Origin of the sequence: Vibrio sp. Vb1755, from assembly GCF_033338635.1 — a bacterium.
GTDB lineage: Bacteria > Pseudomonadota > Gammaproteobacteria > Enterobacterales > Vibrionaceae > Vibrio > Vibrio alginolyticus.
In genome coordinates this window covers 10911-68316 of sequence record NZ_JAWOTA010000003.1, presented here as the reverse complement: position 1 = coordinate 68316, position 57406 = coordinate 10911, and the positions used below count along the sequence as shown (strand labels likewise).

54 protein-coding genes (1 of these 54 running past the window's edge) are annotated in these 57406 nt (G+C 45.0%); 28 read left to right on the top strand and 26 right to left on the bottom strand.

Translation table 11 applies throughout. The features are described 5' to 3' along the window. Positions 1-1099, top strand: partial view of a PTS N-acetylmuramic acid transporter subunit IIBC gene (murP, locus tag R7E00_RS04885; RefSeq protein ID WP_062730872.1) — the 3' portion only. 356 nt of this gene lie to the left of the window's left edge; 1099 of the gene's 1455 nt are visible here — the last part of the coding sequence; its start codon lies beyond the left edge, outside the window; the stop codon is at positions 1097-1099. A 148-nt stretch (positions 1100-1247) separates the two neighbouring features. After that, positions 1248-2303, top strand: a complete 1056-nt coding sequence (locus R7E00_RS04880) for a porin (protein ID WP_213907524.1) — start codon at positions 1248-1250, stop codon at positions 2301-2303. 208 nt (positions 2304-2511) lie between these two features. Here R7E00_RS04880 and R7E00_RS04875 read toward each other — a convergent pair whose 3' ends face one another. Further along, entirely contained in the window at positions 2512-3423 is a 912-nt protein-coding gene (locus tag R7E00_RS04875; RefSeq protein ID WP_213907523.1) for a LysR family transcriptional regulator, read from the bottom strand. A gap of 88 nt (positions 3424-3511) precedes the next feature. Between R7E00_RS04875 and catC the strand changes: the two genes are divergently transcribed. Continuing rightward, entirely contained in the window at positions 3512-4171 is a 660-nt protein-coding gene (gene catC / locus R7E00_RS04870; RefSeq protein ID WP_065275564.1) for a type C chloramphenicol O-acetyltransferase, read from the top strand. A gap of 55 nt (positions 4172-4226) precedes the next feature. On the opposite strand, the gene R7E00_RS04865 is transcribed toward catC, so the two are convergent. The 4 genes from R7E00_RS04865 to R7E00_RS04850 all read right to left on the bottom strand — a co-directional run bounded on the left by R7E00_RS04865 (position 4227) and on the right by R7E00_RS04850 (position 10490). Next, positions 4227-5906 carry a DUF342 domain-containing protein gene (locus R7E00_RS04865; protein ID WP_065275565.1) on the bottom strand — a complete coding sequence of 560 codons (1680 nt, stop codon included), beginning with the start codon at positions 5904-5906 and terminating at the stop codon, positions 4227-4229. A gap of 251 nt (positions 5907-6157) precedes the next feature. Next, complete coding sequence (locus tag R7E00_RS04860; protein WP_213907521.1) at positions 6158-8185, bottom strand: tRNA(Met) cytidine acetyltransferase TmcA; 2028 nt, start codon at positions 8183-8185, stop codon at positions 6158-6160. Positions 8186-8290: 105 nt separating this feature from the next. Further along, entirely contained in the window at positions 8291-9265 is a 975-nt protein-coding gene (locus R7E00_RS04855; RefSeq protein ID WP_005374504.1) for a ParB/RepB/Spo0J family partition protein, read from the bottom strand. Positions 9266-9272: 7 nt separating this feature from the next. Beyond that, positions 9273-10490, bottom strand: coding sequence for an AAA family ATPase (locus R7E00_RS04850; protein WP_005374503.1), 1218 nt, complete (start codon positions 10488-10490; stop codon positions 9273-9275). Between the two features lie 1238 nt (positions 10491-11728). On the opposite strand from R7E00_RS04850, the gene R7E00_RS04845 reads away from it, so the two are divergent. Next, the gene (locus tag R7E00_RS04845) at positions 11729-13699 is read left to right on the top strand and encodes a replication initiator protein RctB domain-containing protein (RefSeq protein ID WP_017635223.1); all 1971 of its coding nucleotides are present in this window, start codon (positions 11729-11731) and stop codon (positions 13697-13699) included. 289 nt (positions 13700-13988) lie between these two features. Here R7E00_RS04845 and R7E00_RS04840 read toward each other — a convergent pair whose 3' ends face one another. Genes R7E00_RS04840 through R7E00_RS04830 form a run of 3 tightly spaced genes read right to left on the bottom strand, consistent with a single transcriptional unit; the run spans position 13989 to position 16239 of the window. Beyond that, positions 13989-14456 carry a transcriptional regulator gene (locus R7E00_RS04840; protein ID WP_065275567.1) on the bottom strand — a complete coding sequence of 156 codons (468 nt, stop codon included), beginning with the start codon at positions 14454-14456 and terminating at the stop codon, positions 13989-13991. Beyond that, complete coding sequence (locus R7E00_RS04835) at positions 14456-15388, bottom strand: ATP-binding cassette domain-containing protein (protein ID WP_104980285.1); 933 nt, start codon at positions 15386-15388, stop codon at positions 14456-14458. The genes R7E00_RS04840 and R7E00_RS04835 overlap by 1 nt, the downstream gene beginning before the upstream one ends. 2 nt (positions 15389-15390) lie before the next feature. After that, positions 15391-16239: an ABC transporter ATP-binding protein gene (locus tag R7E00_RS04830; RefSeq protein ID WP_054576517.1), complete on the bottom strand. Its 849-nt coding sequence runs from the start codon at positions 16237-16239 to the stop codon at positions 15391-15393. A gap of 361 nt (positions 16240-16600) precedes the next feature. On the opposite strand from R7E00_RS04830, the gene R7E00_RS04825 reads away from it, so the two are divergent. Then, on the top strand, positions 16601-16798 hold the full coding sequence (locus R7E00_RS04825; RefSeq protein WP_005374493.1) for a PA3496 family putative envelope integrity protein: 198 nt from the start codon (positions 16601-16603) through the stop codon (positions 16796-16798). 238 nt (positions 16799-17036) lie between these two features. After that, positions 17037-18098, top strand: coding sequence for a GTP cyclohydrolase II (gene ribA, locus R7E00_RS04820; RefSeq protein WP_262606188.1), 1062 nt, complete (start codon positions 17037-17039; stop codon positions 18096-18098). A gap of 68 nt (positions 18099-18166) precedes the next feature. Here the strand turns inward: ribA and R7E00_RS04815 are convergent, their stop codons facing one another. Next, positions 18167-18922, bottom strand: a complete 756-nt coding sequence (locus R7E00_RS04815) for a substrate-binding periplasmic protein (RefSeq protein ID WP_005383196.1) — start codon at positions 18920-18922, stop codon at positions 18167-18169. Positions 18923-18990: 68 nt separating this feature from the next. Here R7E00_RS04815 and R7E00_RS04810 point away from each other — a divergent pair, with 68 nt between their 5' ends. From R7E00_RS04810 to R7E00_RS04800, 3 genes are all read left to right on the top strand, one after another. Then, the gene (locus R7E00_RS04810; RefSeq protein ID WP_025768716.1) at positions 18991-20889 is read left to right on the top strand and encodes an ATP-binding protein; all 1899 of its coding nucleotides are present in this window, start codon (positions 18991-18993) and stop codon (positions 20887-20889) included. A gap of 100 nt (positions 20890-20989) precedes the next feature. After that, positions 20990-21199 carry a DUF3283 family protein gene (locus R7E00_RS04805; protein WP_005374484.1) on the top strand — a complete coding sequence of 70 codons (210 nt, stop codon included), beginning with the start codon at positions 20990-20992 and terminating at the stop codon, positions 21197-21199. Between the two features lie 135 nt (positions 21200-21334). After that, positions 21335-22051: a YebC/PmpR family DNA-binding transcriptional regulator gene (locus tag R7E00_RS04800; protein ID WP_005374482.1), complete on the top strand. Its 717-nt coding sequence runs from the start codon at positions 21335-21337 to the stop codon at positions 22049-22051. 72 nt (positions 22052-22123) lie between these two features. Here the strand turns inward: R7E00_RS04800 and rodA are convergent, their stop codons facing one another. Next, on the bottom strand, positions 22124-23206 hold the full coding sequence (rodA, locus tag R7E00_RS04795; protein ID WP_258476632.1) for a rod shape-determining protein RodA: 1083 nt from the start codon (positions 23204-23206) through the stop codon (positions 22124-22126). 392 nt (positions 23207-23598) lie between these two features. Between rodA and R7E00_RS04790 the strand changes: the two genes are divergently transcribed. The 8 genes from R7E00_RS04790 to R7E00_RS04755 all read left to right on the top strand — a co-directional run bounded on the left by R7E00_RS04790 (position 23599) and on the right by R7E00_RS04755 (position 30935). Then, the gene (locus tag R7E00_RS04790; protein ID WP_017189795.1) at positions 23599-24267 is read left to right on the top strand and encodes a hypothetical protein; all 669 of its coding nucleotides are present in this window, start codon (positions 23599-23601) and stop codon (positions 24265-24267) included. Between the two features lie 9 nt (positions 24268-24276). Continuing rightward, positions 24277-24975, top strand: coding sequence for an ABC transporter ATP-binding protein (locus R7E00_RS04785; RefSeq protein ID WP_213907518.1), 699 nt, complete (start codon positions 24277-24279; stop codon positions 24973-24975). Beyond that, positions 24963-26231 carry an ABC transporter permease gene (locus R7E00_RS04780; RefSeq protein WP_213899996.1) on the top strand — a complete coding sequence of 423 codons (1269 nt, stop codon included), beginning with the start codon at positions 24963-24965 and terminating at the stop codon, positions 26229-26231. Before R7E00_RS04785 ends, R7E00_RS04780 begins: the two co-directional genes overlap by 13 nt. Beyond that, entirely contained in the window at positions 26224-27009 is a 786-nt protein-coding gene (locus R7E00_RS04775) for an outer membrane lipoprotein-sorting protein (RefSeq protein WP_213899997.1), read from the top strand. Before R7E00_RS04780 ends, R7E00_RS04775 begins: the two co-directional genes overlap by 8 nt. 45 nt (positions 27010-27054) lie before the next feature. Further along, positions 27055-28401 carry a hypothetical protein gene (locus R7E00_RS04770; RefSeq protein WP_191116173.1) on the top strand — a complete coding sequence of 449 codons (1347 nt, stop codon included), beginning with the start codon at positions 27055-27057 and terminating at the stop codon, positions 28399-28401. Beyond that, positions 28402-29424, top strand: coding sequence for a sensor histidine kinase (locus R7E00_RS04765; protein ID WP_213899999.1), 1023 nt, complete (start codon positions 28402-28404; stop codon positions 29422-29424). A gap of 15 nt (positions 29425-29439) precedes the next feature. Then, on the top strand, positions 29440-30231 hold the full coding sequence (locus R7E00_RS04760; RefSeq protein ID WP_213900000.1) for a LytR/AlgR family response regulator transcription factor: 792 nt from the start codon (positions 29440-29442) through the stop codon (positions 30229-30231). Between the two features lie 68 nt (positions 30232-30299). Continuing rightward, the gene (locus tag R7E00_RS04755) at positions 30300-30935 is read left to right on the top strand and encodes a DUF2268 domain-containing putative Zn-dependent protease (protein ID WP_213900001.1); all 636 of its coding nucleotides are present in this window, start codon (positions 30300-30302) and stop codon (positions 30933-30935) included. A gap of 116 nt (positions 30936-31051) precedes the next feature. Here R7E00_RS04755 and R7E00_RS04750 read toward each other — a convergent pair whose 3' ends face one another. The 4 genes from R7E00_RS04750 to R7E00_RS04735 all read right to left on the bottom strand — a co-directional run bounded on the left by R7E00_RS04750 (position 31052) and on the right by R7E00_RS04735 (position 34711). Beyond that, on the bottom strand, positions 31052-31546 hold the full coding sequence (locus R7E00_RS04750) for a peptidylprolyl isomerase (protein WP_020195057.1): 495 nt from the start codon (positions 31544-31546) through the stop codon (positions 31052-31054). 122 nt (positions 31547-31668) lie between these two features. Then, a complete protein-coding gene (locus R7E00_RS04745) occupies positions 31669-33330 on the bottom strand; it encodes a methyl-accepting chemotaxis protein (protein ID WP_151515215.1) in 1662 nt (553 codons plus the stop codon). 175 nt (positions 33331-33505) lie between these two features. Beyond that, a complete protein-coding gene (locus R7E00_RS04740; RefSeq protein ID WP_054576513.1) occupies positions 33506-33892 on the bottom strand; it encodes a thiol-disulfide oxidoreductase DCC family protein in 387 nt (128 codons plus the stop codon). 24 nt (positions 33893-33916) lie between these two features. After that, on the bottom strand, positions 33917-34711 hold the full coding sequence (locus R7E00_RS04735; protein ID WP_213900002.1) for a DUF4344 domain-containing metallopeptidase: 795 nt from the start codon (positions 34709-34711) through the stop codon (positions 33917-33919). An 862-nt stretch (positions 34712-35573) separates the two neighbouring features. Between R7E00_RS04735 and gltS (R7E00_RS04730) the strand changes: the two genes are divergently transcribed. Further along, positions 35574-36809, top strand: coding sequence for a sodium/glutamate symporter (gene gltS, locus R7E00_RS04730; RefSeq protein WP_005374448.1), 1236 nt, complete (start codon positions 35574-35576; stop codon positions 36807-36809). A gap of 101 nt (positions 36810-36910) precedes the next feature. On the opposite strand, the gene R7E00_RS04725 is transcribed toward gltS (R7E00_RS04730), so the two are convergent. The 3 genes from R7E00_RS04725 to R7E00_RS04715 are packed head-to-tail and all read right to left on the bottom strand — an operon-like array spanning position 36911 to position 38966. Continuing rightward, positions 36911-37741 (bottom strand): hypothetical protein, encoded by an 831-nt coding sequence (locus tag R7E00_RS04725; protein ID WP_213900003.1) that lies wholly within the window; start codon positions 37739-37741, stop codon positions 36911-36913. Then, on the bottom strand, positions 37741-38598 hold the full coding sequence (locus tag R7E00_RS04720; protein WP_005374445.1) for an ABC transporter ATP-binding protein: 858 nt from the start codon (positions 38596-38598) through the stop codon (positions 37741-37743). The genes R7E00_RS04725 and R7E00_RS04720 overlap by 1 nt, the downstream gene beginning before the upstream one ends. After that, on the bottom strand, positions 38595-38966 hold the full coding sequence (locus R7E00_RS04715; protein ID WP_005374444.1) for a GntR family transcriptional regulator: 372 nt from the start codon (positions 38964-38966) through the stop codon (positions 38595-38597). The genes R7E00_RS04720 and R7E00_RS04715 overlap by 4 nt, the downstream gene beginning before the upstream one ends. A 413-nt stretch (positions 38967-39379) precedes the next feature. Here R7E00_RS04715 and gltS (R7E00_RS04710) point away from each other — a divergent pair, with 413 nt between their 5' ends. Then, positions 39380-40606 carry a sodium/glutamate symporter gene (gltS, locus tag R7E00_RS04710; protein ID WP_171344991.1) on the top strand — a complete coding sequence of 409 codons (1227 nt, stop codon included), beginning with the start codon at positions 39380-39382 and terminating at the stop codon, positions 40604-40606. Positions 40607-40760: 154 nt separating this feature from the next. After that, a complete protein-coding gene (locus R7E00_RS04705) occupies positions 40761-41627 on the top strand; it encodes a hypothetical protein (RefSeq protein ID WP_005374442.1) in 867 nt (288 codons plus the stop codon). Positions 41628-41717: 90 nt separating this feature from the next. Here the strand turns inward: R7E00_RS04705 and nagB are convergent, their stop codons facing one another. Then, on the bottom strand, positions 41718-42518 hold the full coding sequence (gene nagB / locus R7E00_RS04700; protein ID WP_005374441.1) for a glucosamine-6-phosphate deaminase: 801 nt from the start codon (positions 42516-42518) through the stop codon (positions 41718-41720). A gap of 374 nt (positions 42519-42892) precedes the next feature. On the opposite strand from nagB, the gene R7E00_RS04695 reads away from it, so the two are divergent. Beyond that, positions 42893-43144: a DUF3081 domain-containing protein gene (locus R7E00_RS04695; protein ID WP_005374440.1), complete on the top strand. Its 252-nt coding sequence runs from the start codon at positions 42893-42895 to the stop codon at positions 43142-43144. A gap of 147 nt (positions 43145-43291) precedes the next feature. Here the strand turns inward: R7E00_RS04695 and R7E00_RS04690 are convergent, their stop codons facing one another. Continuing rightward, positions 43292-43645 carry a DUF413 domain-containing protein gene (locus tag R7E00_RS04690; RefSeq protein WP_005374439.1) on the bottom strand — a complete coding sequence of 118 codons (354 nt, stop codon included), beginning with the start codon at positions 43643-43645 and terminating at the stop codon, positions 43292-43294. A 149-nt stretch (positions 43646-43794) separates the two neighbouring features. On the opposite strand from R7E00_RS04690, the gene R7E00_RS04685 reads away from it, so the two are divergent. Further along, entirely contained in the window at positions 43795-44688 is an 894-nt protein-coding gene (locus R7E00_RS04685; RefSeq protein WP_213900004.1) for a LysR family transcriptional regulator, read from the top strand. 81 nt (positions 44689-44769) lie between these two features. On the opposite strand, the gene R7E00_RS04680 is transcribed toward R7E00_RS04685, so the two are convergent. The 3 genes from R7E00_RS04680 to R7E00_RS04670 all read right to left on the bottom strand — a co-directional run bounded on the left by R7E00_RS04680 (position 44770) and on the right by R7E00_RS04670 (position 46444). Further along, entirely contained in the window at positions 44770-45465 is a 696-nt protein-coding gene (locus R7E00_RS04680; RefSeq protein WP_203345515.1) for a pirin family protein, read from the bottom strand. Between the two features lie 9 nt (positions 45466-45474). Beyond that, positions 45475-45918: a DoxX family protein gene (locus R7E00_RS04675; protein ID WP_005374434.1), complete on the bottom strand. Its 444-nt coding sequence runs from the start codon at positions 45916-45918 to the stop codon at positions 45475-45477. A gap of 322 nt (positions 45919-46240) precedes the next feature. Then, positions 46241-46444 (bottom strand): hypothetical protein, encoded by a 204-nt coding sequence (locus R7E00_RS04670; protein WP_017633816.1) that lies wholly within the window; start codon positions 46442-46444, stop codon positions 46241-46243. Positions 46445-46638: 194 nt separating this feature from the next. Here R7E00_RS04670 and R7E00_RS04665 point away from each other — a divergent pair, with 194 nt between their 5' ends. From R7E00_RS04665 to R7E00_RS04655, 3 genes are all read left to right on the top strand, one after another. Next, positions 46639-48006 (top strand): AlkA N-terminal domain-containing protein, encoded by a 1368-nt coding sequence (locus tag R7E00_RS04665; protein ID WP_136976769.1) that lies wholly within the window; start codon positions 46639-46641, stop codon positions 48004-48006. Continuing rightward, on the top strand, positions 48003-48485 hold the full coding sequence (locus R7E00_RS04660; protein ID WP_213900005.1) for a methylated-DNA--[protein]-cysteine S-methyltransferase: 483 nt from the start codon (positions 48003-48005) through the stop codon (positions 48483-48485). The genes R7E00_RS04665 and R7E00_RS04660 overlap by 4 nt, the downstream gene beginning before the upstream one ends. A 100-nt stretch (positions 48486-48585) precedes the next feature. Next, complete coding sequence (locus R7E00_RS04655) at positions 48586-49404, top strand: hypothetical protein (protein WP_064376354.1); 819 nt, start codon at positions 48586-48588, stop codon at positions 49402-49404. 72 nt (positions 49405-49476) lie between these two features. Here the strand turns inward: R7E00_RS04655 and R7E00_RS04650 are convergent, their stop codons facing one another. Next, positions 49477-50085: a YitT family protein gene (locus R7E00_RS04650; RefSeq protein ID WP_033907220.1), complete on the bottom strand. Its 609-nt coding sequence runs from the start codon at positions 50083-50085 to the stop codon at positions 49477-49479. A 201-nt stretch (positions 50086-50286) separates the two neighbouring features. Here R7E00_RS04650 and R7E00_RS04645 point away from each other — a divergent pair, with 201 nt between their 5' ends. Next, positions 50287-50682 carry a GFA family protein gene (locus tag R7E00_RS04645; protein WP_033907219.1) on the top strand — a complete coding sequence of 132 codons (396 nt, stop codon included), beginning with the start codon at positions 50287-50289 and terminating at the stop codon, positions 50680-50682. 37 nt (positions 50683-50719) lie between these two features. Here the strand turns inward: R7E00_RS04645 and nhaD are convergent, their stop codons facing one another. Together nhaD and R7E00_RS04635 are read right to left on the bottom strand one after the other, a co-directional pair. Then, positions 50720-52150, bottom strand: a complete 1431-nt coding sequence (gene nhaD, locus R7E00_RS04640; RefSeq protein WP_005374422.1) for a sodium:proton antiporter NhaD — start codon at positions 52148-52150, stop codon at positions 50720-50722. Positions 52151-52570: 420 nt separating this feature from the next. Further along, positions 52571-53596 carry an acyltransferase gene (locus tag R7E00_RS04635; protein WP_213900006.1) on the bottom strand — a complete coding sequence of 342 codons (1026 nt, stop codon included), beginning with the start codon at positions 53594-53596 and terminating at the stop codon, positions 52571-52573. A gap of 250 nt (positions 53597-53846) precedes the next feature. Here R7E00_RS04635 and R7E00_RS04630 point away from each other — a divergent pair, with 250 nt between their 5' ends. Then, positions 53847-54437 (top strand): TetR/AcrR family transcriptional regulator, encoded by a 591-nt coding sequence (locus R7E00_RS04630; RefSeq protein WP_005374416.1) that lies wholly within the window; start codon positions 53847-53849, stop codon positions 54435-54437. Between the two features lie 128 nt (positions 54438-54565). Continuing rightward, positions 54566-55423: an alpha/beta hydrolase gene (locus R7E00_RS04625; RefSeq protein ID WP_017633823.1), complete on the top strand. Its 858-nt coding sequence runs from the start codon at positions 54566-54568 to the stop codon at positions 55421-55423. Between the two features lie 168 nt (positions 55424-55591). On the opposite strand, the gene R7E00_RS04620 is transcribed toward R7E00_RS04625, so the two are convergent. Then, positions 55592-57406, bottom strand: a 1815-nt coding sequence (locus R7E00_RS04620) for a glycoside hydrolase family 18 protein (RefSeq protein ID WP_318124403.1), incomplete at its 5' end; no start/stop codon positions are given.

Genomic DNA, 57406 nt, shown 5'->3' with positions numbered 1-57406 from the left:
GGTTCAGCGTTTTTTAAGCAAGTTTGCCACCATCTTTACGCCGTTGATCCCAGGCTTTATTGCCGCTGGTTTGTTGCTAGGTTTTGCGACGTTATTGGAGCAGATGTTTGTTCTTGACCAGACACCAAGCCAGTTTATGTTGGATTTGATCGCCTACATGAAAGTCTTTGGTAAGGGTCTGTTTGCTTTCTTAAGTATTCTGATTGGTTACAACGCGCAGCAAGCGTTTGGCGGCTCTGGTGTTAATGGTGCCATTCTCGCCTCTTTGTTTGTGCTGGGTTACAACCCAGAGGCTACATCCGGCATTTACTCTGGCATGAACGAGTTTTTCGGCTTTGCGATTGATCCGCGCGGCAACATTATCGGCGTACTTTTAGCAGCGATCATCGGTGCACAAGTCGAGCGTAAGGTTCGTCAATACATGCCAGATGATCTGGACATGATCTTAACGTCCGTTATCACTCTGTTGATCATGGGTGCGGTAACCTTCTTGATCATCATGCCGATCGGCGGCGAGCTGTTTAAAGGGATGTCTTGGTTGTTCCTCAACTTGAACGATAACCCATTAGGCGCTGCAATCTTGGCAGGTTTGTTCTTAATTTCTGTGGTATTTGGCATCCACCAGGGTTTTGTTCCAGTGTACTTCGCATTGATGGAAGCACAGGGCTTTAACTCGCTATTCCCTATCCTGGCGATGGCAGGTGGCGGTCAGGTTGGCGCGTCAATGGCGCTGTATTTCAAAGCCAAAAAAGACGCTCTACTGCGCACCCAAGTTAAAGGCGCTATTATTCCGGGTCTTCTAGGCATTGGCGAACCATTGATTTACGGCGTGACATTACCACGCGTAAAACCATTCGTTACCGCTTGTATTGGTGGTGCTGCGGGCGGCTTCTTTATCGGTTTAGTTTCTTACCTTGGCTTACCAGTTGGTCTTAATACGGTGTTTGGCCCGTCCGGTATCGTGGCGATTCCTCTCATGACATCTGAAAATGGCATCTTCCCGGGCATGATGGTGTTTGTTGCCGGACTGCTTATCTCTTACATCGTCGGCTTCCTCGCGACTTACTTCTTTGGCTGCAAAGACGTCGATTTAAGCTAAATCATTCTTCCCCTATAGGAATGGACTAGCTCGCGCCCTTGGCAAACAAGGGCGCACCCTCTCTCTACTTCACGACAATTTTTCTTATTCCGTTACTCGGAAGAGGCTTTGTCGTACCTAAAACAATAGAAATGAAAGGTCGTTAATCATGAAAAAGCACATTTTGGCTCTACTTCTCCCTACATTGATGGCATCAAACGCAATGGCAGCGCAGCTGTATCAAGCGGAAGATGGGTCAGTTTTAAATATTTACTCTCGTCTTGGTTTCAATGTCACCAGTAAAAATGACGAGCACGGCGATGCAAATGGCGAGTTTGATGGCCGTATTGGTTTAAACGGTTCACAAACCATCAACGAGTACGCGTCGATCATCGGCCAAGCGCAATACCAAGTGGGTGCAGCTGAATACGCAAACCAAGTAAACGACAAACCATCTCTGACTGCACGTTATGTATGGGCGGGTATTGATGCGAAAGATTATGGTCGTATTACTGGTGGTCGCGTGGCATCTGGATTGATTATGTTTACCGACATTGGTGATGTGTTCGCCTCTTCCGATGTTTCTATGGCGCGCCAAGCGAATAAAGTCGACAAAACCGCGACGCAAGTTTTCCGTCAAGATGGCACGCTGCAATATCAAAACAGCCTAGGTAATTTCGACTTTTCTGTCGCGTACATTTTAGGAAACAACACTTCTGAGCTCGACTACGGTTACAACGCTGCACTGCGTTATACGCTAGACATGGGGAATTTGGGTACCTTGGCGCCAGTGGTGGCGATGCAGAAAAATAAAGGTGATGCACGTGAAAGCAACGACACCGATTACACATTCTGGGGCGCAGGTACGCGTTACTACCTAGGTGATTTGATGTTGGGTGCGTTGTACTCGGAAGATGAACTAGAGGGCTATTACTCACAAACCAGCACCGACAAAGTGATGGAATTGACGGCGGTTTACAGTGTAAATGACAAATGGGCACTGCGTGCTGGTTATCGTTCTTTAGAAAACAGTGATGGTGACGAGCTAGAGCTGAAAGATACAACGCTAGAAGTGCAATACAAACTGACGCCTCGTTCTTCTATCTACACAAACTACGTTGATCGTAACGGCTCGCGTGGCTACAGCAATGGACAAGAAGTCTCGTTTGGCGGTGCGCACGCAGACGAAAGCTACTACCACTTAGGTCTGCGTTACGAGCTGTAAGCACGATACTTAATGTAAGTTAGCTGAATCCATGAGCTTCTTCTGTGTCCGGTCAGTAGTTATTGCCTTTAATGCTGATTTGAAGAAGCTCACCCTCGTAATATGTTTTCTTCGTTACCTGTTTTGACCAACACGCCTGCATCAGGAAAACTGGTGACAGTGTTTTCGCATTCCTTTGCTTCCTCAATTGTTGCTAAGTTTGTTGTCGCTATTCGCCGACAGAATATATGTTCCTAAAGTGTTCGATGAACGCTCGCGTTCTTCTTGGTAAGTGCTCACGTTTTGGGTAAAGCAGATAAAGCGGCAAAATCGCATCCGTTTGCCATTCTGGCAGCAAACTCACGAGTTTTTCTTTTTGTGCAGGGTCGAGTTTAGCCAGTGCAAATTCATCTAACATGGCTACACCACAGCCAGCCAAAGTAGCATCCAACATGGACTGGACAAGATTAAAACTCAGCATACTTTCTAACTCAATGCTGCACTGCTGTTGAGTTTGCTTATGCGTAAACGTCCACTTGTCTAACACCAAGTCACGACTTTTATAAAGGATGTGCTCTAAGTCACCAAGATCCTCTGGCGTACTTACATTTGGTTTATCAGCTAAATACGAGCGATGAGCGATCGGTTTACAGTGTAAAGTGCGTAGCTGATGGCCGACGTATCCCTCTGGGGGAGTATCGGTAAAGTAGAATGCGATATCAAACCCAGCCTCAATCAAGTCGAGAGGTGTCTCTGTGAAGATCACTTCGACGCTCACTTGTGGATGTTGCAATCGAAACTCGATCAATGTTTGGCTGAGTAACGCAGCTCCGAAAGAAGCGGACGCCGCTATTCTCAATTTTCCCGATACGATCTCGTTTGCCATGACTTGCTCATTGATCTGCTCAGCGCCTTCAAGCAGTTGCTTTACCTGCTGATAAAACCGCAAACCATCGTAGGTCAAATTAAACTGGCGCGTAGTTCGCTGAATAAGCTGCATCGACAATATGTCTTCAAGCTGTTTAAGTTGCCGACTTACATGCGCATTCGAACAATTCAGTCGCTTTGCTGCACCAGCAATACTCCGTTCCTCACACAAAGCGACGTAAAGTGGTACGTAGCTGAGCCATTTTATTTCCATACAGTAATTCTGAATCTCTAAAATCAAACTACTGGAAATAATAGAAAGCCTCTAAACTCTGTACAACCTAAATTTGAAAGGATGAGTTATGAGTGTTTTCGACACGTGGTTAAAAGGTCAAGTCGTTAAAGATCACATCACTAATCCCAATATCATCGTTGGCGATTACAGCTATTACTCGGGCTTCTATCATCAAAAAAGCTTCGAAGAGCAAGCGGTACGCTACTTGTTGGGTGACCCCGTCACACTTCAAGAATGGCAAAGTAGAGAACCCGATAGCATCGACAAATTAATCATTGGCAAGTTTTGTTCCATCGCTTCTGGAGCCACCTTCATGATGGCAGGAAACCAAGGTCATCGCATTGACTGGATTTCGACCTTCCCCTTCTCTCCTGAAGAATTTGGAGAAGGCGTACAAGACGGTTTCGAGCGTGCCGGAGATACAGTGGTGGGGAATGATGTTTGGATTGGCAGTGAGGCGATGATCATGCCCGGAGTAAACATCGGCGATGGAGCCGTCATCGGAGCACGCGCCGTAGTGACGAAAGACGTGCAACCTTATTCTGTGGTGGTTGGAAACAACCAAGTCGTACGTCAACGATTTAGCGATAAAGAGATTGAAACTCTACTCAATATCCAATGGTGGAACTGGCCAATAGAACACATTAAACAAGCAATGAAAGTAATGTGTAGCAGCCAAGTCGGTGCGCTTGCGGACTACTATCAAGAGCACATTGTCGATTTGTAGATAAAAAAAGCCCACACATCTTGTTGCGACGTGTGGGCTCAGTGAGTAAGAAAGCTTAAACCGCAGCGACGTCCTCTTCTTCCAAGTTCGCCGAAACTTTAATTTCGTATTGATTGAAACGGAACGAACAACCGCCATGAGTGCGCTTTGTCGTTACCTGCTCGTCGCCAAACAGCACCGTCACGCGAGTGAAGACACGCTCTTTGGCTTCGACAATATTTTCTTCTAACGCGACTTCAAAGTCGTGTTCCGTTTGTTCTAGCTTTTGCTTTATCGCTTCAAGCTGCTCGTTGTTTTGTGTTTTCATCACGTCAATCTGAGCTTGTTCTTCGTCGGTACGTTCGGCTTTAGGACGTTTCTTAAATTCGAGCTCTTTACGAATCACATCCATCGTTCCTTCTTGAGCGTATTTGTATTGATCTTTGAGCTCTGCTAATCGCTCCTTAAATGCAGAATAGCGTGCGAACGCTTCTACCTTAGTGGCGGTGTCGCCTTCTACGCCCAATTGTAAGCACACCACTTTGCCACCGACTTTTACATCTCCGCCGCTAAGCGTGCCGTTCCTACCGTTCGCATCTAGCACCGTCAGATTGCGCCCACAAACAATATCGTTATTCATGCTGTGCACCGCCAACTCAATATCTTCGCCGGCTTGCAAATCACAATATTGGGCGTAGCTGGCACGAATCGAACCTTTGGCTTTGACGTGACAACTCTTTGGCTGGCCATCACTCACGGTGTGGCCAATGATCCCTTTACCAACTTGAATGTCGTCTTGCGCTTGTACGTCAGCCGATTCAATGAAGCCGCCTACAGTAATAGAACCCGTCGCTTTAACAATCATGCCGGATTCAATGTTGCCACCGATAATCACATTCCCTTTGAATTTCACGTGACCTGTATTCACGCCAACGCTATTGAGACAGAGTGCGTTATCAACTTCAATGGTTTTGTCTTTAATTAGAGGCGTACCGGATACCGATGCAATCAATAGGTTTGGGTCGTGCTTGCTTATCTCAGTGCCTTTGCCCGGCTTCATTGGGCTGTCTTTTCCGGCTTGCGGAGGAATCACTCGCCCTTGAACAGTAAAGCCAGGCGTGCCTTTGGTCGCAGGCGTGCGGCGCATCACCTCATCGCCTACGTCAACCGCGATAGTTTCACCGAGGTTACGTAAATCAATTTTGTCGCTAGCAGATTGGCCGTCTTTGGGTTTGAGGATGCGTTTGGTGATGTCTTTAACAAGAGGAGTAAAAAGAGCGTCTTTGCCTTTGATAGGTTGCTTACCAACCGCTACAGGTTGAGAAAAAGTTTCGCCGGGTTTGAGCTGAGTGCTGACAACCAACACTTTCTTCAAAGCCAGTTTGTTGATGCCTTTCGAAACTCGCGCTTGAGCAAGGGCTTGAACAATCTCGGGGCCACGTAAACCTCGGCCTCCGTACGCGCCGACAACGTTCATACTGGCGAGCATGTCATTATTCGATAATTCAACCTCAACTTGCGCGTTGCGTTTTTCCGCAATGACGATGCCTTCGTAGGCCTCGGCTTTACGTTCTTTGGCGCAGTTAATGAATCTCACGACTTCCCCCTCAACAACAAACATCTTTTCAGCGTTCATTGCGACGAGCTGCTCGTTTAATTCATTTTGATTTAGCTCACCACCGAGGTCCACTTCTCCCGGAAGACGGGCTATCACCTTGGTCTTATCTTCAGATAACTCAAGACACAGCTTCCACATACCCTTACCACTTTGCTTCCCATCAACACTTTCAGTCTACCCAAATCCGTTTTCTGAACAAACCTCGCATTTCTTATTATAGGGCTCACGTCACTAAAGAAAGTAATCCATCAATAACGGTTAAACAGATATTAAGAGAGCATTTCGATTTAACCTAAAGCTCAATCAAAATACACGCCGAAATAAAAAGGAGCTGGATTTACAGTGTAAAATCAGCTCCTAATAATTTCATTTACAGTGTAAATTTCCCTTTAGTGTTTACAGTGTAAATCGTTCCAAATGTGTCTTACTTCGTCCCTTAACTGCTGCTCAACTTGCCTTCTTCCAGGTAAACCAAATTGCTGAGCACATTCAGTCCAACTACGGTTAAGAAAAAGCTTACTGATCATCAAGTCGGAAGCGGAGTTCAAACCTAAGTTAAGTAACCACTGCTGAAGCCAAGCAGACACGGACTCATAACTGTTACCACCATCAGCATAGCATTCAATTAGTAATAACTTAGCGGGATGAAGTGGACTCATTCCCAAAGGTTGCGGTAATAGAGCTCGAAAAATAGAGGCTTCTAATTTTGGATAGACGTCAGCCACATTGTTAGACAACATTTCTTCAAATAGCGCCTGAGATTCATCGACCCAAGCCGTCTGTTGGGAATCACAAGGTTTGACCATCAAGACTGAATAACAACCGCTAGCAGCATCGCGCATTGACCCTAAGCGAATTGTACGGAAGTTCGATTGTCGCCAGAAATGGACCAACTCTTCCGTCGCACCGAAACTCGTGGATAAGTAAGCAATGTGTTTAGCCGCCATTTGATCAAGTTGCTGCAGCATTTTTTGACCGATGCCTCTTCCTTGCAATTCCGGATGAACAGCAATTCTCATGACTCGCAGCGTCGATAGATTCGCGACATTCGGAAATCCTAGGTGGTTTGCAATCGTAACTGGGGCTAAGTGTCCTTTAGGACGACGCTTACCAAGCTGAATTTCTTCAACCAATTCAGCGTCAAGCCCACCCTCTTCGACCGCTAATATTACCCCCACAACCGCATTATCTTGCTTAGCAAAATAGAGCTGACTGTTGTCGTCTTGCAAAAGGTGAATCAAATCATTCGGCGAGGTCTGATAATGAGCATTCACCAAAAGAGCGAAGCACTCACGCAGCAAACTAGGCTGCGATATCAAATTTTTCTTATCGGCTTTAGAAAGGGAAATTGAGTCGACCTGTTTAAGTTGATGGTGCGTTAACTCCGCATCCAACAAAAACGCGTCATAGAGCCATGATTCAAGCGCATCATTCATGCTCCAGCGGATGGGCTGTGTCATGTGCCATGTTTTCATTCCCGAACGCTGTTTTTGAAGCCAATCAACAAATTTAATCGTAAAGCCCCGGCCACAACCTTCATAACCGTGAATAGTCGTAGAAAAAACGAGTCGATGATAATGTTCGGTAATGCTTTTGAGCATAGGAACTGGAATTGCAGCCGCTTCATCGACAAGTAACAAATCACATTCAGGTCGACTCAATAATAGTTCATCTGGAGCAATAAATTGAATGGCTCCCTGCCCTGATTCTAATCTGTCCTTCTTAATACGCTGTGCGCTAGGGAGTAAACGTAAAGCATGTTGGTAAACAGGCTCAACGGCTTTTATAGATGGTGCCGTAATTAAGATTCTAAGCGGCTTCTGCTGTAATAAGTTCGCACACGCAATTCCGAGGGCACTTGTTTTTCCACGTCCACGATCAGCGGTCAAAATTAATGGTCGCTTTCGATGTCCTGTCACCACCTTTTCAATTAGAGAAATGGCATGTTCTTGTTCCGTGTAGTGGCTTTCTTTTTCTGCTTGCTTGATGTCTGGAGCCGTTGGCAATGGTTTGTCTTGCTCAATAACAACGAGCTTCTCCCATTGTTTGTGCATCCATTGCTGAGCAAAATTCGCATTTTGTCGCAGCTCAGTAATGACAATAAGAAAACCGCCGCCAACCAATGAGCCAAGCGCGGCGGTAAAACTATTGGCGTCAAAGCCATTTCGAGCATCAAACAATAGAACGTCACACTCTCTGCCTAGCAACATGTGCCCTTGTTTAGACGAAACACTGGATACGTTTTTCAAACCAAAATCACCAACAGAAAACCAACGTTGATGGCGCTGCGTTTTATGGAACTCTGACATCAACGCATTTTGCCAAGAAGCCTCGCCTTGAATGACAACACCAATCCTTTGGAAAGATTGGTGAGCTTGATGTTGAAGTGATGAAAGGAAATCAGATTGTGTCTGCATTTTGTCTATCCAACGTTGAACTGACGCAATGGTATCACATCTTTAATTTGACGCTTCTCAGATATAAAAAAACCGCCCGGAGGCGGTTGATTCAATCATCATTTGTTATTGCAGTTTGGTTTGTACAAACGCAAGAATCTCTTCCATTAAGCTGTCGTCAACTTTCTTCAAGTTCAACGCCAGGCTGCTACCTTTTCGGCTATAGCTTGCTCGACCTTTAACTAAGTCGACTTTTTCCGTCTTCTTACCAGGTTTTGCTGGTGCAAGTTCAGTAATCCAATTTTCGATGCTTTCCGTGACTTCTTTTGTCAGACGAGCAACGCCTTGAGCAGTGCTTCGCTGCCATAAAAACCCTTCGCTAGAGCGACATTTATCTAACAGCTCTTGCTGCTGCTCTGGCGTTAGCGTTGAAAACTGTTTGTGCAGTTTCACGATTGTTGGGCGACCGAGATCGCCAACATTCGGATACGCTTGAAGCAGTTCTAACGGTAATGCTGCGGCTTTTAAAGCGCCACTTACCAACGCTTCACTGCACTGGAACATTTTTGCCAATGCTTTCTGATCCTCAGCTTCACCACTATCAAGCTTAGCCTGCATCTCTTTCCCTTTTTCATATAAAGAGAGCGGCTTGTGAGCATTTGCCACATCAGACAAAAACTTAGCATGGTCAGTATTAATGTTGTCAGCAACATAAACCAAAAAGTCTTGTTCAGCGAGGATACAAGACATGCGACGACGGCTACCATCTAAAACTTCAATCTTGCCATCTTCAGTTCTACGACCCACTGCTGGATATTGTTGGCCACGCTCTTTGAGTGTGACTAAAACATCAGATAAAGCATGTTCGTTTAAGAACGATTGCTCACGAGCGTTATCAACAAATACTGTTGTTTCTGTCGCAACTTTATTTGCAGGAATACGCACAAGTTCAAACTGAACAATATTTTCACCTGCAACTGCTAGTTCAATCGTTTGAGCTTTCTCTTTTGCCGCAGTTTGCGCCTCTTGCGGAGTCACAACACGACGCTTATTCGTTTTGCCAAATAATTTCGCGTTTAATTCAGACGTTTTCAAAGCCATTTACTTATTACCCCTGATTCAATGACGGCCAATTAGAGTGCAGCACACGCTCTAATTCCAGTGCGCTTTTATGAACAGCGTCTTGCGCGGTAGCTAGTGTCTTCTTACCGCCTTCAAAATCGCTTACTGTCAGATCAAATACTGTGCTGTAGGTATCGGCACAGGTTTCAAACGCACGGCTACGAGGAATAGTAGCCATCATAACTTGGTCACCTAGAAGATAGTTCATTTCAGTTAAAACAGAAACTTGCTTCTTATTGTCGTCCTCAAACATGGTTGGCATCAAGCGAACAAACTCAAGACCATTCCAGTCCTCCGGGAACATTTCATATACCGTAGGCAAATGCTGGAAGAAGTTTACTGTTGAAGCCCAGTCCAGACGCTTAGCCGCACAAGGAATTAGCAAGGCATTTGATGCATACATCGCATTCCATACTAATGGGTCAACGTGTGGACCGGTATCAATCATAATGATATCGAAGTCATCAGCAATTTTATCAATCAGTTGCTCTTTCAGCAGACGGACGATATCGAGTGATGGGTCTTCAGATAGCGTTTGCCATGCTTCCGCATTAAACATCGCGTCTTCTGGAAACGCTGAAATCGACTTTAAGTTCGGATATTGCGTTGGCAGCAATACGTTTTTACGTAAAAATTCACTGTCAATTTCCACACCATCAGGCACGTTACCCAACATAATGTCTACCGCAGAATAGATATTATCATGCTCTGCCATGCTGATTTGCGGGTTGAGGAATAAACGTAGCGAGCCTTGTGGGTCTAAGTCGATTAAACAAATACGGTATCGTTTATCCAAATTTAGCGCTAAACATGCCGCTAAATGAACCGCGGTCATTGATTTACCTGTACCGCCCTTTTGGTTCTGCACATTAATAATCCAAGGTTTGTTACCTGAATTCTTTTTACGCTCATGAAATTTAGGCACTTCAGCCGCATCCATGAGCATGTGTGCTTCTTCTAACGTAATTGAATAATGATTCGCGTTGTTTTTAGTAAATTGATGCCCAGCGGCTTCCATTTTACCAATCGCGTCGTCGAGCTTACGGCGAGTTAGACCAGAACGGGTTTCCATCATCGCTTTCGACATTGGTGGGAAGTAGTTATCGCTTCGCTCTTCTAAAACAATTTCAATACGGTCAGCTTGAACCTGCTGAGTCAGCTCCGCTAACTCAAGAAGGTTTTCAATCGTTTTTTCTCTTTTCATGCCAAATTCCGTTGGAAGGATTTATAATTGCAATTGTACAGCAGTAAAGACCAAAAACAACAAAAAGGTGCACGAACATTTTGAATTACCATCACATAAAAAAACACCCAAATCGACGCTTTTATGATTTATGGTCAAAAAGATAACTATTTTTAATCAAATAATCTTCTCATAAGTGGACACCTAAACTTAAAAATAAAAAGTGTTACAGCGTCACTCATTTACAATGTAAATCAATTTTCTACCGGAACGATTATAATCTTAAGCTAAATTACGGATTATGTTAGACCAACCTAATTTAAACGAAAAATAGTAAGTAATATCGGAACAATAAAGACCTGAACACCTTGATCATGTCTCCGAGCAAAATAGGGCAGTTCCAGCGAAACATCTATGGAAGTATGATCAAGGTATGCTTATGATCATGCTTCCGTGTTAATAAGCAAATCCGAAAGCATGATCATGGAAAAATAGAGCAGAGTACGGTGTAAACACGCAAATAAAATAAGATCCATTAATCGGAAATATGATCAAGCCTTAGAATCTCTCGGAAGCATGAGTTTTCTTCTCTGATTTACGGTTGAGTGCAGACAGAATGGGGGATTGAGCAGAAATTGACGTTATAGAAGCCGGAACAATGAAATTGCTCAAGTTGCTATGATAAATCACGCTCTCATGATCATGCTTCCTGTAAATAAGCAGAGACTAGGATTTACTTCTAAATATGAGCGACTTGAATGTATTTTAATCAGATGAGTGATATCTCATCAATATGGGCGCCAGAACGATAGATATATTGGCTCTTGATCATCGATCCGAGTATAAATAACATCACCAATGCACAATATAATCATCGTGAAGATCATTATTAAATACTGCATCTGTGGATAACCTGTAAAAACATCATGATCATCGTTTCAAGACTCTTTTGATCATCTTTTCATAACCTTAATGATCATGCTTACGAATAAATATGATCATGCTTTCAGGTTATTGTTGATCATACTTTCAGATTTCTTATGATCATAGTTCCGAAATACATGGAAATAATAGTCTTATAGAACAAAAGCTTAGCGAGAAATTTCAAGCCAGATCATTAGATCATATAATCAATTAAGATCAGATTAATCAAAAAGATCAGTTATTTAAAAAACAATCTTTTTTCTTTATTTATGATCTGTTTTTCTTTATTCTTCGGAACCATAGCACAACTACGGCTAGTGTGATCTGGATCTAAAATGACGGCTGATGAAAAAATTCTGATTAAAGCACCGAGAAGCCACAAAGATGGCCATCTTTTTGAGGTACATGAATCCTCTGCGGATTGGGTAGAGCAGTACCAACATTTCAAAGGGGTGACCAAAAGCATCTTAGAGTTGCTTAATCTGATCTCATTACGAGGCTTCAGCAGCAAGGATGGTTTGGTTTCAACCACAGAGATTGTTGAGGCAACAGATGGGCAACTTACACGTGCAGCTCTGCAACAACGTTTGCGCGCAGCAGTAAATATTGGTTTATTTACTCAAACACCAGTGCGTTTTGAAGAGGGACTTGCTGGTAAAACGATGCTACATAAATTTGTGAATCCAAATCAGCTTATATCTGTATTGGGAGCAACAAGTCTTGTTACCGACAAAGTTCGCCAGAACGAGAAACAAAAACGTTCGAAAGCATTGGCTCAGACTCAAGTAAACAAACGTTTGTTGAATGAGCACGGGTTAAACACACCTCCCACGATGAAAGATGAAGCCGATCAATTTGTTGTATCTCCAACAAATTGGGCTGGGATCATTGACCAAGCACTTGCGCCACCAAGAACTCGAAAAAGTTATCAGAAATCCATGGTGTCGATCTCTGGCACAAAAGCCGTTATCGAGACGCGATCATCCAAAAATATCATGACTGTGGATGATCTCATGACCCTGTTCGCTCTCTTCACGTTAACGGTTCAATATCATGATCATCACAAAGATCAGTATCAGCTTGATGCGGCTCACGTACCAAACAAAACGCCGCTATACATCACTGATATTTTGTCGCTCAGAGGCAAAAAAGACAGTGGCCCAGCTCGTGATTCCATTCGCGATAGCATTGATCGCATTGAATTCACTGATTTTCAGCTCCATGAACTTACTGGACGTTGGCTAAGTGAAAACATGCCAGAGGGCTTCAAAAGTGATCGTTTTCGTTTTCTTGCTCGAACCATCACGGCCTCTGAAGAGGCACCTGTGGAGGGAAGCGATGGTGAAATTCGTATCAAGCCAAACTTATATATTTTAGTTTGGGAACCTTCGTTTTATGAAGAGCTGTTAACACGCGATTATTTCTTCTTGTTTCCGCCAGAGATCTTGAAACAACATACTTTGGTGTTTCAACTGTACTCTTTCTTCCGTAGTCGCATGGTTCGTCGTCACACGGATTGCATGCTACTGAGTGAGTTAAACCAGAAACTTGCACGTAACATTGAATGGCGACGTTTCTCCATGGATCTGATCCGAGAACTAAAGCGTTTGTCTGATGGAAAAGGGAATGATGATCTATTCGTCGTTAATTTGTGGGGTTATCACCTGACGATCGAAACCATGATCGAAAATGACAAAGTGATGGACTACCAGATCGACATCAAATGTGATGTCGAAGAGGTCTTACGTTACTCGCGAGCGCGAACGACCAACGCAGGAAAGCGTAACATGGCGCCTACGCTGCCAAATCCACTTCGTAATGAGATGGTAACCCGACAACAGCTTGAGGAGCTCTCAGGCATCATAGACGGCGAATTTGAGCCCATTCAACGCAAAGCACCGTCTCCAAGAGGAAATTTAGGGCGACGCGTGAAGCAAAGAAAACATTTGGTAGAGATCAATGCTGATGAGATCACCATTACTCTATCTAAATATACCTCACCAGAGGCTCTAGAACGCAGTATAACGGCTTTGTCTGCGATGACAGGGCACTCCTATGCCTCAATCAAAGAAGAGTGCTCAGATTACATAGAGAAGCTCGATTGGCTAAGGGTAGGGGATGAGCCGATTCCTTATGAGACATTAAGTAAAACCGTCGAGCTGTTTAACACCCAGAACGATGTTAAGCATCTTACCATCGAGCGCTTGATTGCGGGGTTAGCGGTGCGTCGGAAAGTTTGTCGTCAAATCTTCGATGGTCACATGGATGAAATGGTATTTCGTGCCTTGGATGAAATGGCGATTTAAAAGTGTCGCTTGATGTGTATCAAGCTATAGGTGTGATGTATCGGTTTGAAATGTAACAATGTCTTTCGATGATAAAAAACAGACTTAACTCTTACAAACCACTGACATTAGAAGCCAAGCCTAATACTACTATTTATCCCGAATAGACAACCTTTTGTCCTTTCTGATGATTAATAGATTGGCTCATATTGTTACATTCATTCTGAATAGACTTCGCGAGTTTCTCCTCAGGAAACTCGCTTTTTTTTGCCTAAAATTCCGCTAATTAAGCCTTGATCATTTTTCCGGACTAATGAGGTAAACCTTGATCATGCTTCTTGGATTCATTCCAGTGTAATGAACGCATCAACGCAACATGTGATTCGATTAAGCTATGGGCTTGTTCCTGCCACTTGTTTTGATCACACTGCTGATTACAAAACTCTAACGCCACAACGGTGAGATGCTGAAGTCGTCTCAAACACCAATCTTTGATCAGAATATCAGTCGAGACTTGGCATGCTGCTTGTTCAAGCTTTGCACTCGTATAAAGCAAGGTTTGATATGCTTTCTGAGGGTCTTGGTACCTTGCATGTTGAAACACGCGTAAACATCCATCCAACCAGCAAGCAATCGCTTTACTTTGAAGATCACTCAATTCGGGTCCAAACACGTCATCAGGCACCTGATATAAGATCGTTTCCAATTTTTCTACTTGATCATGTTTCCGCTGTTCGTACCACATGGCGATTTGATCTTGCCAAGTACTCAAATCCATTACGCTGCCTCAGTCCATTGTTTTACATAGTGATTTGGCCCTATTTGATCAAATTCGTCGACAATTATGCTGCTACGTTGACGAATTTCATCGGCATCTATCGAATAGTTTGGCTCATTTTTCACTAAGTTACCAAAAGGTAAGTCAGGATCAGGAACGGCAGAAATCAACAGCTTAGTATAAGGATGCTGCGGATTCTTAAGTATTGAATGAGTGTCGCCCCATTCAACGATTTGCCCTTTGTACATTACTGCGGTTTCTTCCGCGATGTAGTGCGCAGTCGCCAGATCATGAGTGATGTATAAAAAACCAATTCCCAGCTCTTGCTTCATTCGTTGCATTAAATTCAACACTCCCAAGCGAATAGAAACATCCAGCATAGACGTAGGCTCATCTGCAAGAATGATTTGCGAACCTACCGCTAAAGCCCTTGCTAAGTTTACTCGCTGACGTTGCCCACCACTGAGTTCGTGAGGGAACTTATTCAATGTCTCTTCAGGTAGTTCCACCAGCTTTAGGAGCTCTTCCAAGCGGGCTGGGATGTCGCGCGCGTTTTTGACTTGTTTATGAATTTTTAAAGGACGTGTTAGGTGATGGCGAATGGTATGAGTTGGATTGAGAGAGCCAAACGGATCTTGAAACACCATTTGTACTTTACTGCGATATTCTTGTAGAGCCGATCGTGACGTGATCTCATTTATGTCAGTGCCATTGAAAAGGATCTCGCCTTGCGTTGCTGGATAGACTTTGGTTATTAAACGAGCGCAAGTACTCTTACCGCAGCCTGACTCTCCAACCAAAGCCAAGGTTTTTCCTGCGTACAGATCAAAAGTCACTCCTTGAAGCGCACGAAAGGTTTCCTCTTTCGCTAAACCACCGCCCACTTTGAATTCTTTAATCACATTTTTCATTTGGATGATAGGCTGGCTCATGGTTACGCTCCTTGTAACTCTGGTTGTTTGTGGACGTCATGGATGTTTGGGAAAGAAGCCCATAGCTTTTGCGTGTAGGGGTGTTGAGGATGATTGCGTATATCGTATGCTCGATTGACTTCGACGATTTCTCCGTGACGCATGATTGCAATTCGATCACATAGTTGGCTCATGAGTGCCAGGTCATGAGTGATAAAGAGGACTGAAAAACCGAACTCATCTCTAAGCTGATAAATTTGCTGTAAAATTTCTCGCTGTACCACTACATCTAATGCTGTTGTGGGCTCATCCATAATGATCAGTTTTGGATTTAGAGACAAAGCAATGGCTATCACCAACCGCTGACGCATTCCTCCTGAAAATTGATGAGGATATTCTGCTAAGCGTTCTCGAGGAATATTGACCAAGTCCAACAACTTTTCTGCTCTATCTTTTGCTTGAGCGTTAGTGAGGCCTTGATGGTGTCGTAACACATCTGCAAATTGCTCTTGTATCGTTAAGACAGGGTTGAGTGAGTTCATCGCGCTCTGGAACACCATGGCGATTTCACTCCACCTTAGAGCGGTCAGCTCAGAGTCTGAGATACTAAGGATATCCTTGCCATCAAACCATATTTTACCGCCAGAAATGTACGCTGGCGGCTTATGAAGACGATTTATTGAGAATGCGATTGTGCTTTTACCACATCCAGATTCACCGGCAAGACCAAATACTTCGCCTTTGCCGATATCAAAGCTGATGGACTTTACCGCATTAAAATCACCATTATCAGTGATGTAATCGACGCACAAATCTCGGATCTGGATGACCGGGTCATTGTGGTATGCATGACTTAAGTTAATACCATCCATATAAACACCTAACTAATCTAAAAGATAATTATTATCATTATCAGGTGTGGCGGTTTTTAGAAAGTATCAAACCATGAATCAGTGAAGTGACTCGAAAGTTAGGTGAAACAGGAAGTGGTGTAATGCGTCGTTGATAAAACTAAAGAAGAGCAGAATTGAGAGCTAGATCAGCACACTTTTCGTAGGGGGAATTACTCAAATTTAATCGTAAATTTGTCCCTTGGCAAAACTTAAATGATGAATCTATTAAGGAGTTAACGAAAGGGCGGGAGGGGTCACATTTCCCTACAGTTTTTCTTACCACCTTGTTCCGGTTTTGCTATAGATTACGCATCGAAAACATGGTGTGTTCGGAGGAAATATGTCCATTAATTCTATCGACCATGACGAGATGACCAACATCGCTCACAAATGGGAATTACCTGATGAGGAAACCGTTGTGAAGCCAGAGAAAACAGTGAAATCAGCAGAAGCCAGAAGACGCATTGAAGCGTTACGTGAGATCCGTGAAAGTGGGTTGACCATTGAAGAAGCAAGGGAGCTTGGCTTGATACACTGATCGCCTCAGGTTGGTTTAGCAACCCATAGGGTAGTCGACGGACTGCCCTTTTTATTTTTTCACTCTATTACTCTCTTATTCAAACCGTCCATTTATCTGTCTTGCGCCTCAAAAGCACGAGTTTCACACTCACGTCCCGTCCCGAAGAAGTTTGACAATCTGACCTTGTGTTACTAGATATATCAGTAGCGATATGCTTTTTGTTGATTATCGCAACCACAAAGCAAGGAGCGCAAGTATGGTTGATCAAATCCTTTTTTATGAGCCCGATGAGCCCCACGGTTTTCTCTCAAATTTTTGCCATGCCCCAGTCAATATCTCCTCCCAAACTTGGCCCACCAGCGAACATTATTACCAAGCCCAAAAGTTTCTCGATGCTCAGTTGCAAAGTAAAATTCAGCACGCAAGCACCCCTGACGAAGCGTTTGCTTTAAGCCGCAAATACGAACACTTTGTCAGAAGCGATTGGGACGATATAAAGTTGGCTGTTATGGCTTTCATCGTTAGGGAAAAGTTTCTACAAAATCCACCATTAGCGCAGCAATTAATGAGAACGGGTAACGCTTGCCTAACAGAGCATTCTCATAAAGATGCCTTTTGGGGAGACGGGGGAGATGGTAAAGGAGAAAATCATCTAGGAGAGATTCTGATGAATGTGCGGGCAGAGCTGAGACATGTTGAGCCTTACAATCTCGTGAAGTTTATCGATAAAGCCAAATTGCCCACCCAGTGGGGCACATTTATGATGTACGGCTTTATTGAAGCCGCGACAAATAAAGAGCATCTTGCTCTGGTCTATGGTGAGCCAACAAAAAGTGCAGCTCCACTTATTCGGTTGCATTCGGAGTGTCTTACCGGAGATGCTCTATTTAGCACGCGTTGTGACTGTGGTTTTCAGCTTAATAGAGCGCTACAAAACATCGTCAAAGAGGGATGTGGCGTGCTGCTTTATTTACGTCAAGAAGGGCGTGGAATCGGCTTGATTAATAAAATTCGTGCCTATCACTTACAAGATGATGGCGCAGATACCGTGGAAGCAAATGAGCGTTTAGGTTTTGCCGCTGATATGCGTGATTACGCGTTCTGTAAAGGAATGCTAGAGCATTTGGGGATTGACGCTGTGCGTCTAATGACGAATAACCCACGCAAGCTCGCCGCCTTAGAAGCGGTTGATATTAACGTCATTGAACGAGTGCCATTACAAGAAGGGAATAACCCAAGTAATCAACATTACCTGCAAACCAAGGCGAGTAAATTGGGGCACATGTTTGATCCTAAGTTTGTTAACCACACTAAGTAAGTGCTACAGATTTTACAGAAACAAAAACGCCAACGTATCATCGTTGGCGTTTTTGTTAATGATTTGATTCATTGATACTTTTGAATGATTTCATCAATTTCCCCTGAGGTTTTTAATTCAACGAGTCGTGTATTAATGTAATTTTGAGTTTCTGGTTGCATTTGAGGTGAAAAAGCTAGGTAGATTGAGTAGTCAGGAATAACCGAGCTGAAAGGCTGTATCTGAAAATTCTCTAACGGCAAATTGAGTCGCTTTAAGTTGTAAAGGACTCGGGATTCCATCTCGACAAAAGCTGTATCTCCAGGGGTTCGGCTTATCACTCGGTATGCGGCGTTGTAGTCTTTCACGCGCATTTCATTGACACTGCCATTTTCAAAGAACGGTGTTAAATTTGGATAATCAAACCCCAGCAGTAATACAATAGAACGACCATGCATCGTATCCATATTTTTGAATTCTAAAGGCTTCTCGCTACTCGACACCAGTACATGTTTTACAGTGTAAATGGGCTCCTCAGATAAATTTTCCGATTGCACCTTGCCCCAGTTCGGGCTGCCATAAGTTAACCAATTTGGCTCAGCGCCTTCTTCCAATATGGAAATCATACGTTTAAATGGATAAGTATGATAATTCACTTGGTAATCCGACTCCGCGAAGATAGCGCTGACGATATCGGTCACAATTCCGGAGTGCATTTGTCCCTGTTGTTCAATTTGAAATGGTCGAGCTTGTTCAGCAATGACGTAATAGTTCACTTGATTTGCGGTCACATGAGAACTTACAACAATTAAGCTAAAAGCCAATCTAAGTAGAAGTCTTTTCATCGTATCCTCGATTATTATTTGTGCGTAGCTATATTTAGAGTAGCGCAAGTTTATCGGAGCGGTTTCATATGGATGAAAAAGAGCGATCTCAACGTCGTTTTAGTATCGGCAACCAACTTATGTTGGCGGTATTAACGTTGAGTTTAATCTTTACGGTCATCATTTCTACAGTGAGCTTATATCGAGTTTTTCACGAAGATTTAGCCCATTTAGATGTTGAATTAAAGCAGGTTGAGTCTAGCTATTTATCGAGCTTTTCTGCGAGTTTGTGGGTAGAGGATAGGGAGCTGTTGCTGACACAAGCTCAAGGTGCAATGCGTATGCCCTCGGTGGACTACTTACGTATTGCTAGTGAAGACGAAGTTATCATTGAATTAGGTTCGGCGCTTTCTGAGGATGTTGTCGAGAGAAGCTGGCCGATGCAGTATCGGGTCGGCGATAAAACGTATGATCTCGCGATATTAACGGTTCAATCGGATCTTAGCGCGATATATGAAGATCTTTGGCAGCAGTTCTTTTTTCTACTTACGACAGAAGCGATCAAAATTCTTGTTCTCATCATTGGTGTTCTTTGGGTGGCGTTTCGCTTGTTGGTCAATCCGTTACAATTGCTGTCTGGTGCGGTGAGCGATTTTCGTGGCGGTACAGTGCCGAGTAAAGTGACTCTCCCTAAACGATGGTGCTTTGATGAAGTGAGTGTTTTGGCAGAGAAATACAACCGAAGTGTTGAGAAAGTGAAAGAGCACCAGACTGAGTTAGAGGCTGAACGCGATAGGGCAGAAGTCGCTAATCGTAAGAAAAGTGAGTTTCTTGCCACTATGAGTCATGAGATCCGCACACCGATGAATGGCATTATTGGTGTGTCGTCGTTGCTCAATGACACCGACCTCGATCCCCAGCAAAAAGAGTTTGTAGAGATCATTGACAGTTCTTCTCACTCACTAATGACGATCATCGACGACATTTTGGACTTCTCTAAAGTTGAAGCTGGCAAAGTAGAGCTGGAATACACGAGCTATGATCTTCGCGAGCTACTTGACGATGTCATCAGTTTACATAGTGTCAAAGCCAAGCAGAAAAACTTAGAGCTGCTCAGCGATATTGATCCTCACTTGCCAATGGAAGTGCAAGGTGATGCCACACGATTGAAACAAGTTCTGAACAATTTGTTGAGCAACGCGATTAAATTTACCGAGCGCGGCCATGTGAAGCTTCTTGTAGCGTTATCTCGACTTGATGGAGAGACCGCTCATATCCGGTTTCGAGTTGTGGATTCTGGTATTGGTATTGCGAAAGAGCACCAACAAGCAATCTTCGAACGCTTCCAACAAGCTGATGGTAGTACCACCAGAAAGTATGGTGGGACAGGGCTTGGTTTGGCGATAGCTGCACAGTTGGTTAACTTGATGGGAGGAGAAATACAACTAACAAGTGAGCTTGGGCTGGGAAGCTGTTTTGAATTTTCGATTCCTGTTGCTGTAATAAATGCGCAATCGACCTATACCGGCCAACTTAATGTATTAGATTTCCCGAAAGCGGAAGACAACGAAATCAGCCCTCAAGATAATGATAAACCTTGGGTATTGGTTGTTGAAGATACCATCGTCAATCAGAAGGTAGTTCGCATCATGTTAGAAAAACTGGGTGTGCGAGTGAGTGTCGCCAACCATGGCGAAGAAGCATTGCAGCTGTGTGATCAGCAGCCTTTCGATTTGATTTTTATGGACTGCCAAATGCCTGTGATGGATGGGTTTATTGCTACGGAGCGAATTCGAAAAATGGGAGAGTGGGGGAAACACGTTCCAATTATTGCGCTAAGTGCCAATGTCATTAAAGAGGATCAGCAACATTGCTTCGATGTTGGGATGAACGAGTTCGTGGCTAAACCCGTTACCAAGACTCGATTACAACAAATATTCGAACAGCATTTACCAAAAGCACTGAAAATCAGCGCTGTGCCTAAATAGTTAACTTGAAATCGATCAAGTTAAGTGCGTTTCTATTCTGTAATTGTAACTCTGTGTGATATAGTGCCCGGCTAGTATTTAAAGTACCTTGAGGCTGTGAATGTCGTTTAATCTATCCCTATTGCCGCCTGACGAAAAAAACAAAATCGAACTGGATAAGCAGGCGTCGTTTTTGGTTTGGAAGCTCAGAGAGGCCAAATCTGGTCCTGAAGCAATAGAAGAACAGTTGTCCAAGATTAACGATGCTGATGAAAAGGCGTTTTTTCAGCAATCGGTCGAAAAGTACAAACGAGTAATGGGTGTCGCTTAACGCGAACCGTGGCAATGGTTCAATCCAATGTGACGAATGAGGTAACCTCCCTATTCCTTTGCTAAGCGAAATTGAAAAGGTTTCGCTTTTTGCTAAAATCCTTCGCATTAAATTTGAATTTAGAGAGACATCCCGATGGGAAGAAGTTTTGAAGTGCGCAAAGCCTCTATGGCGAAAACTGCAGGCGCGAAAATTAAAGTTTATTCCAAATACGGTAAAGAAATTTACATGTGCGCGAAAAACGGTGGTGGTGATCCAGACATGAACTTGTCTTTGAAACACCTGATCGCAAAAGCGAAAAAAGACCAAGTTCCTGCGCACGTTATCGATAAAGCGATCGACAAAGCGAACGGTGGCGGTGGTGAAGACTACACTCCTGCACGTTACGAAGGCTTCGGCCCTGGCGGTACTAGCGTTATCGTTGACTGTCTAACAGACAACGGCAACCGTACTTTCCAAGATGTACGCCAATGCTTTGTGAAAGTCGGTGCGAAAATTGGTGTTGAGGGCTCGGTTTCTCACATGTTCGATCACCAAGCGGTATTCCAGTTCAAAGGCGACGATGATGAAATCATCCTAGAAACGCTAATGATGGAAGACGTAGACGTTACTGACGTTGAGCTAGAAGACGGTGTTATCACTGTATTCGCACCTCACACAGAATTCTTCAAAACAAAAACTGCGCTTAACGGTGCATTCCCAGATCTAACGATCGATGTTGAAGAAATCACATTCGTTCCGCAAACTCATACGCCTGTATCGGGTGAAGATGCTGAGAAGTTCCAGAAATTCCTAGATCTTCTAGATGACTGTGATGATGTTCAGCAGGTTTACCACAACGCAGAGCTGTAATTAATTCGCTCATATCGTTGTAAAAAGGCTTCCTCAGGGAAGCCTTTTTTGATCGCTTTTTCTCAAGCAGAGCTATACGTTACGATATTTGGAATAACACAGCGACATGATTACACCAAAACTGATACCTTGAGTTAGCATCGCCGTGCCGCCATAGCTAAAGAAGGGAAGTGGGCTACCCATTACTGGCAACAAGCCACTCACCATGCCCGTATTGATAAAAGCATACAGAAAAAAGCTCATCGCTAATGCGCCACTTACCAGCCGACTAAAAAAGTGGTCAGACTGACATGCAAGCAACATAACGCGTGCAGTAATAAACAAGTACAATGCGAGTAAGACTAAACTGCCAACAAAGCCCCATTCTTCCGCATAGGTCGAAAAAATAAAGTCCGTATGACTTTCTGGAATAAAGCCAAGTGTTCCTTGCGTAGCATTCATCCAACCTTTGCCTTTCATACCGCCTGAGCCAATCGCAATCAAAGATTGGATGATTTGGTAGCCCGAACCCAGTGGATCGGACTCAGGGTGCAAGAACTGTGTTACACGGATCTTTTGATAGGTTTCCATAACGAAGAACCATAAAATAGGTGCTAACGTTAAAATGCTCGCAATAAACCCGCAGATTATTTTCCAGCTCATGCCAGCCAAAAACAAAACGAACAATGCATAAATGATGGTAAAAACTGCACCGTCTAAATCCGGTTGTAGCGCGATTAACCCGGCAGGAATCATTGCAATAAGTAAGCAAAACGCAATTTTCCGACTGTCTGGTCGACCTCCTTCAATATGCAGCATCCAGGCGATCATGATTGGAATGGAAAGTTTGATTAGCTCAGACGGTTGAAAGCGGAAGAAGCCGATATCGAGCCAACGTTGAGAGCCATTGGTGCTATCACCAAATAAAGCGACAGCAAGTAGCAGAGCAACCGCAATAATGTAGAGATATGGAGCTGAGCGCTGATAGCTGGACGCTGGAATCGAGGACATGACCAAGATACAAACTAATGTCAGTCCGCAGCGCGCCAAATGTTTGAAGAGCATCGCCTCATTAAAGCTACTGGCACTCCAGAGAGTGAGCGAACTTAACAGCATGATCGGAATGATCGCCATGAGCAGTGGTAAATCAACTCTTGGGAAATAACGCTTATTCATTTTCAACGACCTAATAACGCACCTATTTTGAGTGCGAAAACAACTAAAACTCGAAGAGTTCAAACTATTCCGATGCTAAGAATCTCGATTTCGAAACAACAGACACCATGCAAAGGTGTGTAAGAAAGGAGAGTGCGCACTGTCTGTTATGGGTAGTTGTGGGATGGATAAATACACTAGCCTCAGATTTTAAGCCAGTGTTTTTATTGTGACTGCCGTAAAAATGTAGCGTTACGAATGAACGGAATTGTATTTTCTGTTTAAGTGAATGTCATTCATCCTCTCTCAATACCATTCACTCCGCATAATTGCCATTGGTCGCATGCAAAAGCAGCGTGCGACCTTCTCCCTTAATCTGAAACCATCAAATCACGTTCCACTAAGGACAGTACATGATGGTTTCTCAATCTCGCTCAATCAAAGCTCTTAAACTGGCAAGTACGTTTATCGCCGCATTTGCACTTAGCAGCAATTTGGCTCTGGCTAATCCAAGCGAGCGCACACTCAGTCAATTCAACCAAGCAGCGCAAGGTGACTCTGGCTTAGTTGATACCGTTTACGGCGAATTATCCAAACAACTCGAAGAGCAAGGCGCAACGCCAGTGACCTTGGTTTACTTAGGCAGTGCTGAAACGTTGCAAGGTCGTGAGGCGTTTATGCCTTGGAACAAGATGAAGTTCACCGAGCGCGGTCTTGCCACAATCCAAAAAGGTTTGGATTTAATGGCGAATCAGCCAGTACCACTGCAAGAGCAACAACGCTTACAAGGTTTGCCGGAATACCAATTAGCCACCGCCATGGCAGCCACTACGTTTACCTCTCTACCTGATATGTTCAATCACTTTGAGCGTGGCTACGAGCTGTACCTTTCATTGCTCGATGAACCGAGTTTTAGCCAACAACCTTTCGCGGCTACTTCGTGGATTTATCGCTACGCCATTGAAGCAGCACTACGCGCTGAAGATGTCCAACAAGCCAAAACATGGTTAGCGCAAATGGAGCAATTGGGCGACAGCAATCTAGAAACGCAAACCGCGAAAGCGTTGCTAGCGAAATATTAGGGAGGCGTCATGATCGTTTTTAATCAACTTAGTCGCGATTACGCCCTTGGCAGCCAAACCGTGCGTGCATTGCGAGACGTGTCTGGTGAAGTATTTGCCGGCGAAATGGTGGCATTGTGTGGACCGTCGGGCTCAGGCAAAAGCACCTTACTTAATGTGCTTGGCATGCTGGATACTCAATACCAAGGTCAGGTGACATTTGCAGGCAGCCCATATCCAACCGGACAAATGCAAGCTGCGAAAATGCGCCGTGAAAAGCTTGGCTTTGTGTTCCAAAAATTCAATCTTGTCCCCGTGATGACAGCGTTAGAGAACGTGGCTTATCCGCTACACCTCAATGGTTTTTCAAAAGCAGAACAAACCGAGCTCGCCACACAAATGCTAGAACACGTTGGCTTGAGTGAGTTTATTCATCACATGCCCGATAACCTGTCTGGCGGCCAGCAGCAGCGTGTGGCAATTGCACGCGCCTTAGTGCACAAACCAGCATTGGTGATTGCTGATGAGCCAACCGCAAGTCTTGATAGCCAAACTGCCAATAAGGTCATCGACATTATGAAAGGGCTCGGACACGAGCTTGGCACCACTTTTATCGTCGCCACTCACGACCCTCGCATGGCATCCCGTTGTGACCGCACCATTGAGTTGGTGGACGGCAAGATTACCCAAACGCACGCAAGTGTGGAGGAGGTTTCATGGGCAAGCTAATTCCAGTTTCCGTTCGCCTTGCTTGGTTGAACCTGCAACGCAATCGCCGCCGCAGTTTGTTGTCGATGCTGATCATCGCCATTGCCGTGTTTGCGTTAACCAGTGCGGGTGGTTTTGGTCTTTACACCTACGACAGTTTGAAAGAATCGACAGCACGTGACACGGGGCATCTGACGTTAACCACACAGGGTTACTTCGCCAAAGAAGAAGAGATGCCGCTGAGTAATGGGTTAACTCATGCGGACGACATCACCAAGCAATTGATTGGGTTGAATGAAGTGCGAGGTGTGCAGCCTCGAGTTGAGTTCAGTGGTTTGATTTCCAACGGCAACAAGTCGTCGATCTTTATCGGTATTGGCGTTAACGAACGCGAATTCGATATGAAAGGACCGTTTTTGGACGTGCGTGAAGGGCAAACGCTGTCCAACATTCATGCATCGCGTTATGACCCTGCAGAGCCAGAGGTGATGCTCGGCGCTGATTTGGCGAACAACCTAAGCGTGCACGTTGGCGATTGGATTACCTTGCTGGCGACCACTACCGATGGCGCATTGAATGCGTATGACTTCAAAGTACGAGGCATCTACTCAACAGGCGTGCCTGAGCTTGATAAACGCCAGCTGTACGTGCACATCAACAGCGCGCAATCGCTGCTCGGTTCAGACAAAGTCAGTGCGTTATCTGTCTTCCTGTTCGATACCAGTTTAACTAACCAAGTCGAGCAACAAGTGGCTTCGGTTTTGAGTAAGCAAAAGCAGAACTTTGGCGACCAAGATATTGAGATTACGCCTTGGCAAGAGCGCGCGTTCTTCTATCTCAAAGTGAAAGATTTGTACGACCGCATCTTCGGCATCATGGGCGCAGTAATGGCGTTGGTAGTCTTTGTCGCCCTGTTCAACACCATGACCATGTCGGTCACCGAGCGTACACGTGAAATCGGCACCTTGTCAGCTCTTGGTAGCTACCCTCGCGAAATCATTGCTGGGTTCTTGCGCGAAGCCGGGTTACTTGCGGTGATTGGCAGCTTAATCGGCGCTTTGTTTACGGCGCTAGTCACCATTTTACTGATGGTCGTGGATGTGCAAATGCCGCCACCGCCAGGACGCACAGAAGGTTACCCATTAACGATTTACTTCTCTTGGGAGCTGGTGGCTGTCGCTGGATTCGCAGTATTGATGATTTGTTTGGTTGCAGCGTTTTTCTCGGCACGCAAAGGGGTGAACAAGCCAATTACGGAGGCTCTGATTTATGTTTAATTTCAAATCACTATTACCAATGGCACTGCTGACGGTAAGCGGCATGGCAAGCATGAATGCCAGTGCGAATGAAACAGCGTTAGATGCACAGCAAGTTGCGCAATTGATTGAAAAAGCCGATAGCTACCGCTTGCAAGATGATTCCTCCAAAGTGGTGTCACTGGTGCGCTTATATCAAGACCAAGAATTAGATAAAACCCGCCTTTACCATGTGTACACGCGTCCAAATCGTGAATCGCTGGTGGTGTTCAAATCAGCAGTCGAAGCTGGGCAAAAGATGCTGATGATGGGCGACAACTACTGGCTGCAAATGCCAAAGAGCCGCCGCCCGATTCGCATTACGCCAATGCAGAAGTTGCTTGGGGAAGCGTCTATCGGCGACATCTCAACCCTGACGTGGAGCCAAGATTATCAAGGTGAATGGAAAGCGACAGAAACCGTTTCGGTGAACGGGGAAAGTGTCGCGGCTTATCATCTTGCTTTAACCGCGAAAACCAAAGGGGCGAGTTATCAGAAGATCGACTTATGGTTGTCTGAGCAAGATGCGTTTCCAATTAAAGCTGATCTCTACTTGCGCTCTGGCAAACTCGCCAAGCAAGCGCAATACGGACGTGCAAGCGACAATGGCGAAGACTACGTCAGTGAGATGACCTTGCTTGATAGCATTCAGCCGAGCAAAAAGACCGTTATCGAGTATCAAGAGATCGTGCCTTGGCAGCTGGACAACAAGTTCTACAACCCAAGCTATTTGCCGAAAGCCAATACGACTCAGCTTTAGCCTGAACTCCTTAAATAGAACCATGAAAACGAGCAAGGAAGTCACATGAAATCGCACCAGCCTAACCTTAACAAAAGCACCAGTTTGTTGATTGCTGCGTCGTTGTGTGTGGGCGCAGCAGCCCCAGTTTTTGCCAATGATGAGCTGAGTTTTGAGTGGGATTGGGCTGTCAGTTACGAAACTGCCAAGCAGCGTGACAGCGCATTTATGCAGGCGCAGGGCAGTTCTCGTGATTCACTTAATGCACTGTTGGATGTGCAAGTGAACTATCAAAACTTCAGTGGCTTGTTCGCACTGTACAGCCAAGGTTTGTACCTCAATCAACAAGGAGAGAGTGATTGGTGGAGTGAAGCTGATAACCAACTGTTGATTAGAGAGCTGGCTTGGCTAGGGGAGTGGCAAGTCGGTGATACCACTCTTGATGTGAGTTTGGGTAAGTTACGCGTGGATTGGGGCGTGGGTTATGGCTACCGACCTTTGGATCTGTTTAAGCCTTATCGACAAAATCCTGTTGGCTTAGTAGCAGAAGAAGGTGCGGGTGTGTTTTCACTTTCACACTACGATATGGCCGGCGAATGGACCGTCATTGCGACCGATTCAAGCTGGGGGCAACAAGACCAGAGTGCTCTTGATCAAGCCGCAGAGCAGCAAGGTGTTGGTATTCGTCGTTATGCGCTGGTGGGTGACACCGAGTATCAACTTATTGGTTATTACGATGATGTGCGCCGAGGTTTGCTTGGCGCCAGTGCCATTGCGGTGTGGGATGAATCCATCGCCATGCACGGTTCCATGCTGTGGCAAAAGCAAAGTGTCGGCTATCAGTTTCAGCAGGATGATCTTTACCAACCCGTTTCGGTTGAGAAGCAGGGCAGCGCATTCCAAGCCTTAATTGGGTTGAATTGGGCAAACCAAGTCGGGCACAACGTGATTGCTGAATATTGGTACGACAGTCGTGCATGGTCGAAAAGCGAATGGCAACAAGCAATAGGGCGTGGCGAATTACTCTCTCAGATCCCTGATCCTAACAACTCTCTGTTGGCTAGCAGCGCTCTACTTGCGACAAGCTACGCCCAAGGGTTTCAGCATGCCAATATCGTTCAGCATAACGTAATGCTGCACTGGAGTTGGGATTTGGAAGCGTGGGCTGCATGGAACGGTAAAGCGGATATGGGCTGGCTAAGTGATGTAACCCCTACGTTGGATGTGATGTTGGCGCCACAAGATGGTGGTGTGATTGTCACGCAGTGGCTTAACTACCAATGGATTGATACCGGCGATCAAAGTGTAGAAGTGGAAGTTGCCGCACGCTTTTTAACCGGAGACGACCAATCTGCTTACGCACAAATCAATGATAAGCATATGATTGTATTTAACATCAAAGGGAAATTCTAAATGTGTTCAGCAAAATCAATGGTGAAAAGTGGATGGTCGCGTAGCTTATTAGTGACCACGGCATTTTGTCTCTTTATCGCAGCAATGACGCTTTCTGTTTGGGGCGGCTCATTTTACGTTCATGTTATGGTGAGTTTTGGATTTGGCTATTCGGCTATATTCTTCTCATGGCTTGTCGACCGCCTGTTTCCTACCATTCCTCGTTTGGCGGAAGTGGCTATCTCGCTGACGGCTTGCTTATTGTTCGGTGTGGTAAACGCCGAGTTTTGGCTCGGAGAATATTTCGGCATCTCAGGTATGCTATCGGTTGGACTCATGGGGTTGTTATTCAGTGCCATGTGCTTTTTCTATTTCTACTCACGCGAGCAACATGCGATCGCTCAACGAGAGTTGGAAGCCATCAAGCGCGAGAAAGCAGAGCAAGATCGTGCGCTCTTGCTGAGTCAGCTTAAGCAGATGCAAAGCCAGATTGAACCGCATTTTCTATTCAATACCTTGGCGAATATCAGCGCGCTCATGTCGCAAGATGTCGATAAAGCCAAGCTGATGCTAGAACAGTTAACCGCGCTGCTGCGAGCAACGCTAAAAAGCTCACGCGAAGAACACACCACCATAGACAATGAAACGGCGTTACTTGAGGCTTACTTAAGCATCCAACAAACCCGTTTAGGTGACCGACTCAGCTACAAGATTGAGGTTGAAGAGGGACTAGGCAGAACCGAGTTACCGCCGATGATGCTCCAACCTTTAATCGAAAACGCCATCATCCATGGTATTGAACCGAAGCGAGAAGGTGGCGAAGTCAGCTTACTCATTAAGCGCGAACAACAGAACTTGAAGATTGAAGTCAGAGACACAGGTGTTGGCTTGAATCACGTGAGTGGGCACATGGGGTCTGGCGTGGGTCTAAGTAATCTCAAGCAGCGAGTTGAAGCTTTGTTCGCAGGTCAAGGAGAGGTTTCTATCAGTGAGTCTGCTCAGGGTGGCGTTTGTGTTCGCTTGCGCTGGCCAATGGAATCGTAATCAAGGAAGAAAGGAATGAATACAGGGTTTACTGCCATTATTGCTGATGATGAACCGTTATTGAGGCGTCATCTTGATAAAAGCCTAGCTGAAGTGTGGCCAGAGCTAGAGGTGATAGCCAAAGTCGCCGATGGTGAACAAGCGTTGCAAGCCATTGAGCAAAGTCAACCTGATATTGCGTTTCTCGATATTCGTATGCCAGTTTTGGATGGCATGACATTAGCGCAAAAACTCAATCAATTCGCCAATCCACCTTTGATTGTGTTTGTCACCGCGTACGATGATTACGCCATCAAAGCTTTTGAGCAAAATGCCGCCGATTATTTGCTCAAGCCTATCTCGGATGAGCGCCTCCTGACGACGTGTGAAAGAGTGAAAGCACGCCTTGCTAAGCGAGAGCAAGAAAGCAGTAATGTGCAGATGAGCAGCCTGTTAGAACAGTTGCAGCAATTATCCGCGCCACAAACACCGCAATATCTTCAGTGGATCAAAGCGACGCAAGGGGAAGACATTCATCTGATCGCCACGTCTGATGTGCTGTATTTCAAAGCGGAAGAAAAATACGTTTCTGTGTATGCCCAACAAGGACAAGGCAAAGTGCAGGAGTATTTGATTCGTACATCGTTGAAAGAGTTGATAGGGCAGCTTAACCCAGAACAGTTCTGGCAAGTGCACCGTTCAAGCGTGGTGCAAGTGTGTAAAATTTGCAAAGTAAACAAAGATTTTGCTGGCAGAATGTTTGTTCACGTAGGAGAAAACAAGCTCCCTGTGAGCCGTGCATCTCAAAGTTTGTTCAAAGGGATGTAATCGTTAGAACTGCTCACTCTTTACACTGTAAACTCGCTGCTCTTAACCCACATTATCAAGGAAGATAAATGAGTTATCGCGTAACCCTGTTAAATGCGACGGGAGAACTGTCTCCAATCTCTGAGTATTTGCATCAGAAACTTGATGATCTGAGCTCACCACTTTCTAGTTACTTTGATTTAAGTAACATTGACCTCACCATTAGCCCGTTTGATCGCAATGACGTACCGCAGACGGGGATTGGTGGCTATTGCTTAAGCGCCTATCGTGTAGAGATTCTGCTTGATACTCAACGTGCTGATATTAAAAACGTTATTGAGAAAGAACTAGCTGCGGTGTTAGCGCATGAGTTGCATCACCTGTTCCGTATGCGAGCCGGAGAGAATGGCGTTGCACTTGGTGATGTGCTGATTATGGAAGGGTTAGCTTGTCACTTCGAACGTAAGGTGAATGGCGGCGTCACTCCGAGCTTGTTTGAGCAAATCAAAGATCAAGATTGGCGCCCTTTCTACGCTGAGATGAAAGATAAGTTGACCAGCCTAGATTACAACTTCGACGCTTACTTTCTTGGCAGCGATGAAAGCCGCTGGCCGAAATACATGGGGTATTGGGTTGGGTACAACCTTGTTGCTGAATATCTGGCTGACTTTCAAGGCTCTGAACTGGATTTGGTTGGAGCCAAAGCTGAGCTTTTCTATCAATAACTTCGTTATAAGCCCAACTAATCGGCCGAGTTATAAAAACAAAAAGCGCCTAGGTCATCAGACGTTAGGCGCTTTCTTCGTTTATAGCGACGATTTCTCTGCAGAGGCGAATGGGTTTATTCGCTGATCGTCACTTTCTCGATAATGATTGGATCGCATGGCACATCATCGTGACCAAGCTTAGAGGTCGTTTTTACTTTCGCGATGCGATTTACGACATCCATACCCGCGGTCACTTTACCAAACACGGCATAGCCCCAGCCTAGGTTGGTGGTTGCGGTGTGGTCTAGGAAATCATTGTCTTCCAAGTTAATGAAGAACTGTGCTGTTGCAGAGTGCGGAGCATCGGTACGCGCCATTGCGATAGTGCCAACAAGGTTCTTTAGACCACGGTTTGCTTCGTTCGCGATAGGGGCGCGTGTTGGCTTTTCTGCCATGTCTTCGGTATGACCGCCACCTTGAATCATAAAGCCATCGATAACGCGGTGGAAAATGGTGCCGTTGTAGAAGCCATCTTCACAGTATTTTTTGAAGTTCTTTGAACTAACTGGTGCTCGTTCTAGGTTCAGTTCAATCTCGATGTCACCGAAATTGGTGGTCATAATAATCATCTGGTTTTGCCCTTGTGGGTGCTTAGTTGGCGGCATTATAGCTAAGTCGCATTATGATAGCAGAAATAAAAACAGCGACGTTTTGGCGTCGCTGTTTGCATGTTGAGTGTTTGAGGAAAGCTCTAGACCGTAAAGCGACCGACCAAGTCGTACAGTTCGTTGGCTTTGTGGTTAAGGTTGCCACTGCCTGCACGGTTTTGATTCGCAAGGCTTGCCGACTGACTGCTTTGTTGAGAGATCACTTCAATGCGTTGTGAAATCTCTTGCCCAACTTGGCTTTGCTCTTCGGTTGCCGTTGCGATCAGGGTGTTCATGTCCATGATGTTAGCAATTGCGGCTTGGATTTCTTGCAGTGCGGCAGAGGCAGCTCGTGCTTCCTCAACCGTTGCTTCACCACGCGCTTGGCTTGAGCCCATGGCTTTCACTGCCGCATCCGAGCCAGACTTCAATTGCTCAATCATTTGGTGAATTTCGCCTGTGCTGTCTTGAGTGCGACTTGCCAGTTTACGAACCTCATCGGCAACGACTGCGAAGCCGCGACCTTGTTCGCCTGCACGGGCTGCTTCAATGGCTGCGTTCAGTGCCAATAGGTTAGTTTGCTCGGCTATATCCTGAATCACTTCCAGAGAAGAAGAAATGTTTTTTACGTCGCTCTCTAAACGAGAAATCACCGTGCTGGCTTCCGACACCTCTAGCGCGAGTGCTTCGACAGAGTTCGCTGCCGAATCAACAATGTGTTTTGCTTGTTGTGAGTTTTCATCGGCGTCTCTGGCTGATTGCGCTGCTTGGTTAGCGTTGTTTGAAATCTCGTGCGCCGTTGCTGTCATCTCGGTCATTGCCGCTGCGACTTGTTCGGTCTCTTCACGTTGACCAGAAGCTAATTCATCCACTTGCGATGCACGCTGTGACATCTCGTTGGTCTCTGAAACCACTTCTTGTCCTACGTGGCTAACGCTCTTGATTATGCCTTGTAGGCTTTCAACGAAGATATTGAAGTTACGGCTCAGCTGCGTGAACTCCGGCACGCTCGATTCTTCCATGCGCGCGGTTAAATCTGCATCGCCTTGTGCGAAAGAGTGAATTGAAGCATCAAACTGCTCAATAGGTTTCATGATGCTGCGGTTAACAAATACGGCAAAGACTGCAACTATCGCTGTTATTGAGGCACAAAACAGGGCTATTGCCGTCAGTGTGGTGTTGAGATCTTCGTGTGCGGCTTTTTCCATGTCTGCCACAATGGCGTCGATATCGTCCGTGTAGAAACCCGTTCCCAACATCAAGTCCCATTCAGGAATAAAGACTGAGTAGCTCAGTTTCGGTAGTGCTTCACTCTGACCGAGTTTCGGGAAGTAATAAGTCGTGAACTCGCCAGTTTTGGCATTTTTTAACAAATCCTGGATCAGGTAATTGCCTTTCTTGTCCTGCAAGTTATAGAAGTTTTCCCCGATGCCTTTGGTGTTTTTACCCACCACGACGCGAACGCCTTTTGAATCATAACCAAAGATGTATCCGGATTGACCAAACTCTAGTTGTTTCAAGATAGGCAGAGCCTCTTCCAGTGGGGCATTTTGTGCGAGTAGCGGCTCGACAGCGGAACGCGCCATTTGTACGTAGCTTTTGAGTTCGGCTTTTTTCATCTCCATCATTCGACTTCGAGTTTGCTCAATCTCGTGCTCGTTGTAGGCCGTGGTTTGTTCGTAGGTGAACCACATCATGCCTATTGCCATAGTTAGAATTGGAATTATTGAAAGGATATATAGTCGTTTTCTGATCGTCAGATTCATAGAGACGTCCTTCTCTCGGCGCAGCGTTACAAGTGACAAGCTGAATAAGCTTGCCTGATAAAAGTGTTAATACTTATTGTTGTAATGCTTAGAGATTAACCGAGTTAATCAATCAGAAATACTGGAAATTTGTAAATCTAGACGAAGGTCGTAGCATTTTTAAGCGGGATCACAATTAACGTGAACACGACCCACTATTGCAACGAGAAGTCCCTGTTAACCAATATGAGACGCGATACCTATTCTTTGCGAATTTGAGGTAAAGCCAGTCAGCAACAGGTTTAACGAGGCGCCAACGCAGTGGAGCGTAGAGCCAACCGCGACCAACTAATTGCCACGCACGATGAGTCACGTCCAACCCAAGCAGAAGCTCTCCCTTTTCGTTGAGGGCGTGCAAAATGGTGTTGGCTTGTTCAGGATCGATCTGCGGATAATCTGCGAATGCATCACTATAGATATCGACGGTTTTGATGTGCTGCTTGGAATCGCGTTGTTTTAGCGCCTTCATCTCTTTGGCACAAAGCGGGCAGGTTCCGTCATAAAATATGGTGAGTTTTGTCATTGCGGTCTTCTTGTTTGAGATTTTCTAATCGCTTTTACGTGGCGAATTTTCTTTTGGTTCATTGTTTTGCAAGTAATGCAGCCAATTGTCGCGAATGTTGCCGTAATTGAATTGGCAGAACTCTTTGCGATCACGCAGGTAGTCTTTTTCTACTTCATCGAGTAAGGCTTTGTATTGCTCCGGATCACTACCGTACACCAAACATAACGTTGAAAAGTAACGCTGCAAATCAAAGCTGTGTTCGTCAATGTACTCGCCAAAATCGTAGTAGTCCGGTCTGTCGTCGGATTCGAATGCGAACATGTCGGCGGCGCTAATGGCCATATCTGCGCCATCTTCTAGGAAGTCAATCATTAAAATAGTGGCAAAATTATCGACCGCATCTTCTTCTTTTCCGAGAACAGGGATGCTTTGATCTTCGATGTAAGCATGTCCAGCTTCATGAAGTAAAGTGTGCAATAACGTATCTAGCGCCCCTGTTTTTGGGGATTTTCCGAAGCGTTCTTCATACTGATTATTGGAGAAGTAATTGAGCGACTCCAAATAAAAAGTGTAAGGAACGTATATTGTGTGTGTATCAGGATCATACATTGGACCATCTTCTCCGCCGTAAACCAGCGTGAGAGCTTTATCAAATGGAAAGTAGGCCTGAGATAGCTCAGCAAAGATGGTGTTTACATCGCTGCTTTGAATAGATTGTTGGGTTATTTTTTCATGAGTTGTCTCTACGGGAGAATATTGAATACGAATGTTTTCAGCTGCTGTAGCTGATGAGGCTATGCTGAGTAATAGCGCAGGGCAAAGCGAATGAATGTTCATGTGGGACTCTTGTTATTGAATAACTTGTATAAAAAATTATACATGTTTTTGTCTGATGCATAGTTGGGGTTGTACTCATTAGCCAAAGTCGGGACGTCGGTCTCGAAAAGCAATCATGATAACATCGCATATTTCGGCTGCTTGGTTCTCTAGGGCGTTTATCAAGACCTCTTGGATAAGAACGGCGGTGAAGTTATTAGCTATGCATCGTATTCTAAGAAGCTTACTGAGTAACTGTGCTTCGATCTTTATCTATGAAAATGATAATAGGCAGTTAATCATTGCAAGGTTTAACCATGGGGTTGGTGAATGTCACTGAATTGAAGAAAATTATCAGCGATATGTTATAATCCTGCTCCGTTGTGACGAAAACGTTTGTTGCAGCCTGAGAGTTTCCTTGGATTCGGCTCGTTTATACACCATGAGCCAGAGTTGAAAAGCTACGACAGGAACAGGCAAACCCAATTGTTTTGAACGCGCTCTCGGCGTTTAGCGGTTACAACGGGAAGGAACTTTGTTTGATAGTAATTGACACATTCTGTTTAAGTAAGGGAGCCCGAAGTGGTTCAGAAAGTGTCACCCAGAATTTACTCACAACACAACACCCCAAGCGATAACGCACAGGTATTGCGAGGGGCCATTTGAAGGAGCTGTATCAGCTCCTTTCACATTTAAGGGCTTGCTAACAGCGTAAAAACTGACACATCGCTTAAGGAGCGCCCCTTAAACTAGCCTAAGGCGCATCTACACCAACTTTTTGAGTATTTTCGAAACAATAAAGCGAGAAAATTTGCTATTGAACGAAGGTTAAACTAACACTCATTCATTACGGAGAATGAAGAGAACAATAATAAGAGGCGATATGAATCATTTAATATCTGTAGGTGCACTGGAGTCCTTCTTGGTCGCAATTAGTGTGCTTTTCCTGGGGCATTTTATTAATGCTAAGCTACCGATTTTAAAGAAATTCAACATACCTGAGCCGATTGTAGGTGGCCTTATTGTGGCCTGCATGATTACTGCTCTTCATTTCAACGGCATCGATTTAGAGTTCGACTTGCCATTACAAAATACGTTTATGTTAATGTTTTTTGCGACAGTTGGTTTGGCCGCAAATTACACTCAGTTGATGAAAGGAGGTGCGAAGGTTTTTATCTTCTTAGCTGTCGCATCGTTTTACATCATCATACAAAACGGCGTTGGCGTTTCACTTGCGGCGGCGCTCGGTTTAGATCCTTTGATGGGGTTAATTGCTGGCTCGATTACTCTGTCTGGTGGTCATGGTACAGGTGCTGCGTGGTCACAAACCTTTCAAGACGTGTATGGATTGGATAACGTCTTAGAAATTGCAATGGCATCAGCGACTTTTGGTTTGATCATCGGCGGTATCATTGGTAGCCCTGTAGCGCAGCGTCTGGTGGAAAAGAACAGCATAGAGTCTGAGTATGGTCGTGGTGGTCGAGATGCCAAAACTCACGAGAAATTCCCGGAGTTGGTGACTTACAATGAATACGAAGAAGATAAAGTAACGGCGAAAAAAGTGGTGGAGAAACTCTTCTTCCTACTGATCTGTGTTACTGGGGCCAAGTATGTCGAGCAATGGGTAAGCACGTATGAAATCTCATGGCTGATGATTCCAGACTTCGTATATGCGCTATTCATTGGTGTGATCATTACGAATTTCTTGGAAGTGACCAAGATTCGTAAGTTAGATGCCGAAACGGTCGATATGTTAGGTACGGTATCGCTATCTCTGTTCTTAGCGATGGCTCTGATGAGCTTGAAGTTATGGAATATCTTCGATCTAGCGATTCCATTCTTGGTTATTTTAGCTGTGCAGTCTGTCGTCTTAGCTATCTTTACGTACTATGTTACGTTCAAAGTGATGGGAAGCAACTACGATGCTGCGGTTATTGCAGGGGGGCACTGCGGTTTTGGCTTGGGTGCAACCCCAACAGCCGTAATGAACATGGGTTCGATCGTTAACCGATTTGGCCCGTCGCCGCAGGCATTTATGGTGGTGCCAATTGTGGGGGCTTTCTTTATCGACATCGTTAACTTAATCATTTTACAAGGTTACATTTCATTCCTTGGTTAAATTTAAGTTCATGATCTCCTAAGGTCGAAATAAAAACGGTCACAACACAGGTTGTGACCGTTTTTTTATGGCTCGATTTTGGCCGTTTATCGGACGACGGATTATTGAATGGTTCGGCTGAACTTGAGGCTAGCTGTCCAACCAAGAATACCAATGAAGGCGTAAATGCCAACGTTTAACCAACCCGCTTGAGGAATGGTATTGAATGGGTTTGGTGTAATAATGGCGTGCAGCGGAAGGTAAAGCACTTCGGAGAAAAAGTGATCTAGCCCGTAGTAACCAAAAAGTGCGATAGGCATCCAACGTAGCGCATAAATGGCGATAAACAAAATGACCAGTGGTGAGTTCACTTTTTGTGAAATAGCCATCGCAGTTAATGCCAGCGGTAACAGCAGAATACCGGCGAAAAACATTCTGATTAAAAACTCTCCCCAATGCAGCAGCACGTAACCTAACGAGGCTTGGCGGTACAATAAAGCCAATTGGTGATCAGTAGAGATGTTCAGCAACCACAACATTAAATTTGCAGCGAGTACGAGCACCGAGCAGACGAGCGGAATCACCAATAAGCCAAATCCTAGCTTCACTAAATGGGTTTTTATGTCACTGACAGGCATACTGCGCCAAAACATAATGCTGCCTTCCGCCCGTTCTTTGCGTAGCGTTCTTGGGAAGTACTGAACGGCTAACAAGATAGACAGCAGCCCTGCTCCTCCGGAAATCAACATATTGACGTCATCACCAAGCTCTTTGTGAATGTCACTGACATCGCCACCAAAGCTCATTTGGAAAAACATATTGTGTTGTAGAGTATCGTTACTCATTAAACTCACAAAGAGAATAACTCCACACGCCAACACAAACAGTGGAATACGTAAAACAAGAGGGTTTTCTAACCACTCTTTTTGCAACATCGCGACAACTGAACGCATTACGCTGCCTCCTTCTGCAATGCTAAAAATAGATCCGCTAACTTCACCCCATGGATGGAACCCATTGTTTCTGCTTGTTGGGCATACTGGGCTTTGAGTAACCATTTCGTTGAACCGAGGCCTTTTTGTGACGAGAGTGGGTTCATCGCTTCAATTTGTGTGCGGTGCTCGTCGTTGGCTTCAAGAATGAAATAGTCTTCACTGATACTGTCCATCGAGGTTTGCAGAACGGGGCGACCATGCTTAAGAATCAGAACATCTGTCAGCAAGTGCTCAATCTCTGATACTTCATGACTGGCGATGATCAACACGCGCTCGCCGTCGTGAAACCATTCCAATAAGTGACGATAAAACGTCTCGCGATACACGAGATCTAACCCGAGTGTCGGTTCATCCAATATGAGGATTTGGGTGTTGGTCGCGATCACAATCGCGAGGTGTAATTGCACCTTCATCCCTTTGGATAAAGATTTGATACGCGCACGAGGTTTGATGTCCGTTTGACGAAGTAGCGTATCTGCTTGGGCGCGATTGAACCCTGGATGCACGCCCTCGGTATAGTGAAGCAGTTGAGCAACGGTCATCCAATCTGGCAGAACGTTGACATCCGAGATGTAGGATAAGCTCTGCATTATCTTGTCGCGTTGCATAATGGGTTCAAATCCGTTGATACGAATAGTGCCCTGATATTCATGTGCACCGAGTAGGGCATTAATAAGCGTTGATTTACCTGCGCCATTATGGCCGAGTAAGCCAAGTACTTGTCCTGCATGTAGGTCGAAACTCACTTCATGCAGTGCTTCTCCTTGTTGCTGATATTGCTTGGAGACGTTGTTTACACTGACTAATGCGCTCATTGGTCACCTTTCAAGTGTGGTTTTAGTTGTTGAATGAATTCGTCGAGTGACATATCCAGACGCTGTATTGTGTCGGCTATCTGCGGAATTTGTTGCTGAAGAAAACGTGCCTTCTCGTCTGCGAGTAATTTGAGCTTTGCTCCTGAAGCGACAAACATACCTTGACCGCGTTTTTTCTCCACTAGCCCGTCATCAACAAGCAATTGATAGCCTTTCATAACGGTGAGGTGGTTAATTTTCATATCTGCAGAGATGCTACGGACGGAGGGCAGAGCATCGCCTTCTTGCCAGACACCTTGCAGTATTTGCTGCGTGATCTGGTCTGCCAACTGTCGAAATATCGGTTGGCGATCATGCCAATTAGTCATGAGTTAATCTCTTGGTTGAGATGGTGTTATATATATGTATAACACCTAGTGCATTAGAGAGAAAGTAATAATTTAAAACCTAGTGTATCCGCCTGTCTCATTCGCACTAAATATCCACCTAAGTGGTCGTTGTTTTGAGGTTTTGTTTTATATGGAAATTAATTGCTTCTCATAAGTTGAGAAGTGTTGTTTTTCTCTTCCCATCAATACACTTATCGCCTGTTCTAAATAAATATTCTCACTGAATGATAATTAGCATAATTTTAGGTCTGCCTATTTCTTACTTGATGAGAATCAATGGTCAAAGAGGCCTAGAAAACAAAAGTTTCGAGAGGCAATCTGACTGGCTTAGGCACCTATCTCACGTTGAGCGCGTGCTCAATGAATGAGAAAGAGTAGAGTAAAGAGGTCTCATGAATCAGGTAATATCTATCGGCCCACAGGAGTCGTTCCTCGTCGCAATTTGCGTGTTGTTTTTAGGGCAGTTCATCAATACCAAGTTACCAACCTTAAAAAAATTTAATATTCCAGAGCCAATTGTTGGTGGTCTAGTGGTCGCTTGCGTCATCACGATGATGCACTTAAACGGTGTGGATGTTTCCTTTGATTTACCACTGCAAAACGTCTTTATGCTGATGTTTTTTGCAACCGTTGGCTTAGCGGCAAATTACACCCAACTGATTAAAGGCGGTGCGAAGGTTTTCATCTTCCTAGTTGTGGCATCGGTCTACATTCTTATCCAAAATGCGGTCGGCGTGTCCTTAGCAACAGCGCTGGGGTTAGATCCACTCATGGGGTTGATCGCCGGATCCATTACGCTTTCTGGCGGACATGGAACTGGAGCTGCGTGGTCGCAAACTTTTCAAGAAATGTATGGTTTGCATAATGTTCTAGAGGTGGCAATGGCTTCTGCTACATTTGGCTTGGTGATGGGCGGGATTATTGGCAGCCCTGTTGCACAAAAGCTACTAAACAAACACAACTTGGAATCGGAATACGGACGCACCAATCAAAGTCATCAGAGTTTCCCTGAACTGGTGACGTACAACGAACATGAGGAAGATCGCGTCACAGCGAAAAGAGTCGTTGAAAGCTTGTCCATCATTCTACTTTGCGTGACAGGCGCGAAGTATCTGGAGAGTTGGGTAAGCAGTTTTGACATCAAGTGGTTAATGATTCCCGATTTTGTGTATGCGCTGTTTATTGGTGTTGTTATCACTAACATCATGGAAGTGACGAAGGCGCGCAAGGTTGATTTAGAAACCGTTGATATTCTTGGCACGGTTGCACTATCTCTATTTCTTGCCATGGCCTTGATGAGTTTGAAATTGTGGAATATTTTCGATCTTGCGATCCCATTCCTTATTATTCTTGCTATTCAGTCGGCAGTGTTGGCGATGTTCACTTACTACGTAACATTCCGCATGATGGGAGGCAACTACGATGCGGCGGTGATCGCTAGCGGACACTGCGGTTTTGGGTTAGGTGCTACACCGACTGCGGTCATGAATATGGGCTCCATCGTGAGTCGATATGGTCCATCACCACAAGCATTTATGGTGGTTCCAATTGTCGGTGCATTCTTCATCGACATTGTGAATTTAGTGATTTTGCAAGGATGCATCGCTTTTATTCGATAACATTCGCTTTTTTACCGAAATAACAAAGCCAGCACCTATACGCTGGCTTTGCTATTTGTAACACGAAATCTTGTTTGCCTGACTTCAAGCTGTGAAATCAATGCGTTACTATGACGACATAGTGTTCAATTTTGCAGCAGCATGAGGTACCCACATGTCTGAAAAAATATCGACGTCGGCATTAGCGAAAATGCGCAAGGTAGAAGCTAAGCTGCTGTTTGCCGATCTCAAACGTGCAGGCTACATCGTTCGCCAAGATGAAAAGTGGATTTTGACCGAAGAAGGGGCAAAGTTTGGCGGTGAGTATGTGGATCACCCTAAATTTGGCCAGTTCATCGTCTGGCCGACCAACTTACATATTGAGCTGACTCCCAGCTCAGGGAAAACATTGAGCGCGACACAACTGGGTGAAAAGCTGAAATTGAATGCGAAGCGCATGAATCAGCTTTTGAGTGAACTGGGTTGGTTGACCAAATCCGAAGAGGGATGGAGTGTCACAGAAGCTGGTGTGCGCGCTGGTGGGCAGCAAAGAACCGATAAAGAAACACAAAATACCTTTGTCGTATGGCACGATGTGGTGCTGCGTAACAAGCGTCTTAAGCAGTCTGTCATTGAGTTTTTAGGGCAAGACGCGGAGTCACATTCTACGGATAAATCGTACTCAAGCTTTCGCCAAAAATTTGAAGCCAAGCACCGAACATTAGATGGGCATTACGTGCGCTCTAAGGGGGAGTTGCTCATCGACAACTGGCTGTACTTGGCTGGTGTTGTGCACGCTTATGAGCGTCAGTTGCCGATTGACCAAGATGTCACTAGCGATTTTTACTTGCCAGGTGGCAAAGTCTATTTGCAATTTTGGGGAAGTGACGATGGGGAGATGGCTCAGGCCGACCGTGAGACCATTCGTACTGTTTATGAGCAGCATCATTTCAATCTTATCGAAGTCGAACCGAGTGAACTAGACAAGTTGGATGAAGTGCTTCCTAAGCGTCTTCGTCAGTTTGGTATTAAAGCTTATTGACGACTTAAGCCCGCTGTTCAGATAAGAAAAAACCCGTGTTCAACACGGGTTTTGTATTTTTAGTGTGTTTCTAGGCTGCCATCCTATGGGTTAAAAGCCTTTGATGTTTTCTGCTTCTAGCTCAGAGAAGTACTTCACTGTCTTCACTTTCAGTTCTTGTTGAGCTGGTTCGTCGCATACGATCACCGCTTTAGGGTGAAGTTGAAGAGCAGAAACTGTCCATAGGTGGTTTACACAACCTTCCACGGCTGCTTCAAGTGCCTGAGCTTTGTTATGGCCAGTGACCAAGATCATCACTTCTTCTGAGTCTAGAAGCGTACCAACACCGATAGTCAGCGCGTATTTAGGCACTTGGTTGATATCGCCGTCAAAGAAGCGAGAGTTCGCAATGCGAGTGTCTTCAGTGAGGGTCTTGATGCGAGTACGAGAAGAAAGAGATGACGCTGGCTCGTTGAACGCGATGTGACCGTCGTTACCCACGCCGCCCATGAACAGGTTGATCTTGCCGTAAGACTTAATTTTGTCTTCGTAACGCTTACATTCTGCGTCGTGATCGTCTGTGTTACCGTTCAGTAGGTTGATATTTTCTTCTTGAATATCAATGTGATTAAAGAAGTTGTTGTACATGAACGAGCGGTAAGATTCTGGGTGATCCGCAGGGATGCCAATGTACTCATCCATGTTAAAAGTCACGACGTTTTTGAAGCTGACTTCGCCGGCTTGGTAAAGCTCGATTAGGGCTTTGTAGGTTGCTAGAGGAGTGCCACCAGTTGGTAGACCCAGAACGAATGGACGCTCAGCAGTAGGTTTAAAGTCGTTGATACGCTTAGCGATATGCGCAGCTGCCCACTTACCTACTTGTGCTGCTCGAGTTAACGGGATAAGTCTCATTTTGTGCCCCTAGTTATTGGAATTGACGATGTACTGAAACATTAATTCGCATTATAAAATAAGTAATGGCGAACTGCTATTGTTTTAGGTCAAAATTTTGCTTTTTCTTTAACCAATGTTGGTTTTGTCGACGATTTTTATATCTAAATGCTTTTATAAGACGATTTTTTACAAAGAAATTGCATTATGAAACTGACGAATCAATAGATAAAATTTATGATCTAAATTAAGTTCTGACTTCGCACTTAACCTTGTTTTTTAATAACCTACAGAGTGCGAAATCGCACACGAACTTCAAATATTATGGGTTAGATATGGCATGGCGCTCATTCTTTAACCATAATTGAAATGTGTAAACCAGTGAGGAATTCGGTATGAAAAATGAGTTAGATCCGAGCAAAGTACTACAGGCTTACGAATGTGTGATGAACAACGGTACGCCAACCGAATTTGGTAAAATGTATGAAGGTGTAGAAGCGTTTTCTGACTACGATGGGTACAACGTTTTCTTGAGAGGGAATGGTGTTGAGCTAAAAATTGGCTTCCACAACACCTATCACTTGGAATATGACCAAGAGCATTTGAAAGAGAGCTTTCTGAAAAAGATTGCGACGCTCGCCAAGTAAACGGTTATCACCCAAATATTAAAAAAGCCCTTGGGAGAATGCCCCCTTGGGCTTTAGGAGAAGAAATGAGCTTGTCTTGCTCGCTCAGTAAAGTCAAACGAGCTTTCGCCTACTGCTAGAAAAAGGCGAGAACTAGGTTATTGGTTATTAATCGTCTTCAACCAAACTCTCTTCAATGTATTCTTCTGTGGCGTCAGGCTTGTTACGACCATTTAGCGTATGGAAGCGCTTGCGACCACGAGCAAGTTGGGTGTACTTTAGCCACGTACGCTCAAGTTTTGTTTTTGCTTTGCCCGGGTTTTCTAACACCTTGATGAAGTGTTTCTCTTCGCTGTTTTCAGGTGTTAATTCGCCTGACTCTAAGCCAAGCATTGTATCCCCATAAATTGTTAGGATTTCCTCTTCTGAAAGAGTAAAATCGCCAGACTTTGCAAAGCCGCGTGGGAATTTTACGTTATCGTAAAAACGTTTTTTGCCATGACGGAATTCAGTGTCAGACATGTCAACAGCCTCTGTAACCGTTATTGATGAATGTAGTGAACTTACGGCGAAAATTAGGCTTAAATCTAACAAAAGAAAAACAAAACTTTTTTGTCGTCATGATTTTAATTAGTTGTTAATCTGGTTTTATATTAACCAGGAGATGGTTTATGGATGTAAAAGTCTTTCGAACATTTTTAGAGCTGGCAAGAGTTCGTCACTTCGGACGTGCTGCTGAGAACCTTTATATTACCCAAGCCGCTGTGAGCGCACGTATCAAACAATTGGAAAGTTACTTCGATACGCAATTGTTTATTCGTGATCGAAATAACATAAAGTTGACCTCTGCAGGTGAGCGCTTAATCAGCTATGCCGAGGTAATGGTCACTACATTGCAACAAGCGAAGCTAGAATTATCGCTTGAAGATGGCAAAGCGCTGCAACTAACGTTAGGTGGCACGCCAAACATTTGGGACGCTTATTTACAGAATTGTTTAAGTGTCGTCACAGATTCGTTTGGTGGTTATGGCTTCATGGCAGAAGTGATGGGACGTGAGATGCTCAGTCGTAGCTTGCTAGAGCGCACGTTAGATATGGCATTTGCGTTCGATCAGATCAAAGCTGATGAGCTTAACTGTAAAAAAGTGGCGGATGTTGTTCTCGTTCTGGTATCAACTGAGAAAGATTCTTTAGACACCGTTTTCGAAAACAAATATGTGTACGTTGACTGGGGGACGCGTTTCTCCTCAGAGCATTCTGAACGTCACCCTAAGATTCCGGCTCCATATTTACGCACTTCAACAGCGCGTATCGCATTGGACTTTATTTTAGAGAAGGGTGGAGCCGCGTACTTACCAATCTCTCTCGTGGAGCCATTTATCGCTAATGGGCAGCTTCACAAGGTGCCTGGAGTAGAAGATTGGTGTCGCCCTATCTATTTGAGCTATCGTAAAGCTAGCTCGTCTGTAGACGCGATTAAGCAAGTGGAAGAAATTGTCAAAGAGATCGATCCACTGACCGCTTACAGTTTTCAGCAAATTGGTTCTGGCACTTCCGACGAATAGCGTTGAATGAAAAGTCAGAAAAACGAAAAAGCCGCCTTGAGAAATCAAGGCGGCTTTGTTTTTATCTCGATGAATCGATAGTTATGGTAAGTCAAACAACAGGGCTGTTGTGCTTTCGTTTGATGTATTGCGCAAAACAACCTTACTCTGGTGTTCAATCTTCGCGCCGTCGTCAGCCGTCAAAGTGGTATTGTCGACACTAAGGCTCCCAGTCACTTGATGGATGAATAGATTTCGGCCCGACTCAATCTCAAAGTTTAGTTCGCTACTTGGCTCAAGAATTAACTGATGCAAAGTCGCATCTTGCTTAATAAGTAGCGTGCCGTTTTCTCCAGTTGGAGTTGCGATAGTCGTTAACCCAGGATTGCGACCAAAATCTTTTTGCTGATAACCTGGTTTGGTTCCAAATGTGTTCGGTTGAATCCAAATCTGTAGAAACCGCAGCGTATCTTGGTTCGATGCATTGTACTCACTGTGGTAAATCCCTTTCCCTGCCGACATGAGTTGGAATTCACCTGCAGGTAGTGTTTTGACGTTACCTTCACTGTCTTTGTGTGCGATAACACCTTCCAACACATAGCTGATGATCTCCATATCACGGTGGCCATGTGTATCAAAACCCGCGCCAGGCTTGACTACATCGTCATTAATGACTCTCAGCTCGGAAAAGCCCATTTGTTGAGGATCGTAGTAGCTACCAAAAGAAAACGTATGTTTGCTATCAAGCCAGCCAAAGTTTGCTCGACCTCGGTCTGCTGCATGTCTTACCGTAATCATAAGGCCTCCTTAAGAGAGCTTTTTGTTTAAAAAGTTATCTAACGCTGCTTTACCTGCGCCAGAGAACGCCAGAGAAACGCTTGCTGCCAGTAATGCTAAGCCAAACTCGTAACCGTTGTTTGCCATGAATAGGCCATTTTCAAAGTGGACAGAGAATATCGCTACCACCATCGTGAACGCCAAAGCAACCGCTGCTGGTCGAGTTAGCAGACCAAGTAAAATGAACAAGCCGCCAAAGAACTCTGCGCTGCCCGCAAGTAACGCCATGAGTACGCCAGGACCTAAACCGATAGATGCCATCCACTGACCTGTGCCTTCTAGGCCGTAGCCACCAAACCAGCCAAATAGTTTTTGTGCGCCGTGCGCCATAAAGATAATGCCGATTGGAACGCGAAGTGATAGTGCGCTGTAACCTGCGTTTGATGTGGTAATTTTCTGTAATAGTGCTTTCATGATTCTGTCCTCTGACTCTTTTCAATGAGTGGGAAGCGTGTGCTCCCGTGCTGTTGAGAACAGTTTAGGTAGAGGCGAGCATAAAAATAACGGGAGGATTTTGATAAACTCGTTCTAAAAAATTGAATGATTGGTTTTTATTTAAATCAATGTCTTGATTTTTATATTCGGGTGTTTATTTGCCGATTATTGTCTGTTTTAAATCAAGGTCTGTCATTATTTTCGATAAACATTTTTGCTGTTAAACAAAAAAAAGAGCACATGTACTGTGCTCTATTGCTTTCGCTTTTAACAAGGGAGAAAGGTGTGTTAAAGAAAACCGTCAGAGGTTCATTAAGCTCTCTAATGACTCCTCTACATTGTTGTAGTGATAAGTTCGAATATTACGTCCATCCGTCGCATTAATCTGAATTTCTGAGATCTCGTTATCTGAGTCTCTTTCGATAATTCCAATAGAATGATCTACGGATTTACTGGTAATAACCTTTTGGTTTCTTAATACAATTACGCAAGTATGTAAGTCCATGCCAATTCCCTTTAGCCGACGTTGTTGTGATGTTCTGGATCTAACTTTAGTGTACAAAAGCGCTAATGCCAATAAATCTCAATATTGAGTTCCGAAAGTGGCTAATTGTGGGCGCTTAAGCAAGCTACAATAACACTATATTGAACGATGCCTATGAACAATAAATGACAAAAGGCATGAGCAAGGAAAGCACTATGTTTATTCACCCCTATACCTCACTGACCTTCGAGCAGTGTCACAAGGCGCGAGTCGCGCGAGACAGTCGTTTTGATGGGCGATTTTATGTGGCGGTAAAAACAACGGGAATCTTTTGTCGTCCGATTTGCCCGGCAAATTTGCCTAAAGAAGAAAATGTTGAGTATTTCGCTGATAAGACGCAAGCCCTTCAAGCAGGGTACCGTCCGTGTTTACGCTGTCGACCTGACAGCGCGCCTGGATCTTGGGCATGGAAAGGTGTCGAGACGACCTTTCAACGAGCGATTTCGTTAATTGATAGAGGGGAGTTGCATCACCATTCGGTGTCTGAGTTGGCTGAGCGTGTTGGGATTTCTGACCGTTACTTACGTATGTTGTTTGAGCAGTATCTAGGTATGTCACCCAAGCAGTATGCGCAATATCAGCAACTAATGTTCGCCAAACAGTTGCTTCACTCCAGCTCTATGTCGGTCACCGACGTGGGGTTTGCGTCAGGTTTTAACAGTACGCGCCGCTTTAACGATGCTTTTCAAAAGTTTCTCAAACTAACGCCTTCTCAAGTACGCCGTAAAGAGTTTGATGGTGCGGGTTGCAATCGAATTGCCTTACCTTATCGAGGTGAGTTGAATTGGTCGCACATGTTGGACTTCTATCGTTTACGAGCGGTTGAGGGGGTCGAGCAGGTGAGGGATGAGAGTTATCAGCGCAACGTTTTTTTGGATAACAGCAAAGCCTGGTTTAAAGCGACAAAAGGTGAAGGATACTTAGAACTGGCGTTTGAAATTGAAGACGTAACGAAGCTGCAAAACTTGGTGTCTGACATTCGTCGTATGTTCGATCTTGACGCTGATATTTGTACTGTTGAGCAGCATTTGGAGTATGTTGCGCCTGGGCTCGTGTCGAGTAAAGGTATTCGTATTCCTGGTGTATGGAGTGCATGGGAAGCAGGGGTTAGAGCGATTTTAGGCCAGCAAGTGTCGGTTAAAGCTGCGATTGGTCAACTTAACTTATTGGTGGCCACACTTAGTGGAGAGTCAGAAAAACGTTTTTTCCCGACTCCCAGTGATATTGCGAACGCCGACGTGAGCTTTTTGCGCATGCCGCAAAGCCGTAAAGAGACGCTAGTGCGCTTCGCCCAGTTTATGCAGGACAACTCAGAAGCTGACCCCCAACAGTGGCTAGCTTTGAAAGGCATTGGACCTTGGACTGTCAGTTATGCTCAACTGCGAGGGCAATCTCAACCCGATTGCTTTCTAGATAAAGACTTAGTGGTGAAAAAGGCGATGCAGCGTTACCCATCACTGAATACGCACACTGCGGCCCCTTGGGGAAGCTACGCGACGTTTCACTTATGGAATCAATCATGAAAACATTTTATACCGAAATGCCGAGTCCACTAGGAACGGTGACTATCCAATCGAACGCTGAGGGCTTACTTGGCATTTGGTTTGAAACATGCACCACTAAGCCGAGTGAGCTGGGGGTGCGAGACGAGCAGTATCCGGTCTTGCGCCAAGCTGTCACCCAACTGGATGAATACTTTGCTGGTCTGCGCAACGAATTCGACTTGCCCCTTGCAGCGACAGGCACTGATTTTCAAAATCAAGTTTGGCAGGCACTAACGACCATTCCATATGGGGAAACGTGGAGCTATCAAGATCTCGCGAATGCGATAGGTAACCCTAAAGCTGTGCGTGCTGTTGGGTTAGCAAACGGGAAGAATCCGATTTCTATCGTGGTACCTTGTCATCGCGTTATTGGCAAAAGCGGAAAACTGACTGGGTATGCAGGTGGAGTGGAGCGCAAGCAACGTTTGCTCGCGCTGGAGCAAGGTACACCGCTTTAAGTGAGGCGATTCTCATATTGGGATTAAGCGTGCTACACAGGGGTAACGATAGTGTAGAGTTTCATATTCGTTATACGAATAGAAAAAGGACAATAAGGACATGCCTTTCAAAACGGATTTTGATGCCTTCATGAGTGAGTGTTGGCAGCATCACGAGGAAAATCCCGAACAAGTTTATGCTCAGCTAGAAACGGCTCTGAGCGAGGTGGAAGACGTTACCCAAATCGAGCGAATATTCGCATTGATGCTGCATACCGCTATTGGGCATCTCCAGTGCCCAGAACAGTTTCTTACTTGTTTAGAGCACTTTGATGAACGCAAGGTTGCTGAGAGTTTGGCATTTCAACGCAGTATTGCCGTTGCGCGCTATTTCGTAGATGGCACTGACAATATGGAATTATTGGAAGAGCAAGAACAACGCCGAGTTTACGCTTTGATTTCGAATGAACTTTCTGCACTTGCTCAGCTTGAACTGGCGAGTCAATGGTTGGTGAAAGCAGCGTTAGGAATGACGCCGAACGATGCAGAAGGGCCATTAGCGCGCGCTATAGCGATCACTGCAAACAACTTAGCATGTCAGTACGAAGCGCTGGCTGAGCGCACGTCCATGGAAAAATCGAAGATGTTAGAAGCAGCAACACTCGCGCTAGACTATTGGAAAGTGGCTGGGGGTTGGATGCAAGAAGAGCGCGCAGAGTATCGCTTAGCGATGAGCTTGCTTAAAGCGGATAAACCGCAAGAAGCCAAAGTGCATGCTGAGCGCTGTGAAGATATTTGTCAGCAACATGGTAGCGACGCGCTTGAGCTGTTCCACGCACATGACTTGCTGATGCAAGTACACTTCCATCTTAGCCAGAAATATAAAGCTAAATTGGATGAAGAGATGCAGCAGCACTGCAAAACGAGCTCGTTGACGTGATCTTAGCGTTGAATGAAAAAAGCCCCGAGCGACTGGCTGGGGGCTTTAGGGTTGTTGACTATGCAGCGATGATTATGCTGCTTGCGCTTTTGCTTGGTATCGTCCTGGTTTATGGTTCATCGCCAAAATCAAGTTCGTAGCGATGGCACCTAGAACAGATAGAGCGATAAGGTGCACATCTACAATCAACAGTGACATCACCACGATGGCACAATCTAACGCCATTTGAACTTTACCCGCTCGAACTCCAAAACGTTCCTGAAGGTACAACGCTAGAATGTTAAAGCCACCCAAACTCATTTTGTGACGGAAAATTACCAACATACCGATTCCAATCAGCCCACCACCCAAAAGTGCCGCATAGAAAGGTTCGATTCGTGAAATCTCAATCACATGATGCAGATGATCGACCGCAAAAGAGACAATCGAAACCGCAATAAAGGTATTGATAGTGAAGCGCCAACCCATGCGCATCACAGATAAAATATAAAAAGGGAGGTTAAGAGCGAAAAATATCTGACCAAAACTGAAGTCACTCACTTTGGTTAGGAAGATCGCCAAACCAGCCGTACCGCCAGTGAGCAATCCTACTTTGCTAAAAAATATCACCCCAAGTGACACCAACGCACTGCCGAGCGTCAGAGCCAAGAGGTTCTCTCTTAGGCTATGATCTTTGTCCATAAATTAACTTCCTTGGTTTAAAAACCGCGCCGGAGATAACACGTCTCACGGACGCGATAGACAATCGCCAAAATAGCAACTAACAAATCGGCCAATAAAATGTCGCGAAAAGTGATGGATGTCGAGTTTTTGGACGAGATTATGATGATATTAACCTGTTTAACATAATGTACACAGATAGAAAAACAACAAGGAAAAGTTATGATTAAGAAAGTTGGCAACACCCAAATCAGCACATTACATCGACTGAGTTGTCACTGTGGAAAAGTTGAGCTGGAACTGGCGTTACCCAATGGTATTGAGAAGCCGAGACGGTGTGACTGTTCTATGTGTCGACGTCGTGGCGCGATTGTCGCGTCTGTACCTTTGAACGGTATTCGTATTGTGCAAGGCGAAGAAGTCTTGAAGCAGTATCAATTTAATACACACACTGCGAAGCACTTTTTCTGTGGCGAGTGCGGTATTTATACGCACCATCAGCGTCGTTCTGACCCGAGTGAGTATGGCTATAATGTCGGCTGCTTAGAGGGCGTCAACCCATATGAGTTGGGAGCGATTGAAGTGATGGATGGCGTTAACCATCCATCCGACCGTTAGGTTACATTGCAAGTTAAGTGACTAATTCTAGGTGTTTTTAAGTAAATAAACCGCTATTCATCCACAAGTGTACCGCAATACTGGCGGCATAACCCAAGGCGATGACGGGAGCCCACTTTAGGTGGCCAAAGAAGGTGTATTGTCCACGCGCGGCTCCCATTAAAGCGACGCCTGCCGCGGAGCCAATGGAAAGCAAACTGCCCCCGACACCTGCGGTTAATGTGACCAGTAGCCAGTTGCCCATCGACATGCTTGGTTCCATGGTCAGTACAGCAAACATAACCGGAATGTTATCGACGATAGCAGATAGGACACCAACCATTACGTTTGCCCAGACTGGGTTCCATTGCGTGTACATGACGTTTGAAACCAGTTCGAGGTAGCCAAGTAAACTTAAACCGCCAACACACATTACAACACCGTAGAAGAACAACAAGGTGTCCCATTCGGCTCGAGACACACGATGAAACACATCAAACGGAACCACTGAGCCTAAGCGCTTCAATGCCTGATCATCGCCATTGGCAATTGCCATAGCTGCTTTTTTTGCGAGTGAGTGTTTGAGAGTTTGGCGCAAAAAATATCCGAAAAACTGTAAGTACGCCAAGCCCATCATCATGCCCATAACGGGTGGGAAGTGCAGCACAGCATGGAAAGAGACTGCGGTGGCAATCGTCAAAATGAACAACGCGACAATACGCCTTGCCCCGCGTTTTAGCTCAACGTGTTGGTGAATCGTATTCGGTTTTGTGTTTGGAACAAAAAGTGACATCAAAAATGCGGGAACCAAGTAGTTCACTAATGACGGTACAAACAACGGAATGAACTCAGCAAAGCTGACATGACCGGCTTGCCACACCATCAGGGTTGTAATATCCCCAAATGGGCTGAATGCACCGCCAGCGTTGGCTGCGATAACAATGTTGATACAAGCAAGATTGACGAACTTAGGATTATCACCAGAGACTTTCATCACTACAGCGCACATCAATAGGGCCGTAGTTAAGTTATCGGCAATCGGTGAAATGACAAAAGCGAGAAACCCCGTCAGCCAGAACAACTTTTTGAATCCAAAACCTTTACCGACCATCCACGCTTGTAAGGCGTCGAAGAGTTTGCGTTCTTCCATTGCGTTGATGTAGGTCATCGCCACGAGCAAAAACAGCAGCAACTCGGCATATTCCAACAAGTTGTGTTCTAGTGCGGATTTGGCGATTTCAGGCTGGTTGTGTTGAGCAAAGGTGTAGCCAATCAGAATCCAAATTAATCCTGCAGCGAGCAGCACTGGCTTGGATTTTCTCATTTTCAGATACTCTTCCAACATAACCAGTATGTAAGCGATCGAAAAGATAATCAGAGCCGCGTAACCGACACCAGAATTAACAAGGTTCAGTTCATTGGTTGATGCAGCAAAGGTGGCGCTAGAGAACAACAAACAGCAGAAAGCCACAATTGGATAGATTGGCATATACATTTCTCCTTTGTCTGGTTGGAGAAATATTAGCCACAAATGAATGAGTTAGTTGTGAGAGAGCTCGAATTAACAGTAGGAGTTAGGAAATGATAGTGTGCGCCACTATTTTCTGAGTGACGCAATGCTTGCTGCGCCGAATAAAACCGCAGCGGCATATAAACCGTAAGTTAACCAGTGACTAATCTCTAAAAAAGGAACGAGTCCTTGACCTGCCCACATACAGCCTCCGTTTAATGAGCAATGTTGTAATAGTCGAGCCAATTTAAAGGAAATGAACAATGTTTTTTGTGAGTGAAAGCAAATTCTGAAGGATTAGAAAGTCAAAAATTGGTCAGTGAGAGAGAAATCTCATTTTTAACTGGCTAGCTCTAATCCTTTTGAGTTAAAGATAGCTATATCTAGAGCTGAATGCATTTAGCGTAGGAGCCATTTTTTCAACGGTGAAGCGTCGATTGCTTTCACAAGCAGTATGGTTGCAACAATCGTTGCAGGATAAATAAACACATCTTTCGCGAGGTGTTGCAGCCCGATAAATCCAGCGACATTCATCATGACAATTATGATAAGCAGATGGCTAACATATATCCCTAACACGCTAGGAGATAGTTTGAAGATCCAAGGCATGTCGCCAAAATGAGGGTGAGCCAAAAGCCACATAAAGACACCTACAGCCCAGATAACGGTACCGAATAGGAAGTCGTGCGAGTTGAAAGCGATGTCATGTTGCATCAGCCAGTAAGCTTCACCAAAATGCAGTGCCATGCCAAGAATAATGCATCGAACCGTATTGTTTCGCGACCACCGCCACTGCACTTCTCGTGCGAAATAGCCTAGAGCAACTAGCAACGTGCTGAAAAAAGGCCCGTTACGAGTAAAGAAAGGCGCTGGCAGGTCGGTAATGGTCGCGTAACTGCCAGCAAAGGCCCCGTATATGTATAGCAATACTGCGGTTGGCAGTATCAGTTGCGCCATATTGATATGCACGAGAAAGGCAATTAACGCTACGGCAATGACCAGAGCCGGAATAAACCACAGATGAACGAGTCCGCCTTCGATGAGTGAATTGATCGGGGTTGACATTAAGTACCCCCAATAACCTTGCCTTTCGGCGAGATACCCAGCCTCAGCGACCGTCTGCCATTGGAATGGCATCAGTAAACTGATCATGCTCCAAATGAGCCAAACCTTCATTAACGGTTTGGCGTAGTTCTTAAGAGTATCGATAGGTGAATGACTCAACTTCGGCTGGATTAGATAACCCGAGATGAGAAAGAACAGCGGAACAGCAAAACGAGCCAGTTGGTTGAGCATATAGCCAACCCATGGTATCCCATTCCACTGCCAGTACGTCAGTGCCATCTGGCAATGCAAACCCACAATCGCAAGCATCGCAATGATACGTGCAAACTCTAAGCTGGCTATTTTTTGTTTCTTTGCCATTACATTGTTTACCTAAATAAAAAACTTAGGTGAAAATAGCAGGTTGTTACTGAAGTAATACGTGAAAAAGTCAACAGACTTGCGCTTACATTGAAGCTGTTTTGAAAATTAAGACTTACTTCAAACTTCTTAATTATTAACCTATTAACGCAATCAATACCTGATTCGTGAGTCGAAAATAGCACTGAATAATGGTTAGACCAGTTAACTCGAGATTGCAAAAAAGAACGATCGTGCTAAAAATAAGACTATGCAAAAAGGAAAAGTGACAAAAGAGTTTATTCTGCAGCGGGCTTTTGAGATCGCCAGCGAAGACGGATTAGAAAGTCTTACGATTGGAGAGTTAGCCAAGCAATGCGGTATGTCGAAAAGTGGTCTGTTTGCCCACTTTAATTCGAAGTTGAATTTACAGCTATCGGTGCTTGATCACGCCAATAAAGTGTTCGCTGATCGGGTTATTGAGCCTGCTCGAGAACTCGGGGATGGCAATATCGAGCGTAAAATTCGAGGGTTGCTCGACTCTTGGATGACTTGGAATCACGCATTCCAAGGAAGTTGTATGTTTCTTGACGCTTGGAATGATACGGCAGATAAAGATTGCCCGCTTCAGGCCGGACTGCGTAAATCCATAGACACTTGGCTGAGTTATTTGGAGATCCAAATAGCGAAAGGCAAAGAGAAGCAAGAATTTGCAGCAGACTTAGATACACGCCAAGCAACGTTTGATTTGTACGGTCTCTATTTGAGTGCGCATGTTTTTTACTCAATTAAAGGTGAGCAAGAAAGCTTGCGTCTGTTTTGGCAAGGGATCGACAACTTATTTTCTCGCTGGAAAGGCTAATATCGGTTATTCGCTTCCCAGATTCGTAGACATAAAATCACAAAGAGCGGCTGAGTTCGCTCTTTCTTATCAGCGTAAAAAGCACGACCGTTCTATTTTGTGCAAAGCTGATAGTTAAGGACATGATTATGAGTGAAAAAATTTACTTTAATACATCGCAACGTTTCAGTATTAAGCGCAGTTTGGTGAACATTAGTACTCGGTTACACCATACACTGGCCCCGTCACATGCAAAGAAGACCGCGCGCAAGCTTCTTCTGACACCTGCTCGTACGCAACCTAAAAATATTGAACCTCAAGGGCTTATCAAAGGTGAAATTAAAGGGCATGCAGGCATCATCAAAACCTATACTTTGGGATCTGGACCTATTTGGGTGCTAACTCATGGTTGGTCTGGAACGGCAAGTCAGTTTTATCCACTGATGGAACATATTGCGTCGAAAGGGTTTACTGCTTTGGCGTACGATCATCCGGCACATGGTGAGAGTGAGGGGCAGTATGGGCACATTCCGGGGTTTGTCAGAGGATTAGAAGATGTGTTGGATACGGTCGAGGATATTGTTGGCCTAGTTGGGCACAGCATGGGCACCGCTTCTGCTCTTGAGTGTAGGCACAGTAAGTTAGAAAACAAGCCTTTGCTGCTTATTGCTCCGGTATTAAATTACGTAGAGAACTTATTCGGTAGCATTGCACGTTCCGGTTACTCGATGAAGCTTTTTAATGCTGTGGTTTCAGAAGTTGAAGACCAATTTGGTTATCCGTTACAGTCCATTGATCCGATGAAGCGTTTGTCTGAGCGTCCGTCTCACACCATTATTATTCATGATGAGCAAGACAAGTTCACCAAATACAGTGTCTCGGCAAAAGCGGCTGAAGAGATTAAAAACGTTGAGTTAGTGACAACACAAGGTCAGGGGCATGGTCGAGTGATGAAGTGTGAGCAAGTCTTCAGTAGTTTTGACCGTTTGCTCGATAGTGCTTGGTAACCCTTACTTTTACTGATTGATTCGCTCCGTTTTGCGCTAATTCGGTTTGAAAGTAACACCTCAGACTTTTTCGTCTCTGGTGTTGCTCTCCTCGTTAAGAGGTTAAATCCAAAAAGGACAGCCGAAGCTGTCCTTTGTTTATTTAGCAGAACGTCTGCAAGGCTGAAATTAGTTACAGTTAGCTACGCCAACTTCTTTCCAAACGCCCCATTCGCCAGATTGGCTAGGATCGTCACCCTGAGTCCACCATTTCGCTTCCCACGTTTTACCTGCGTGAGTCACTTGGTTACCACCTGTGTACACTGCGCTCGCATCCCATGCGTTGTCACAAGTACCAGGGTTCGGATCGGTTGTGTGCTGTGCAACAACCACTGTCGCGCTTGCCGATGAAGACGCTTTACCGTCGCTCACACTTACAGTGAAGCTTAAGCTTGTGTCTTGCGGGTATTCCGCAGCAGTGAACGTGACTTTAGAGCCTTCAACCGTTGCATTCAGACCTTGAGGTAGAGTCCAGTTGAATGTCAGGGTATCGTTGTCTGCATCGCTAGACGCAGATGCATCTACAACCACAACGTCACCAGCGTTTGCTGTTGCTGGAGCAACAACTTGTGCTACTGGTGCGCTGTTCACTGGGTCAACAACACCTGCTGGTTTCACTGTTACTACAACGAGGTCAGATGCCGTTGCACCCTCGTTATCAGTCACCGTCAGCTTGAAAGTTAATTGCTCTTCAACAGTAACTTCTGCTGCATCAAAGCTTGCTTTCGCTGTGTTTGCACCTGTTAGTACCACTGCTGTGCCAGATACTTGTTCCCAAGCGTAGCTTGCGATGGTGCCGTCAGAGTCTTTTGACAGGCTGCCATCTAGAACCACATTTGCAGGACCTGTTACCGATTGATCTGCGCCAGCGGCTGCGGTTGGTTTACGGTTTGGTTGAGGAACCACACCACCAGCCATACCTTCGTGCATCGCGTTTAGAATGTCACCGTTATCCGCGTCAATTTCCCAAGAGAATAGACCAGCAAGACCAAGAGACTTCGCGTAGCTACCTTTTGCTAGCACTGAACGGTGGTCATCAAATGTGATCAACTCGCCCGTAGTACGGTTCCATACCCATGGTGCTTCAGCTTGTGCATCGTAGCCGTACTCGAAGCCGTTAATACCAGTGTTGTTTGCACCTAGCATGAATGACTTAATGCCTTTGTAGTCAATTACGCCATCTTCCCAAACACCTTGCGCTGTGCTGCCCTTCAGTTTACCTGTAGCAGTACCTGTCATTGGGTCGTTTGGATCGGTTAGCGTATCTGGAGTTACGCCTTCCCAGCCACGACCGTACATTGCTGTACCAAGTACTAGCTTGTTTGCAGGAACGCCTTGAGCAAGAAGAAGTTGGATGCCGTTATCTGCTGTGTAAGCAGGACCTTTGTACGGTTCGCCGTTCTCATCAACGCCACTACCGTCACACTGACCAGGACGCATGAATGAACCACAGTAAAGCGCAGTTTGGTGACCAGGAACGTTATTCCAACCGCCGTAGAAGTCGTAAGTCATTGCGAAGATGTAATCCATGTACTGAACTGCATCTGCGTAGTCTACGTCTTCAATCTTGTCGTAACCGACACCGATAGCGGACGTTAGCTCGTAAGTACGGCCTGTCTCAGCTTCTAATTCATCAAGCATTACGCGCAGTTCACGCATCAGTGCGATGTATGCTGGGCCATCGTTTACAGGGTCGCCCTTATCGGCTGCTGCACCGCCGCCGCCAGGGAATTCCCAGTCGATATCAACACCGTCGTAGAATTTCCAAGTTTTCAGGAACTTCTTAACTGATGCGACGAATGTGTCACGGTTTTTCTTGTCCACGAAATCGAAGAATGGGTCAGACAGTGTCCAACCACCGATCGATGGGATGATTTTTAGATCAGGGTTACGTTGTTTCAATGCCATTAGCATTGCGTAGTTACCCTTGATAGGCGTGCTGTA

What these genes read in the sequence shown, in the direction of transcription:
- R7E00_RS04880 (WP_213907524.1), top strand. Translation starts at nt 1,248, where the DNA reads ATGAAAAAGCACATTTTGGCTCTACTTCTCCCTACATTGATGGCATCA.
- R7E00_RS04875 (WP_213907523.1), bottom strand. Translation starts at nt 3,423, where the DNA reads ATGGAAATAAAATGGCTCAGCTACGTACCACTTTACGTCGCTTTGTGT.
- catC (WP_065275564.1), top strand. Translation starts at nt 3,512, where the DNA reads ATGAGTGTTTTCGACACGTGGTTAAAAGGTCAAGTCGTTAAAGATCAC.
- R7E00_RS04865 (WP_065275565.1), bottom strand. Translation starts at nt 5,906, where the DNA reads ATGTGGAAGCTGTGTCTTGAGTTATCTGAAGATAAGACCAAGGTGATA.
- R7E00_RS04860 (WP_213907521.1), bottom strand. Translation starts at nt 8,185, where the DNA reads ATGCAGACACAATCTGATTTCCTTTCATCACTTCAACATCAAGCTCAC.
- R7E00_RS04855 (WP_005374504.1), bottom strand. Translation starts at nt 9,265, where the DNA reads ATGGCTTTGAAAACGTCTGAATTAAACGCGAAATTATTTGGCAAAACG.
- R7E00_RS04850 (WP_005374503.1), bottom strand. Translation starts at nt 10,490, where the DNA reads ATGAAAAGAGAAAAAACGATTGAAAACCTTCTTGAGTTAGCGGAGCTG.
- R7E00_RS04845 (WP_017635223.1), top strand. Translation starts at nt 11,729, where the DNA reads ATGACGGCTGATGAAAAAATTCTGATTAAAGCACCGAGAAGCCACAAA.
- R7E00_RS04840 (WP_065275567.1), bottom strand. Translation starts at nt 14,456, where the DNA reads ATGGATTTGAGTACTTGGCAAGATCAAATCGCCATGTGGTACGAACAG.
- R7E00_RS04835 (WP_104980285.1), bottom strand. Translation starts at nt 15,388, where the DNA reads ATGAGCCAGCCTATCATCCAAATGAAAAATGTGATTAAAGAATTCAAA.
- R7E00_RS04830 (WP_054576517.1), bottom strand. Translation starts at nt 16,239, where the DNA reads ATGGATGGTATTAACTTAAGTCATGCATACCACAATGACCCGGTCATC.
- R7E00_RS04825 (WP_005374493.1), top strand. Translation starts at nt 16,601, where the DNA reads ATGTCCATTAATTCTATCGACCATGACGAGATGACCAACATCGCTCAC.
- ribA (WP_262606188.1), top strand. Translation starts at nt 17,037, where the DNA reads ATGGTTGATCAAATCCTTTTTTATGAGCCCGATGAGCCCCACGGTTTT.
- R7E00_RS04815 (WP_005383196.1), bottom strand. Translation starts at nt 18,922, where the DNA reads ATGAAAAGACTTCTACTTAGATTGGCTTTTAGCTTAATTGTTGTAAGT.
- R7E00_RS04810 (WP_025768716.1), top strand. Translation starts at nt 18,991, where the DNA reads ATGGATGAAAAAGAGCGATCTCAACGTCGTTTTAGTATCGGCAACCAA.
- R7E00_RS04805 (WP_005374484.1), top strand. Translation starts at nt 20,990, where the DNA reads ATGTCGTTTAATCTATCCCTATTGCCGCCTGACGAAAAAAACAAAATC.
- R7E00_RS04800 (WP_005374482.1), top strand. Translation starts at nt 21,335, where the DNA reads ATGGGAAGAAGTTTTGAAGTGCGCAAAGCCTCTATGGCGAAAACTGCA.
- rodA (WP_258476632.1), bottom strand. Translation starts at nt 23,206, where the DNA reads ATGAATAAGCGTTATTTCCCAAGAGTTGATTTACCACTGCTCATGGCG.
- R7E00_RS04790 (WP_017189795.1), top strand. Translation starts at nt 23,599, where the DNA reads ATGATGGTTTCTCAATCTCGCTCAATCAAAGCTCTTAAACTGGCAAGT.
- R7E00_RS04785 (WP_213907518.1), top strand. Translation starts at nt 24,277, where the DNA reads ATGATCGTTTTTAATCAACTTAGTCGCGATTACGCCCTTGGCAGCCAA.
- R7E00_RS04780 (WP_213899996.1), top strand. Translation starts at nt 24,963, where the DNA reads ATGGGCAAGCTAATTCCAGTTTCCGTTCGCCTTGCTTGGTTGAACCTG.
- R7E00_RS04775 (WP_213899997.1), top strand. Translation starts at nt 26,224, where the DNA reads ATGTTTAATTTCAAATCACTATTACCAATGGCACTGCTGACGGTAAGC.
- R7E00_RS04770 (WP_191116173.1), top strand. Translation starts at nt 27,055, where the DNA reads ATGAAATCGCACCAGCCTAACCTTAACAAAAGCACCAGTTTGTTGATT.
- R7E00_RS04765 (WP_213899999.1), top strand. Translation starts at nt 28,402, where the DNA reads ATGTGTTCAGCAAAATCAATGGTGAAAAGTGGATGGTCGCGTAGCTTA.
- R7E00_RS04760 (WP_213900000.1), top strand. Translation starts at nt 29,440, where the DNA reads ATGAATACAGGGTTTACTGCCATTATTGCTGATGATGAACCGTTATTG.
- R7E00_RS04755 (WP_213900001.1), top strand. Translation starts at nt 30,300, where the DNA reads ATGAGTTATCGCGTAACCCTGTTAAATGCGACGGGAGAACTGTCTCCA.
- R7E00_RS04750 (WP_020195057.1), bottom strand. Translation starts at nt 31,546, where the DNA reads ATGATTATTATGACCACCAATTTCGGTGACATCGAGATTGAACTGAAC.
- R7E00_RS04745 (WP_151515215.1), bottom strand. Translation starts at nt 33,330, where the DNA reads ATGAATCTGACGATCAGAAAACGACTATATATCCTTTCAATAATTCCA.
- R7E00_RS04740 (WP_054576513.1), bottom strand. Translation starts at nt 33,892, where the DNA reads ATGACAAAACTCACCATATTTTATGACGGAACCTGCCCGCTTTGTGCC.
- R7E00_RS04735 (WP_213900002.1), bottom strand. Translation starts at nt 34,711, where the DNA reads ATGAACATTCATTCGCTTTGCCCTGCGCTATTACTCAGCATAGCCTCA.
- gltS (WP_005374448.1), top strand. Translation starts at nt 35,574, where the DNA reads ATGAATCATTTAATATCTGTAGGTGCACTGGAGTCCTTCTTGGTCGCA.
- R7E00_RS04725 (WP_213900003.1), bottom strand. Translation starts at nt 37,741, where the DNA reads ATGCGTTCAGTTGTCGCGATGTTGCAAAAAGAGTGGTTAGAAAACCCT.
- R7E00_RS04720 (WP_005374445.1), bottom strand. Translation starts at nt 38,598, where the DNA reads ATGAGCGCATTAGTCAGTGTAAACAACGTCTCCAAGCAATATCAGCAA.
- R7E00_RS04715 (WP_005374444.1), bottom strand. Translation starts at nt 38,966, where the DNA reads ATGACTAATTGGCATGATCGCCAACCGATATTTCGACAGTTGGCAGAC.
- gltS (WP_171344991.1), top strand. Translation starts at nt 39,380, where the DNA reads ATGAATCAGGTAATATCTATCGGCCCACAGGAGTCGTTCCTCGTCGCA.
- R7E00_RS04705 (WP_005374442.1), top strand. Translation starts at nt 40,761, where the DNA reads ATGTCTGAAAAAATATCGACGTCGGCATTAGCGAAAATGCGCAAGGTA.
- nagB (WP_005374441.1), bottom strand. Translation starts at nt 42,518, where the DNA reads ATGAGACTTATCCCGTTAACTCGAGCAGCACAAGTAGGTAAGTGGGCA.
- R7E00_RS04695 (WP_005374440.1), top strand. Translation starts at nt 42,893, where the DNA reads ATGAAAAATGAGTTAGATCCGAGCAAAGTACTACAGGCTTACGAATGT.
- R7E00_RS04690 (WP_005374439.1), bottom strand. Translation starts at nt 43,645, where the DNA reads ATGTCTGACACTGAATTCCGTCATGGCAAAAAACGTTTTTACGATAAC.
- R7E00_RS04685 (WP_213900004.1), top strand. Translation starts at nt 43,795, where the DNA reads ATGGATGTAAAAGTCTTTCGAACATTTTTAGAGCTGGCAAGAGTTCGT.
- R7E00_RS04680 (WP_203345515.1), bottom strand. Translation starts at nt 45,465, where the DNA reads ATGATTACGGTAAGACATGCAGCAGACCGAGGTCGAGCAAACTTTGGC.
- R7E00_RS04675 (WP_005374434.1), bottom strand. Translation starts at nt 45,918, where the DNA reads ATGAAAGCACTATTACAGAAAATTACCACATCAAACGCAGGTTACAGC.
- R7E00_RS04670 (WP_017633816.1), bottom strand. Translation starts at nt 46,444, where the DNA reads ATGGACTTACATACTTGCGTAATTGTATTAAGAAACCAAAAGGTTATT.
- R7E00_RS04665 (WP_136976769.1), top strand. Translation starts at nt 46,639, where the DNA reads ATGTTTATTCACCCCTATACCTCACTGACCTTCGAGCAGTGTCACAAG.
- R7E00_RS04660 (WP_213900005.1), top strand. Translation starts at nt 48,003, where the DNA reads ATGAAAACATTTTATACCGAAATGCCGAGTCCACTAGGAACGGTGACT.
- R7E00_RS04655 (WP_064376354.1), top strand. Translation starts at nt 48,586, where the DNA reads ATGCCTTTCAAAACGGATTTTGATGCCTTCATGAGTGAGTGTTGGCAG.
- R7E00_RS04650 (WP_033907220.1), bottom strand. Translation starts at nt 50,085, where the DNA reads ATGGACAAAGATCATAGCCTAAGAGAGAACCTCTTGGCTCTGACGCTC.
- R7E00_RS04645 (WP_033907219.1), top strand. Translation starts at nt 50,287, where the DNA reads ATGATTAAGAAAGTTGGCAACACCCAAATCAGCACATTACATCGACTG.
- nhaD (WP_005374422.1), bottom strand. Translation starts at nt 52,150, where the DNA reads ATGCCAATCTATCCAATTGTGGCTTTCTGCTGTTTGTTGTTCTCTAGC.
- R7E00_RS04635 (WP_213900006.1), bottom strand. Translation starts at nt 53,596, where the DNA reads ATGGCAAAGAAACAAAAAATAGCCAGCTTAGAGTTTGCACGTATCATT.
- R7E00_RS04630 (WP_005374416.1), top strand. Translation starts at nt 53,847, where the DNA reads ATGCAAAAAGGAAAAGTGACAAAAGAGTTTATTCTGCAGCGGGCTTTT.
- R7E00_RS04625 (WP_017633823.1), top strand. Translation starts at nt 54,566, where the DNA reads ATGAGTGAAAAAATTTACTTTAATACATCGCAACGTTTCAGTATTAAG.